Source organism: Mycobacterium sp. 1164985.4, assembly GCF_001668575.1.
Classification (GTDB): Bacteria; Actinomycetota; Actinomycetes; order Mycobacteriales; family Mycobacteriaceae; genus Mycobacterium.
The window spans coordinates 1-56,849 of sequence record NZ_LZMD01000040.1 but is presented as its reverse complement, the minus strand read 5'-3'; the positions used below and the strand labels follow the sequence as shown (position 1 = coordinate 56,849).

The following is a 56,849-nucleotide window of genomic DNA, read 5'->3' as shown; positions in this document are numbered from 1 at the left end:
CGAGTTTGCGCGTGACGTGCGAACCGACGAAACCGCTCGGACCCATCACCAATGCGCGGCGGGCGGACGGCGTTGCTGTCGGTTCAGACATATGTGCGCCTTCCTCGGGCACGAGCGTGCGGAAACTGTCGAGGTTACGCGGCGTGTCGTGTGCAAACACGCGCGCTCGCCGAAATCGGCGTTAGGAGGCTTTCTTGACGGGCGGGGCATATGCCGGCTTGCCCAACCCGAGAACGTACTGCGCGATCATGTTGCGGAACACCTCGAGCGTCCCGCCGTAGATCCCGACGAGCGGCGCGAAGCGGTACACGTACTCGGCGGCGCCGTCGTCGATCGCTCCGTCGGTGCCGAGCGGCAGCGACGACGCCGTGCCGAGCAGGTCCATCAAGTCCGGGGAGATGTCGCGCATCGTCTGCGCCAGGGCAACCCTCCCGAAGATGCTGGTGGCCGAGAAGGCCGCCTCCATGCGGGCGACGCTGCGTCCCAACCGGTATGCCACCGATCCGTCGTCGATCAACTTGCGGCCGTTGGGATCCGGCTCGGCGACCAGCGCGGCGGCCTTGTCGACCGCGGCGGCCATCGTGTTGGCCTGGTGCATCATGATCGAGACGTCCTGCAGACCGTCGACGGCCGCTTCCACCGCGCCGTGCTCGACGTTGAGTGGTTCGCGCACCACCGTCCAGCCGTCGTTCACCTCGCCGAGGCGGTACTTGTCGTCGACGCGGACATCGCTGTAGTAGACGATGTTCGTCCGGTCGCCGTCGACGGTGCGGATGCCCTGGATCTCGATTCCCGGCGAGTCGAGCGGCACCAGGAACATGGTGAGGCTCTTGTGCTTCGGCGCGTCGGGGTCGGTGTTGGTGATCAGGAAGACGTACTGGCAGTTGTGGGCGCCGGTGGTGAACATCTTCGAGCCGTTGATAATCCACCCGTCGCCGTCCCGCACGGCCCTGGTCTTGCAGGTGGCCACGTCGGATCCGCCCTCGGGTTCGGTGTAGCCCAGGCAGAGCCGGACCTCGCCGGTGTACACCCGCGGCATCACCTCGGCCTTGAGCTCGGGCGAGCCGAACTTGTCGACCGATCGGGCGATCATCGCCGTCGTCCCGAAGGTCACCCACGGCACGTGCGCCCGGCGCTTCTCCAACTCCCAGATGCGGCGCCGGATCCGGTTGAACCCGCCTTCGGACTCCGCCTTCCATTCGCGCGCAAGGTATCCGGCCTTGCCGAGCGCGAGATGGACGCCCTCGTCGAAGTTGTCGCCGGTCTCGCGGTCGCGACGGATGACGTCCTCGGTGACGATCTCTGACAGGAAGGCTCGCGACTCCTCGAGGAAGGCCTGGTCCTCGTCGGAGAGTTCGACCCGTGAGAAATCCATTACTTGCCCTCTCCGCTCTCGCGAGCCGCGACGATGCCGGCGATGTACTTGGCAGCGGCGGCCGGGTCTCCCCCGGCCAGCGCCCAACCGCGGGCGCGCAGCAGATACGCACTGGCGGCGGCCTCCGCCGACACCCCGAGCCCGCCCTGCACCTGCACCGCCATCGTGGCCGCCTTGGATGCCTCTTCGGCCATGAAGACGAACGCCGACGGCGCCAGTTCGGGCCGCTCGTCGGGTTCATTGTCGAGGAACCACGCGGCGCGGCGCGCCAGGTTGCGCCCGCCCTGCACCGTGATCGCGATGTTGGCCAGCGGATGCGAGATCGCCTGCAGTGTCGAGATCGGCACCCCGAGGGTATAGCGGGTCTTGGAGAACTCGGCCGCGATCGTCATGGTCTCTTCGACCAGGCCGACCAGCGCCGCCCCCGTCAGCACCCGCCATTCGTCCAGTGCCCGTTGGTACTCCGCGAGCGCGTCGGGACCGCTCGCCAGGACGGTCCGGCTGTCGGCGGCGGCCGGGTCGATCCACGCCATCGGCAGCCGGCCGATGTTGTCGACCTTGGTGGGCCGGGTGGCGAACGTCAGCTTGACGATGTCGTCACCGTCGCGCAGGACGATGTGGTCGGCGACCGATCCGCTCGGCAGTAGACGCACCCCGGAGGCGCTGTCCTGCTGGGGATCCAGACCGACGATCTGTTGGCCGCTGACGATGTCGGGGTCGACCGCGCCGAGTCGACCGAGCAGACGCGCCGCGCTCACGTGGTCGATCCACGGCACGGGCGCCAGTGAACGGCCGATCTCCTCGGCCACCAGGGTCAGGTCGACCAGCGTGGCGCCGTCGCCGCCGACGTCCTCGGGCAGTGCCATCGTGGTCGCGCCCATCGTGCACAGCCGCTCCCAGAGGCTCTTGTCGAAGCCGGTCGGCTCTGCGGCGCGGACGGTTTCGATCGAACAGTGCGTCTTGAAGAAGTCCTTGTACGCGGCCTGCAGCGCCTGGTGGTCCTCGGACAGGCTGTAGTCGAGCCTGCGCAGTTCGTAACGGTCCATCACTGCTCCTTGTCGGCGCCGAAGAAGAACTCCTGCGCGTTGTTGTACAAGTAGTTGTCCAGCACCTCGGCCGGCAGGTCAAGGGCCAGCGCCTCGGGCACGACGCGGCGCATCTTGAGCACCGGCCAGTCCGACGCGTAGATCACCTTGTCGGGCCCTCGCGTGCGCATGTAGTGAAGCAGGCTCTCGGGCAACCGCTTCGGCGACCACGCCGACGTCATCAAGCGCAGGTTCTTGTACTTGATCAGCAGGCGGATCGCGACGTCCCACCACGGGTCGGCGCCGTGGATCATGCAAAGCTTGAGTTCGGGGAACCGCACGCAGACCCGATCCAGATGGATCGGGTTCTGCACCTCGCCGGGGATCGGCGGGCCGGGGATGCCGGTGTTGATGCACAACGGCAATTCGAGCTCGGCGCACTTGGTGTAGAGGGGGTAGTAGACGGCGTCGCTGGGCGGGTACTGTCCGTCACCCCAAAAGCTCGGCCCCACAGCGGCATACGCCACGGGCAGGTCGTTGACGACGGATGCCAGCTCCCGCAGCGACGGGATCGGTCGCAGCAGGTTGACGCCGCCGATCGCCAGTGCGAACCGATCCGGTCTGGCGTCGACGAACTTGCGCGCCGTCGTCGACGGTTTGGCGATGCTGTCCATCAGGATCGCCTTCTGGACCCCCTGCTCGTCCATCTCTTCGAGCAGCTCGCCCATGTCGACGGGCGCGAACATCGACTCCGGACCCTTGAAGTAGTCGTCGCGGACCTTGAGCATCCACGTCGGCTGCTGTTCGGTCTCGCCGAAGTGGACGTTGACCAGGCAGTCAATGGCGCGGGCGGTCATGCGTTCACCTGTTGTGTCGCAGCGGCTTTGGCCCAGCGGTAGTCCGGCTTGCCGTTTCCGAGGCGGCGGACCTGATCGACGAAGATGAACTCCTTCGGCGCCTTGAACCGCGCCAGGCTCGATGTGCAATGGGCGTGCAACGGCTCGTGAGCGGCCTCGGCGCCATCGTTGAGCGCCACCAGCGCGACGATCTCCTCACCCCACCGCTCGCTCGGCCGCCCCACGACCAGGGCGTCGGATATCGCCGGGTGCGCGCGCAGCACCTCCTCGACCTCCTCGACGAACACCTTCTCGCCTCCCGTGTTGACCACCAACGAATCGCGTCCGAACAACCGCAGCGTGCCGTCGGGGGCGAGCGATCCCCGGTCACCCGAGATCACCACGCGCTGACCGTCGACCACCGGGAAGGTGCGACGTGTCGCCGCCTCATCGTCGAAGTAGCCGAGCGGAATACGGCCGCCGCGCGCGACATATCCGATCTCGTCCTCGCCGGGTGCGAGGAAGCGTTGGTAGTCCTCGGAGAGCACCAGCGCACCCTCGCGCAACTCGAAGGTGTCCTTCTGTTCACCGCGCTGGCTGCGGCCGAACCCGACGTTTCCCGTCTCCGACGATCCGTAACCGTTGATGAGCGTGATCTGGGGCAGCAGATCCAGCAGCGCGCGTTGGTGTTTCGGGTTGGTGGCCGCCCCGCCGGTGCCGATCGCGAACAACGACGACAGGTCATAGGAGCCGCGGCGCAGCTCCTCGACCAGCGGTGCGGCGTACGCGTCGCCCACCATCGTCATCAAGCCGACCTTCTCGCGCTGCGCGGTTTCCAGCACCGCGCGCGGATCGAATCGCGTCTGGTCATACAGGATCACGGGCAGGCCGTTGAGCAAGGCCGCGAACGCGGTCCACATTCCCGCCGCGTGCATCAGCGGCGAAACCGCGAACCACGGTTGTCCGCCGTGCGCGACCTTGGCGTGGATCTCGTCGACCGACTCGTGGTCGCCCCCGTTCATCGAGATGACATAGGTGTCGCTCTGGCGCCACATCACCCCCTTGGGCCGGCCGGTGGTCCCACCGGTGCACACCATCATGACGTCATCGGGTGACGCGGCGATGTCGACGTCGGAATCACCCTGCGCCAGTGTGTCATCGAGCGTGATGGCGTCGGCGAGCTCTCGAACGGACGGGTCGTCGTCGATCGAGATCATCAGGTCCGCCGTCGCGGGAGGCAACACGTCGGCGAACTTTGGACCGAACGAACGGTGGTAGATCACCGCGCGGGGGCGCAGGTAGTCGAGGAGTTCGGCGACCTCGCGCGGCGTGTAGTTGTAGTTGACGTTGACCGGGACCGTGCGGGCCTTCAGGCATCCGATCACCATGTCGGGATAGAGATCGTTGTGCATGAGCAGCGCGACGCGGTCCTGCCCGCACTCCCAGTTCTGCAGTTCGTCGCGTTCACGGTGCGCGCCCAACCCCTGTGCGGCCAGGTAATTCGCGAGGCGGCGAGTGCGGTCGGCCGACTCACCGAACGTGCTGCGGCGGTCGCCGCACACCGTCATCAACCGGTCGGGTACCGCGTGGGCGATCGCGTCGAGAACGGCCCCGATCGTCCACTCACTCATCTGCCGGCGCCGGCCGTGACGTTCGCGGCGAGCAGTTCGAGAGCGTTGTCTCGCATCACCTTTCGGGTGTCTTCTGTACTGAACTCGGGGAACTGCGGGATGTCGGCGGTGAACGCCATCGGGTCGGCAAGACCCTCGCCGTGCGGCCAGTCCGAGCCGAACAACACTTTGTCCACGCCGATGGTCTCAGCCAGCAGCTTCACGTCGTCCTCGTAGTACGGCGCGATCCAGACGTTGTTGCGCAACTGTTCGACCGGGTCCTCCTTGAAGTGGTGGGGCGCGTTGTTGGCCGCCTTCTTGAGGCGCTTGATCAGCCGATAGACGAAGTAGGAACCATTCTCGATGCTCGCGACCTTGAGCTTGGGGTGGCGGGTGAACACCTGGTGGACGATCATCGACGCCATCGTGTCGTGGATCGCGCGGTCGTCGAGCAGCACCTGATCGAGCGGGTCCTTCTTACCGAAGCCCTCGAACGTCGACTTGCCGCCCCACAGCGCCGCGATCGCGAGATATCCGCTGTCGGACAGATGGAAGATGACCGGGACGCCGGCCTCGGCAAGGCGCGCCCACACCGGGTCGTGCACCGGATCGCCCAACGACCGCGGTTTGACCACGCCGGGTACCGGTGCCGGTCGCACGCAGACCGTCTTGGCGTCCCGACCGAGCACGAATTCGACCTCCTCGACGGCCTTCTCGGGATCGGCCAACGAGATGATCGGCGCCGAGATGAACCTGTGGTCGGGCCGGTCGAAACCCCAATCCTCGTCGAGCCAGAGGTTGAACGCGTGCACCGACGCCATGGTGGCCTCGATGTCGTGTTTGAGTGCTTCCTCGACGCCACACGCGAACGTCGGCAGCATGAAAACCGTTTCGAGGTTCTGCTTGTCGAGGATCTTCACCCGAGCCTCGCGATTCTGGTACTCGGGATGGTCGCTCAACCGGTCGACCTTCATCAGCGAGGCCGGATCGACACCGTCGGGGATCTCCCCGCGGAACAACAGATCCAGGCATCCCGGTTCGATGATCGGGTCGAAGGTCGGGTTCGGGATGAAGTGGTTGACCTGCTCACCGATCACCGCGAACGTGCGCTTGCCATCCTGGAGCATCTGCACGCCACGACGCTTGAACTCCTTGGGCAGGTGCCGCGTGAAGGCGTCCAGCGGCTCGTAGTAGTGGTTGTCGACGTCGATGGCCATGTAATCGAGCGGTTTCGGCTGATGCACAGTCCGCTGCGCTTCTTGCGAGGTCATGGCGTGTCCTCCTGCTCGGATTTGAGGGGCGGAAAGTTCGGCGGGCGCTTCTCGAAGAAACTCGTGATGCCCTCGAGGAAGTCGGGTCGTGTCATCGACTCGTGCATCAGCTTCTCGGCGCGGTCGCTGGCGTCGAAGACAGTGCGCATGGTGTCTGCGTACACCTGTTGTTTGATCACCGCCAGGGAACTGGGCGCACAGTTGGCGGCGATGTCCTCGGCGTAGCCGAGAGCACGTGACAGCAGTTCGTCCGGCGCCACCACCTCGTTGACCAATCCCAGCCGGGCGGCCTCGTCGGCGAAGAACACCCGGCCCGACAGCAGCAGATCCATGGCGACGCCGGTGCCGACGACGCGCGGCAGGATCCACGAGATGCCGTACTCGGCGATCAGCCCGCGTCGGGCGAACGACGTGGTGAACTTGGCGCCCTCGGCGGCGAACCGCACGTCGCACGCCAGGGCCAACGTCAAACCCATTCCCGCACAGGCACCGTTGACCGCGGCGATGACGGGTTTGCGCATGCCCATCAGGAAGTGGGGATGCCGGGCGCCGACGAGCTGGCTGACGTCGGTGTCGGCGGCGGCGTCGACCGTCGCCGCGCTGATCGTCGTGAGATCCCCCATGTCCGCGCCCGCGCAGAACGCGCGGCCGCTGCCGATGACCACGATCGCGCGCACCGCGGGGTCGGCCTCGGCGTCGTCGAGGCGTTCGTAGAACGCGGTCGCCAGCCCGCCGCCCCAACCGTTCATCCGGTCGGGCCGATTCAGGGTGAGCACCGCTACCCCGGTGTCGAGCACCTCGTAGCGAACCGGCGCGTCCTCGGAGTCGGATCGGGCGTCGGCGACTTGGTCAGGAGCGCTCACCCAGCAGTCCTCCTCCAGCGGCGCGAGCTTGGTGAATGCTCATACTGTACACCTATCGGTAGCACCTTCCGCAACCGTCGCCGGGGTCGTTTGACTCTGCGCTGAGGGCGGGAAATCGGTCGAAAATCGCGCCGTACGCGCAGAGTCGACGAGCGGGTCACGCCTCGACCAGTCCGAGCCGCCGATACGCGGCGTCGATCTGGGCTTTCGCCTCGGCGGGCAGCTGTGCCTGGGGCGGACGAGAGTGCGGATACTCCCCGATCGGCAGGCCCAGCACCGACGCCGCGTATTTGAACGCCCCGCCCCAGTGGGTGAAGTAGTCGGGCCGCCCCGGATAGCAGGTGAACCACGAGCCCATGTCGAGGTCGAACTGGTCGAGCCCGGACTCGCGCGCGTGGTCCATCGCCTCCACGAGTTTGTCGTTGACGATGAGTTCCCAGTACTCGCTGAACACGCGTCGCTCCGGGGTTTCGAACAGATAGCCGGCGGTGCCCAATTGCGCGGGGCAGACGATGCCGTCGCGCAGCCACCCGGCGCGGTACACGGTCTTGTCGCACTCCCACACCGCCAGACTGGGCGCCAACTCGTGCAGCATCCTGCTCGCCATCGGCCGGAAGGCGCCTTCCTTCGTCGCGCAGACCGCCGGAATCTCGTTGTAGATGGCGGCGCTTTCGGCCGGCGTCAGGACGTAGCCCGACGACGGCGAATTGAACATGCCCAATGCGATGTCGGTGCGGTCGGCGATGTAGCGGAAGAAGTTCAGCACACCCTGCCCGCCGTGCGCCTCCATCATCGGGGTCTGGATGTACACGATGTCGGCTCCGGCCTCCTGCGCGTGACGTGTGAGCTCCAGGCAGTCCTTGGCGGCCGTCGCCGCGGTGCACGCCTGCACGACGATATCGGGGTTGGCGGCGCGGCCCTCCTCGATCGCGACCTCCAGCAACCGCTTTCGCTCGTCGAGCGTCAGCGCCCAGAATTCGGCGATACCGCTCGTGCACCACAGCAGCGGATGATTCAACGCACCGACGCAGTGCCGCACCAGCGTCCGGTAGGCGTCCCAATCGATGTCGTCACCGTCGACGCCGCAGAACGGCGTGTAGAGCGAATCACCGATCCCGCGCAGATGATTGCGGGCCCACTCCCGGGCGTCCTTCGCCGAAGCCACAATGACCTCCTGCCGATATCTGAGGATGGAGACTTAGGTGAAGTCCGAGCCTCCGTCGACGTTGATGTTGGCGCCGGTCATATAGGAATTCCGGCGAGACGCGAGAAACGCGACCACAGGCCCGATTTCGTCGGGCAGGCCCGCGCGCGGCAGATGGGCCGGATGGCCGAAGTGCTCATCGATCGCCGCCATCAGCGCGTAGGGGTCGGTACCGTCGACGCCCACCGACTCGGCCCAGCCGATCAGCGCTTCCGAAGCGATGCTGCCCGGGGACACGACGTTGACCATGATCTCGTCCTTGGCCAACAGCAGCGACAGGTTCTTGGAGATGCTCGTCACTGCGGCTTTGGCGGCGGTGTAGGCGGGCAGGATGACGCTCTGGCGTTGTGTCGAGTGCGCGGAGAAGTTCACGATGCGCGCCCACTCGGCCGCCCGCAGCAGCGGCAGCGCCGAGCGCACGCAGTGCACCATGCCCATCACGCCACCGTCGAACGCGATGCGCCACTGCTCGTCGGTCAGGTCCTCGAACGTGCCGACGGCCTCGGGTCCGACGGCGTTGATCAGGATGTTGAGTCGACCGCCCCACCGCTGGGCGACTTCGTCGAAGGCACGCTGCACCTGAGCGGCGTCGGTGGTGTCGGCGGTCAGTGCGAGCGTGTCGGGGCTGCCCATTTCGGCCAGCGCAGTCGCGGCGTCCTCGAGAACATCGGGCGTCCGCCCCATGACCGCGATCCTGGCGCCGTCTTCGGCCAGACAGCGCGCCGTTGCCAAACCCATTCCGCGCCCTCCGCCGACCACGACGGCGGTGGCGCCCTTCAGCCCGAGGTCCATACGGCCTTTCGCTCACCCGATTGCGTAGAAAAGCTTACTATAGGACTTACAGTAGAACAGCGGAATGACCGTGGAGGCCGACACCGGAGTGCCTCCCGGTATGGTTGACGGCAAAGGCTGAGCCGCGACATACCTGCATTGGCGCAGATCAGAGGCGGCTGACGGTACATTCGAGTCCACCACCCCGCAGTTCCGGGGGGCTGCGCGCGCGGCTTATTCGATGGAGGTGCCCTACGTGGCAAGGCAGGCGACCGCGGAGAAGCGTCAACGACGCGAGCGTGGGTCCATCAATCCCGACGACATCATCAAGGGCGCTTTCGAACTCGCCGAAGAGGTCGGCATCGACAACTTGTCCATGCCGCTGCTCGGTAAGCACCTCGGCGTCGGCGTAACGAGCATCTACTGGTACTTCCGCAAGAAGGATGACTTGCTGAACGCGATGACCGACCGCGCTCTGCGCCAGTACGTGTTCGCCACGCCCTATGTGGAAGCCAAGGATTGGCGCGAGACGCTGCGCAACCATGCGCGCACCATGCGGAAGACGTTCATGGGCAGTCCGATTCTGTGCGACCTGATCCTGATCCGGTCAGCGCTCAGCCCTCGGGTCGCAAAGTTGGGTGTGCAAGAGGTGGAGAAGGCGATCGCGAGCCTGGTCGAGGCGGGTCTGTCCCCCGAGGATGCGTTCGACACCTACTCCGCTGTGTCGGTACATGTTCGCGGATCCGTTGTGCTGCATCGCCTTCGGGACAAGAACCGCGCGGCAGACGAAGGTCCGAGCGATCTCGAAGAGTCGATGAGCATCGACGCCGACAACACGCCGCTGCTGGCGCTGGTCACCGAGAAGGGCCACCACATCGGCGCGGCCGACGACAAGAACTTCGAATTCGGCCTCGACTGCATCCTCGACCGGGCGAGCAGGCTCATCGAGGAAGACAAGGCCAAGCCGGCGAAGAAATCCGCGACGGCGCGTAAGCGTTAGCCGCCGTCAGGCCGTGGCGAGCGCGACGCACAGCGCGGCCAAGGCAACGGTCTGCACCACAACGCGCACGTCGATGACTGACTCCCAACGGTTTTGGAGCCGGCGAGCATCGGCCGGCACCTCCCCCGCGACCGCGGCGGCGGTCAGCACCGCGTTCACTGGCTTGCTGATCCGCGTGTGGACCACCAGGAACCCGATCAAGGCGAGGGTGGCCACCGCTGCGGAAGCGGCGCTGGCCCAGCGCCCGCTCACCGCCGCTGCCACTGCGGTCGCCACGGCGGCGATCAGGCCGACCGCACCGATCACCGAGAAACGGCGATCGGCGATTCGGTGAATGTGACCGAGCAATTGAGTGAGGGTGAGATCGTCGACCGCCGCGACCGCGGGACGCAGCACGATCGCGCCGAACACGTCGGTGCCGTAGACGATGCCGTTCGCGAGATCGCGGCCCCGGCGAGGATTTCGATCAGGATGTTCATGAGCCGTTCTCCTGGGTGAGCAATTGGTGGGCCAGGTCCAGCCGCTGCTGCACCTGTGCGGGTCGCAGGCGCGCACCGGCCTGAAGAGTCGCCAGGCCGTGCAGTACCGACCACGCCACCTCGGCTCGGGTGCCGTCGGCGTCGGGGAACACATCGCGCAGGGGCGCGAATGCCCGCCGAAGTGGCTCAGGGGTGTCGTCGGCCGCGAAGGACAGCCCGGACGGCATGGAAAACATGGCCTCGTAGACCCTCGGGTTCGCGGCGGCGAAGTCGAGGTAGGCGCGCATCCGAGCCATCGGGTTGGCATCGACCGCCTCCAGCGCCGCGGCGAGGTCGGCGAACCCGTTGAGCGCCACCGCGTCGACCAGCGCCTGGCGGTTGGCGAATGCCGAGTAGAGAACCGGTTGGCTGACGCCGAGTAATCCGGCGAGGCGGCGCATCGTGACCGCGGACCAGCCGTCGGACTCTGCGAGCTCGCGGGCCGTGCGGATGACTTGGTCACGCCGAAGGTCCAGGTCGGGAGCGGGGCGTGGGGACATAAAACCTAGTCTAGCATTGTTATATAACACTGCTAGTCTAACCTGCACATCAACCAGAAAGCCGGATCGTCATGCACATCTCCGCACTCGCCATTGCGCTCATCGCCAGCATCGGAATCATCGCGATCGGCGGCCGCTTCCTGCTGCAGCCTCGGCAGGCCACGCTCGCCTTCGGTATCGCGGCCGACAACATCCGCGGCCTCACCGCGATCAAGGGTGTCCGAGACATCACGTCAGGGGTGGTGCTGCTGGTGGTGTGGGCAGCCGCCGGCCCCGGGCCGCTCGGCTGGGCGCTGATCGCCGCGGCGCTCACCCCGATCGCGGATGCCGTGATCGTGCTCGCGAACGGCGGCAAGCTCTCAGCCGCGTTGGGGATTCACGGCCTCACCGCGGCTCTGCTGATCGCCGCGGGCCTCGTGTTAGCGCTGGGGATCGCTCTCTAGCGGGACGCGATCCGCCAAGGTCAGACCTCGATGACGACGGCGCCGCCCTGGCCGCCGCCCGCGCACATCGCGGCGACACCGATGCCGCCGCCGCGCCGCTGCAGCTCGTAGACCAGCGTGGTCACCATCCGCGCACCCGATGCGGCGATGGGATGGCCGAGGCTGCAACCACTTCCGGAAAAGTTCACCAGCTCCTCGTCGATGCCGAATTCGCGACACGCCGCGATCGGCACCGACGCGAACGCCTCGTTGATCTCCCACAGCGCGACGTCGGACGGCTTCAGACCGGCGCGGTCGAGCACCTTGCCGATCACCTTCACCGCGCCGAGCCCGCAGTCACGAGGCGGCACACCCGCGGCGGCCCACGCCTTCACGGTGGCCAGCTTGGTCAGGTTGTTGGCGGCTGCGTAGCCGCTGTCGACGAGCGCCACCGCAGCTGCGGCGTCGTTGGTGCCGCTGCTGTTGCCCGCGGTGATCGAGAAGCCCTCGATCTCGGGGTGCAGCGGCTTGAGGCCGGCCAGCTTCTCGACGGTGGTGTCGCGGCGCGGATGCTCATCGACGCTGAACTCGATGACCGAGCCGTCGAATTGCTGCACCTTCAGCGGCACGATCTCGTCGACGAACTTGCCCGCGTCGATCGCGGCGACCGCGCGCTGGTGCGACCGCGCCGCCCAGGCGTCCATCTCCTCACGGGTGATGCCGACGGCCTGGGCGGTGTTCCACCCGACGGTGATCGACATGTCGCGCGTCGGCGCATCCGGGGTCTCGACGTGGGTCGGTGGCATCCACTTCTCTTCGAACTTCAGCTCGGGTCCGGGGATGCGCCAGTTGACCAGCGGCGTCATCGACAGCGACTGCACACCACCGGCGATCAGCGCGCGCTCCATGCCGGAGCCGATCTGTGCGGACGCATTGCCGATCGCGGTGAGGCTGCCCGCGCAGTGCCGGTTCACCGACTGGCCCGGAACGTCCGGCAGTCCGCACGCATCGGCCGCGTAACGCGCCAGATCGCCACCGCCGTAGTTGGATTCGGCGAAGATCAGGTCGTCGATGTCCTTGGGGTCGATCCCCGAGCGGCGGATCACCTCGGGCAGGACAGTGGTGATCAACGTCTCCGGCGGTGTGTTGACCAGCGTGCCCTTGAAGGACCGGCCGATCGCGGTCCTGGCGGCGCCGACGATGACGGGTGTTCCCATGTTCACTACCTCGGGTTTCGACGTTAACGACTTTACAAAACTAGCAGATAGTGTAGCGGACGCCGCTACTCGGGTTCGGGCACGTGGAAATGCTCGTCCCGAAGCCGGAAAGCCTCCTTCGTGCCGTGCTGCGCGCGGGTCTTGACGAAGTTGAACTCACCCTCGGCGAACTGCAGGTTCGTCCCGTACGCGTGGAACAGGTAGCTCGCCACTTCCTCGCCCTGATAGGCCTGGCTCTGCTCGACGAGACGGAACGCCTCCTTGGCGATCACCACGCCGTCGGCGGGCATCTTCGCGGCCTTCTCGGCCCAGTACCGGGCCCGCTTGATCACCTTGTCGGCCTCACAGGTCTCGGTGAAGACCCCGAGGTGTTCGACCGCGCCGGCCTCGATGATGTCGCCGGTCAGCAACAGCCGGCGGGCCAGCACCGGGCCGAGCCGGTGGAAGAACATGTGCAGGCTGCCCAGCGCCGGGCCGAGGAACCGCGTCGCGGGCATACCGATCTTGGTATCGCGGGCGATGACGGAAATGTCGGTCATCAGTGCCATCTCGAAACCGCCCCCGAGCGCATATCCGCTGATCTCTCCCACCGTGACCTTCGGGAATCCCATGAAGTTGTGGTAGAAGCCAAACGACTTGCGGTCGACCGTCAACCGCCGGCGTTGGCTGGGGCGCCGCCGGGGCTGCGCGGAGTCCTTGTCGCCATACCAGCCGTAGGCGTTGTTCATATCGGCCCCGGTGGAGAACACCCCCTCGGCGCCGCGCAGCAGGACGACGGTGATGTCGTCGTCCTCGGCAACCTGATCCATACAGCGGCCGACGGTTTCGCGCATCGCCGCGTCGTAGGAGTTGCGCTGTGCGGGGTTGTTCAGCGTGATGGTCGCGATCCGCTTGTCGCGGTCGACCTCGAACAGCACGCGGTCATCGGCGGTGGTCATGGCTTCCTCACTGAACGTCGGAAATGAGCTTGGCCTCAATGGTTTTGTCTGTTCCGGCCGCGAGCGTGTTGCGCCGTGCGACCGCGAGGTGGTCGGCGGCCAGCCTGGCTGCACGGGACTGGTTGCCGTCGCGGATCGCGTCGAGCAGGCGTTGGTGATCGCGCAGCGCGGCCCGCATCGTCTTGTCGTTCATCGGGTCGGCGCCGGTCTCGTCGCCCCACACGGACGACTCGTGCGCCGACCAGATCAATTCCAGGGATCCGATCAGCAGGATCATCGGCTCGTTGCCGCAGCGCGAGACCACGGTCTCGTGAAAACGCCGTGCGTTGGGGACGTACCGCGAGGGGTCACCGAAATCGTCGAACTGCCTCTGTATTTCGTCTTCGAGGTAGGGCACGACCTCGGTCCCGCGGTCCGCCCTGGCGGCACACATGCTCGCGCAGATCGGTTCGAGGTGCAGCAGCGCGCCGCTGACATCCGCCGGTGTCGCCGACCGGGACTGCAACACCATGCTGATCATGTGCGCGGTCCGGTCCGCCGACGGTTGGTGCACGACGGCACCGCCCATGTTGCCCCGCCGCACCGAAATGAGGCCGTCCATCTCCAGAATGTGGATCGCCTCGCGCAATGCCGGTGGACTGACGTCGAATTCAGCGAGCAGGCCGTCCTGGGACGGCAGCACGTCACCTTCCTTCAGCCGCCCCGACAGGATGTCATCCCGCAGGCGGGCGGCGATGATCTCGGCCACCCGCGGTTGACGAATCCTGTGCGCACTGGTCATCTCGCTCGGCGCTTTCCGAACTGGAAGACCGACAGCCGATCGGGTGAGGACGCCGAGGTGTTGAACTCCCCGGTGCACAGCACCTCGTCGCCGAGCAGCAACCGGGCCGTCGACGTCACGCGACCGTCAGCCTCCACACGCGTCACGTCGAAGTGCAGTTCCGTCAGGATCGGCGTGGGCCTGCGGAAGGTGACCGTCAGCGCGCGCGTCTTGCCGGTTCGGCCCGTCGCACAACTGTGGTGTTGGGTCACACAGTCGAAGAACACCCCGATGAAGCCGCCGTTGACCAATCCCGGTGGGCCTTCGAACACGACCGGGAACGTCACCCGGCCCGATGCCGTTTCGGCATCCAGTGCGTCGATGGTGTATTCGGGAAACGCCGGGTTGTAGGCGCCGATGTCGAAGGCGTGGTCGAGGTAAACGCGTTGCGAGTCCGTGGCATCGGGGCCGATGCGCGGCGTGGGGTCCAGCGGTGCGGCCGCGGTCAGTTCGCCTTCCCAGTCCTCGATCTGGCGCAGCATCGCGTCGACTACCGGGTGCTCGTGTTCGAGTGACAGCAGCAGCCCGCTGAGCCGGCGCAGCGCACCCGCAGCGGCCACGGTCTGCGCCAGCGGCCGCTCGCCGTAGCTGGGCATGTCCTCTGCCATCGGTGGCCTCTCGTCGGCGGCGCCGTCTTTTCAACCGCTGTCCTTGCTAACTTGTACAAGATAGCAATACTGTATGTCTAACCGCATAGCTCGAGATTGGCGGAATCAACGGTGACCGAAGCGGCCGACGACGGCGTGGTCGAGACATCGCGCGACGGCGCGACACTGCGCATCACGCTGAGCCGGCCATCGCGGCGTAACGCCCTGAGCCGCAGCATGACCGACGCACTGGTGACGGCTTTGACCGCCGCTGCCACCGACGACTCCCTGCGAGCGGTGCACATCGCCGGCGACGGGTCGGACTTCTGCGCGGGCGTGGACTGGGTGGCGTCCAACACCGCTGACCGACGCCCCCGCACCGGTGACATCGTCCGCCGGCAACCCCACACGGCGCACCGGGTCGTCGAACTGATCCACACACTGCACCTGCCGGTGGTGTGCACCGTGCGCGGTTGGGCCGCGGCGCTCGGGTGCAACCTGGCGTTGGCGGCCGATTTCACCGTCGCCGCGCAGGACGCGGTGTTCTGGGAACCGTTCCTTGGCCGCGGCTTCAGCCCCGATTCAGGCTCTACCTGGCTGCTGCCCCGCCTCATCGGCCTGGCGCGCGCCAAACGGATGCTGCTGCTGGGTGAGAAGGTCAGCGGCGCCGACGCCGCCGAGTGGGGGCTGATCCACGCCGCGGTCCCCGAGTCCGAATTGTCCGCCGTGAGCGACGAACTCGTCGAGCGGTTAGCCAGCGGGCCGACCGTTGCGACCGGGCTGGCCAAGCAGTCCATTCACTACGGCCTGCACGCGTCGCTTCCGGACACCATGAACCGGGAGCTCTACAACGTCGAGTTGTCGTGCCGAACCACCGATTTCAAAGAAGGACTGGCGGCGTTCCGTGACAAGCGCCCGCCGGAATTCCACGGGCGCTGACCGATAGGAACCGGAAATGTCTCACACTTTTGACGACATCAAATACGAGGTCGACGGGCACAAGGCCACCATCACGTTGAACCGGCCGAATGCGCTCAACGCACTGAGCCCGCACATGATCACCGAACTTCGGGCCGCCTACGACGAGGCCGAGAACGACGACGCCATTTGGACACTGATCGTGACGGGCACCGGCCGGGCGTTCTGCACCGGCGCCGACGTCGGCGAGATCCCCGAGGACGGCAGGGTCATCTACGAGCGGCCGTATCTGTCCACCTACGAACAGTGGGAGGCTCCGCAGGAGGGCACTCCCCCCTTCCGCCGCATGGCCAAACCGGTCCTCACCGCCGTCAACGGATTGTGTTGCGGCGCAGGGCTGGACTGGATCACCACCGGTGACATCGCGATCGCCTCCGACAAGGCCACGTTCTTCGACCCGCACGTCAGCATCGGGTTGGTAGCGGGCCGCGAAATGGTGCGCCTGGCCCGGATCCTGCCCCGCAACATCGCGTTGCGCATGGCTTTGATGGGCAAGCACGAGCGGATGAGCGCCGAGCGGGCCTACGAGCTGGGCATGATCAGCGAGGTGGTGGCGCACGACCGGCTGCTCGAGCGCGCCCACGAGATCGCCGACATCGTGAACTCGAATGCCCCGCTCGCGGTGCGGGGTACCCGGTTGGCCATCCACAAGACGCTCGACCTGCCGCTGCACGAGGCGGAGATCCTCGCCGAGACGTTCCGTGAGCGGGTGGTACGCACCGACGACGCCGCCGAGGGCCCGAAGGCGTTCATGGAGAAGCGCGCACCGAACTGGCAGTGCCGATGAACGCGTCGGCGAGATTCGAGACCATCACGGTCAATGTGGACGCGGCCGACCACGTCGCGACCATCACGCTGAACCGTCCGGACTCGCTCAACGCGTTCAACCGCACGATGTGCGTGGAGATGTCGCAGGCCTGGAAGCTCGTCAAGGAGGATGAGACCGTCAACGCGGTGGTACTCCGCGGCGCGGGCGATCGCGCGTTCAGCGCCGGCCTGGATATCAAGGCGCCCTACGGTCAGCCCGACAACGTATGGAACCACGAGGATCCCGGTGAGCACCTCAGCCCGAAGTGGCAGAAGATGTGGAAGCCGGTCGTCTGCGCGGTGCAGGGCATGTGCACCGCGGGTGCGTTCTACTTCCTGAACGAGGCCGACGTGGTGATCTGTTCGGAGGAGGCCACGTTCTTCGACTCCCACGTCAGCGCTGGGCTGGTGTGCGCCCTGGAACCGATCGGGCTGATGCGACGAGTCGGGCTCGCGCAGGCATTGCGGATCGCGTTGATGGGCAACGACGAACGCGTGAGCGCCACGACCGCACTGCAGATGGGTCTGGTGACCGAGGTCGTGTCCGCCGACCGCCTGTGGGCACGCGCGCACGAGATCGCGGCCGGTATCGCCGCCAAACCGCCGTCGGCGACGCAGGGCACGGTCAAGGCGATCTGGGAGTCGTTGGAGAAGCCGTATCGCGCCGCGATGGAGCAGAACCTGATCTATACCCGGTTGGGCAATCCTCTCGGACAGGCGGAACTGGCCGCCGCGCCGCCGGCCGGGCGAACCGACCCGAGGATCCGCTGATGGGTGATCACCCCCTCAGCCGTCGCATCAACCAGATCCTCGACCTCGAGCCGAACGGGCCCGCCATCGAGTACGAGGGCGACTGGGTGACCTGGGGTCAGGTCGCCGCGCTGGCGACCCGGATTCGCGGCGCGGGCGTGGCAGGCCGGCAAGTCGGAATGCTGTTGCGTAACAGGCCCGCCCATGTGGCGAGCTTCCTCGGCGTTCTGCTCGGGGGTGGCACCGTCGTGGTCGTCAACCCGTCCCGCGGGGACGACCGCATCAGGGCGGACCTCGAGGCGCTCGCCCTGCCGGTCGTGATCGGCGAACACGACGACCTGACGCGACTGGTAACCAGCCCTGAGACCGACCAGGTGGCGATCTCGATGGTCTCCGACCCTATCCGCCTGACCGCCGCGCGCGCACCGGTACCCGAGGAGAACCGCGTCGGTGTCGCGGTGCGGATGTTGACCAGCGGCACCACCGGACCCCCGAAGCGGATAGACCTCACATACGACATGCTGGCGCACAGCGTGATCGGCGAAGGCTTCGCGGAGGCGCCGTCGCCGAAACAGCTGCGAAGTGGCGTGGCGATCGTCAACGCCCCGCTCGTGCACATCGGCGGCGTCTTCCGTGTCCTGCAATGTGTCTGCGAGGGCCGGTCATTCGCGCTTCTCGACCGTTTCGAACTGAACCGCTGGGCCGACGCGGTACGGCGGCACCGTCCGCGCGCGGTGTCCCTCGTCCCAGCCGCGTTGCGCACCGTGCTGCATTCGGATCTGACCCGCGAGGACTTGGCGAGCATTCGTGCCGTCACGTCGGGCACCGCACCGCTGTCCGCCGAGGACGCCGATGCGTTCACCGAGAAGTTCGGCATACCGGTGCTGACGTCTTACGCCGCAACCGAATTCGGCGGTGGCGTCGCAGGCTGGACCCTGCCCGATTACCAGGAGTACTGGCAGACGAAGCGGGGCAGTGTGGGGCGGGCCAGCCTCGGCGCGCAATTGCGGGTCGTGGACGACGCCGGCCATCCCGTCGGCGCCGATCAGCCGGGGCTGCTCGAGGTGAAGCCCGGACAGTTGGGGCCGAAGGCCGAATGGATACGCACCACCGACATGGCGCGCATCGATGCCGACGGTTTCGTGTGGATCCTGGGACGTGCGGACCAGGCGATCATTCGCGGCGGGTTCAAGGTCATGCCCGACGACGTGCGCACCGCGCTCGAGAGCCATCCCGCGGTGCACAGCGCCGCCGTGGTCGGGCGTCCCGATGATCGGCTCGGGGAGACGCCGGTGGCGATGGTGCAGCTGCGGGAGCCCGTCGAGGTGGCGGCGCTCGGAGAGTACCTGCGCGATCGTTTGGCCCGCTATGAAGTTCCGACCGAGATCGCGGTCGTCGAGCAGATGCCGTGCACACCGTCGGGTAAACCCGATCTCAGCGCGGTCCGGGAGCATTTCGTCGGCGTCGGCCATGCCTGACCGCACAGTCGGCGCTGTGCTGCGCACACAAGCCCGTGCGCGCGGCGACCATCCGCTGCTGATCTGCGACACCAACCGGTTGAGCTACGCCGAGGCCGAGCGTCGGTCGGCCCGATTGGCGCGCGGCCTGATCATGCTCGGCGCAGGCAAGGGCACGCACGTCGGTGTGTTGTACCCCAATGGGTCGGCCTTCGTCGTCGCTATGCTGGCGGTCGCGCGGATCGGCGCCGTCGTCATCCCGATCTCGACGATGGCGACCGCGCCGGAGATGCGCGAGCAACTCGCGCATGCCGACGTCGAGATCCTCTTGACCGCAGGGTCGTACCGCAACCATGACTATCGGCAGCGGCTCGCCGACGTCGACGGCCTCCCACTGTTGCGCCATATCCTCATCGACACCGAAGCGGCCGGGCCGGCCGACGCGGGCCTGCTGGCGGCGCTCGAGGACGACGTCGAGCCGTGCGACGAGGTGGCGATCATCTACACGTCGGGATCGACCAGCGCCCCGAAAGGCGTCGTGCACACCCACGCCGCGCTCCTCGACCATCAGGTGGTGCTCAACGAGATTCGCGGGTTGACCGCCGAGGTCAAACTGTTCAGCAACTCGCCGTTCTTCTGGATCGGCGGGTTCGCCTACTCGGTGCTGGCCACGCTGCTCGCGGGCGCGACGCTGCTGTGCTCCAACGCCGTCGATCCCGGTGTAACGCTCGACCTGCTGGAGGCCGAGAAGCCCACCATGACGAACGGATTCGTCGCAGGCATCGCCCATCTGGCGCGCCACCCGAGCCTGCCGAATCGTGACCTGTCCTCGATTCGGCGCGGAAACCTCTATCCGATCATGGCGCCCGAGGTTCGCCCCGCCGACCCCGAACTGCGCCACACCATGCTCGGTATGACGGAGTCCGGCAGCGTCATCCTGGCCTGCGCCGACGAATCCGACCAGCCCGAGCACCGCCGCGGATCCTTCGGCAAACCGGTACCAGGATTCGAGGTGAAGGTCGTCGATTCCGACAGGGGTGGGCCCGTCAGCGTCGGCGCCGTCGGCGAGCTGTGTGCGCGTGGGCCTTTCATGATGCAGCGGTACTACAGGCGCAGCCGCGAGGAGTGCTTCGACGCTGACGGCTGGTTCCACACCGGCGACCTGGTCCGCACGGACGCGGACGGCTTCTTCTACTTCGTAGGCCGCCGCGGCGCGATGATCAAGACAGCGGGCGCCAACGTCGCTCCCGCGGAGGTGGAACGGGCGATCGCGAAAGTGACGGGCGGTGCCGTCGCGCATGTGATCGGGCTGCCCGATGCCGAACGCGGCCAGATCGTCGGCGCGGTCGTCGCGCTGGAGGACGGCGCGTCGTTCGACGAAGCCGCCTGTCGCGAGCGACTCAAGGCCGAGTTGTCGGCATTCAAGATCCCCAGACGCTTCGCGGCGGTACCCGCCGCCCGCATCCCGGTGCTGTCGAGCGGAAAGGTCGACTTGTCCCGACTGACAGAGGTTTTCGATGTCTGACACGATCGACGCTTTGGTCCGACTGCGGGCTGTCGAGCACGGCGACAAGGCGGCGGTGATCGACCCGTCGGCCAGGATCACCTACGCAGAACTCGACGCGACGACACGTGAATTGGCCGCCGGGTTTGTGGCCGCGGGCGTGGGCAAGGGCAGCCGGGTCGCGCTGATCATGCCCAACTCCGCCGAGTGGATGCGGATCGCGATCGCCCTGACCCGCGTCGGTGCCGTGCTGGTGCCGTTGAGCACGCTTCTGCAGCCGCCCGAACTGGCCGCCCAGCTTCGCATGGCCGCGGTGCAGTTCGTCGTGGCCGTCGAGGAGTTCCTCGGCCACCGCTACCTCGACGAGATCGCGGCTGAGCGTCACCGTCTCCCGGCGTTGCGTCAGATCTGGCGCGCCGACGAGCTCCCCTCCGGCGGTCAGGCGCCGGTCGGTGAGATCGCGGCCGCGGTGGCCCCGAGCGACACGTTGGCGATCATGTTCACCTCCGGCAGCAGCGGCCCACCCAAGGGCGTGATCCATTCGCACGGCAACGCTTTGGGCGCGGTGCGCTCCGGCATGGCGGCGCGTTGCATCTATTCCGACACCCGGCTGTACCTGCCGATGCCCTTCTTCTGGGTGGGGGGATTCGCCGGTGGTCTGCTGTCCGCGTTGCTGACCGGCGCCACGCTGATCACCGAGGAGATCCCCCGGCCGGAGACCACACTGCGCCTGATCGAACGCGAACGCGTCACGCTGTTCCGCGGCTGGCCCGACCAGGCCGAGGCGTTGGCGCGCCAATCGTCCACTATCGGTGCCGATCTGTCGTCGCTGCGGCCCGGGAGCCTGCCGGCGCTTTTGCCCGTAGAACTGCGCGGCGAGCCGGGCGCGCGGGCCAACCTGTTCGGTATGACCGAGTCGTTCGGGCCGTACTGCGGCTATCCCGCCGACACCGACATGCCGCGGTCTGCGTGGGGCAGTTGCGGTAAACCCTTCGACGGCATGGAGGTCCGCATCGTCGACACCGAGACCGGCGAGCCCGTGCCAACCGGAACCATCGGGATGATCCACATCCGCGGGCCGCACGTGATGCGCGGGGTCTGCCGTCGCAGCCGCGAAGACGTCTTCACGCCCGACGGCTATTACCCCACCGGCGACCTCGGTCATCTCGATGACGACGGGTTCATGTTCTATCACGGTCGCTGCGACGACATGTTCAAGGTCAGCGGCGCAACGGTTTACCCGAGCGAGGTCGAACGTGCGCTGCGCATTATCGACGGCGTGCGCAGCGCGGTCGTCACCGAGGTGGCGGGCGCCGTCGGGGCCGCGGTGGTGTCCGAGCGGCCCGTCGACGAGCTGCGCGCCGAGGCCCGAAAGCAGTTGAGCGCGTTCAAGGTTCCGACGGTGTGGCTGGTCACCGACACCGACGATGACATCCCCCGCAAGGCGTCGGGCAAGGTCGACGTGCGCGCACTGCGGGGAATTCTGCTCACCACGTCCGCCGAGCAGTCGTAAAAGTGCCTACTTTGCGCGGAAAATTGGCAGGTTTGCGTCTGCTCGCGGGATCAGGTGACCATGCCGCTCGCGGGGATCAGGTGACCACGCCGCGCTCGGTGAGGTGCTCGATCAGCGGCTCCGCACCGGCCGCGAGGTGCTCCGACATCTCGGCGCGGGCGCGGTTCGCATCGTGCTGCTCCAGCGCGGCCAAGAGCCGCCGGTGGTGATCGTTCGACCTCTCCGGCCAGCCCGCGATGGCCGGATACACCGACTCCGGTGCGTACCGGGTGATCTGCGACATCAGCTGGGCCAGCTTCGGGGAATCCGCGGCCACGTTGATCGCGCGGTGGAACTCGTGGTTGAGCCGGACCGCACGCTCGTCGTCGGCGGCCGCGTACGCCGCTTCGAGGTCGGTCTGGATCTGCTTGAGGTCGCGCAGTTGCTCGTCGGAGATGTTGGCCGCCGCCCGCGCCGCCAGCTCACCGCCGATGTAGGCCTGCACGTTCGACACGTCGGTGAGATCGCGTCCGGTCACCGGCAATACGACGAAGCCGCGGCGCGGCTGCTGGGCGAGCAGCCCTTCTGCCTTCAACTCGAACAGCGCCTCGCGGACCGGGGTGACGCTGATGCCGAGTTCGGCGGCCAGTTGATCCAGCCGTACGTACTCGCCGGCGGCGTAGGTGCCGTCGAAGATGCGCTTGCGCACGAAACGGGCGACGTCCTCGGCGAGTTGAGGCCGAAAGGCAAATTGGGGCGCTGTCACCGTCACACCTGATAGTCGGCGAGCAACCGCTTGCTGATGATGTTCTTCTGAATCTCGCTCGTACCCTCGCCGATCAGCAGGAACGGCGCATCGCGCATCAGGCGTTCGATCTCGTACTCTTTCGAATACCCGTAGCCGCCGTGGATCCGGAAACTCTGCTGGGTGACCTCCGAGCAGAATTCGCTCGCCAGGTACTTCGCCATTCCCGCGGCGACGTCGTTGCGCTCCCCGGAATCCTTCAACCGCGCGGCGTTCACCATCATCAGGTGCGCCGCCTCGACTTTCGTTGCCATCTCGGCAATCTGGAACGCGATGGCCTGGTGCTCGGAGATCGGCTTCCCGAACGTCTGCCGCTGCTGGGCGTAGCGCACGGCGAGTTCGAAGGCGCGGATGCCCACGCCGCAGGCCCGCGCCGAGACGTTGACCCGGCCGACCTCGATGCCGTCCATCATCTGGAAGAAGCCCTGCCCCGGCGCCTCGCCCAGGATGTCGTCGGCCTTGGCCACGTAGCCGTCGAAGATCAGCTCGGTCGTGTCGATGCCCTTGTAGCCGAGCTTGTCCAGCTTGCCCGGTATCGTCAGCCCCGGCGCGACTTCGCCGTAGCCGACCGGCTTCTCGACCAGGAACGCCGTCAGGTTGCGGTGCGGTTTGTCGGCGCCCTCGTCCGTGCGGACCAGCACGGCGACCAGCGTCGACGTACCGCCGTTGGTCAGCCACATCTTCTGGCCGTCGATCCGGTACGTGCCGTCGTCGTTGCGGGTGGCGCGTGTGCGGATCGCGGCGACGTCGGACCCCAACTCGGGTTCGGACATCGAGAATGCGCCGCGCGTCTCCCCTGTCGCCATCCGCGGAAGGTAATACTGCTTCTGCGCATCGGTGCCGTGCTGGCGCAGCATGTAGGCGACGATGAAGTGGGTGTTGAGCACGCCCGAGATGCTCATCCACCCGCGCGCCAACTCCTCGACGCACAGCGCGTAAGTGAGCAGCGATTCACCGAGGCCACCGTACTCCTCGGGGATCATCAGCCCGAACAGCCCCATCTCCTTCATCGCATCGACGATGGCCTGGGGGTAGGTGTCGGTCTTCTCGAACTCCGGCGCGTTCGGGATGATCTCCTTCTCGACGAATTGCCGCACGGTAGCAAGGATTTCGTTCTGCACATCGGTCAGGCCGACCGTCTGAGCGAGCTTAGTCATGCGCGACCCCGCCTCGCTTCTCGCTTGGCCGTCATGCGCCCACCCTTTCGAACACCGCAGCCAGCCCCTGGCCCCCGCCGATGCACATGGTCTCCAGGCCGTAGCGGGCGCCGCGCCTCGTCAGCTCGCGCGCCAGGGTCGCCAGCATGCGCCCACCCGTCGCGCCGACGGGATGTCCGAGCGAGATTCCCGAACCGTGCACATTCGTGCGCTCGCGATCGGCGTCACCGAAGTTCCACTCCCGCATCACCGCGAGCGCCTGCGCCGCGAAGGCCTCGTTCAGCTCGATCAGGTCGATATCGCTGAGCGTCAGCCCCGCCTTGCCCAACGCAGCCTCGGTGGCGGGCACGGGTCCGATGCCCATGACGTTGGGCGCCACACCCGCCGAACCCCACGACACCAGTCGCAACAGCGGAGTCAGACCCAGCTCCTCGGCCTTCTCGCGGGTGGTCACCACGCACATCGACGCCGCGTCGTTCTGACCGCTCGCATTGCCAGCGGTGACCGTCGCCTCCGGATCCTGCTTGCCGAGAACGGGTTTGAGCTTCGCCAGCGATTCCACGGAGGTGTCCGGTCGCGGGTGTTCGTCGGTGTCGACGGTCTCCTCGCCCTGACGGGTGCGTACTACGACCGGCACTATCTCCTCGGCCAGAATGCCGTCCTTCTGCGCGGCCACCGCGCGCCGATGCGACGTCGCGGCGAGTTCGTCCTGCTCTTGACGCGAGATGTTGTACTGCTTGCGCAGGTTCTCCGCAGTCTCGAGCATGCCGCCGGGCACCGGATGGTGTCGGCCGCCGGCGGTCGTGCGTCCGCGGGCCAGCGAGTCGTGCAACATGATGCCGCCCGACTTGGACCCCCACCGGATGTCGGTCGAGTAGAACGTCACGTTGCTCATGCTCTCGGCGCCGCCGGCCACCACGACGTCGTTGTCACCGCTGGCGACCTGCATGCACGCCTGGATGACGGCCTGCAGACCCGAGCCACACCGCCGGTCGACCTGCATACCGGGCACGGTGACCGGCAGGCCGGCGTCGAGCGCCACGACGCGTCCGATCGCGGGCGCCTCGCTGCTGGGATAGCAGTGTCCGAGGATCACGTCTTCGACTGCGACGGGGTCGATTCCGGTGCGATCGAGGAGTCCCTTGAGCGCGGTGACACCGAGGTCGACGGCGGTCAGCGACTTGAACATGCCGCCGTAGCGGCCGATCGGCGTACGCACCGGTTCGCAGATGACGGCCTCACGCATCAGACGTACCTCCCGCCGGTGACCTCGAGCACCGTGCCGGTCATGTACGACGACAAATCGCTGGCCAGAAACAGCGCAACCTTCGCGACCTCGTCGGGTTCGCCGGCCCGGCCCATCGGCACCTCGGCAAGTTTGGCGTCCCAGATCCGTTGCGGCATGGCCTCCGTCATCGCCGAGCGGATCAACCCGGGCTGAATCGCGTTGACCCGCACGCCAAGATGAGCCAGCTCCTTGGCCGCCGCTTTGGTCATGCCGACGATGCCCGCCTTGGCCGCCGAATAGTTGGTCTGCCCGACGAGGCCGACCTTGCCCGAGATCGACGACATGTTGATGATCGCGCCGCGCTTGTTCTCCCGCATGATCGGGGCGGCCGCCTTCAGGCCGTTCCACGTACCCTTCATGTGCACGGCGATGACTTGGTCGAACTGCTCCTCGGTCATCTTGCGAAGCGTTGCGTCGCGGGTGATCCCGGCGTTGTTGACCATGATGTCGAGACCGCCGAACCGCTCCACCGCCGCGGCGACCAGGGCGTCGACCTCATCGGTCTTGGTGACGTCGCTGCGCACCGCGATCGCGGCATCCTCGCCGCCGAGTCGCTTGGCCGCCTCCTCGGTGGCGGACAGGTCGAGATCGCCCAGCACCACGCGCGCGCCCTCGGCCACGAACCGCTCGGCGATCGCGTATCCCAGACCTTGTGCACCTCCGGTGACGACCGCCGTCTGTCCGGTCAACAGCGACACTTGATCACGCCCTTCCCCTGGTCAGGCCCGTTCGGGGCCGCGTCAGTCGAACATCATATTTCATATATGATCGCGCGAGTTCGGTGCGCACCACCCCCCGGCGGACTGGCATCGCGGCTGCCGAACGGAGACGGCGAAGGAGAAGGAGCAGGATGACGACGTCCGAAGTCAGCGACGAGGACTTCCAGGAGATCCTGGCGCAGACCCGTCACTTCGTACGGACCGCGGTGATCCCCCGTGAGCAGGAGATCCTGGCCGGCGACCGGGTGCCCGACGACCTTCGCGAACAGACCAAGAAGATGGGGCTGTTCGGGTACGCGATCCCGCAGGACTGGGGCGGACTGGGTCTGAACCTGTCGCAGGACGTCGAGCTCGCTATGGAGCTCGGATACACCTCGCTGGCCCTGCGCTCGATGTTCGGCACCAACAACGGCATCGCCGGCCAGGTGCTGGTCGGCTTCGGCACCGACGAGCAGAAGGCGCGCTGGCTCGAACCGATGGCCACCGGCGACGTCGTCGCATCGTTCGCGCTGACCGAACCCGGCGCGGGGTCCAACCCCTCCGGCCTGCGAACCAAAGCTGTTCGGCAAGGCTCCGGAAACAACACCGATTGGGTGATCACGGGCCAGAAGCGGTTCATCACCAACGCCCCGACCGCCGACCTGTTCGTCGTGTTCGCCCGCAGCCGCCCAGCCGACGCGGACGGTGCGGGCATCGCCGTGTTCCTGGTGCCCGCCGACACCGCCGGAGTCCAGGTCGGCACCAAGGACGCGAAGATGGGACAGGAAGGCGCGTGGACCGCCGACGTCAGCTTGGACGACGTTCGAGTGCCCGCAGAAGCGCTCGTCGGCGGCAGCGAGGACATCGGATACCGCGCCGCGATGATCTCGTTGGCGCGCGGACGTGTCCACATCGCCGCGCTGGCCGTCGGCGCCGCGCAGCGCGCGCTCGACGAATCGATCTCCTACGCTGCGACCGCAACGCAGGGCGGCACGCCGATCGGCAACTTTCAGCTGGTGCAGGCGATGCTCGCCGACCAGCAGACCGGCGTCATGGCCGGCCGCGCACTGGTCCGAGACACCGCGCGCCAGTGGGTGACCGGTGAGGACCGTCGGCTGGCGCCGTCGGCAGCGAAGTTGTTCTGCACCGAAATGGCTGGCGAGGTGGCCGATCTCGCGGTCCAGATCCATGGCGGCAGTGGCTACATGCGGGAGGTTCCCGTCGAGCGCATCTATCGCGACGTCCGGCTGCTGCGGCTCTACGAGGGCACCAGCGAAATCCAGCGACTCATCATCGGGTCGAACCTCGTCAAGGCGGCGCAGAAGGAACGTGCATGAGCAAGAGGCTGACCGACAGGGTCGCATTCATCACCGGCGCCGCGCGGGGTCAGGGGCGCGCGCACGCCGTCCGGATGGCCAACGAGGGCGCCGACATCATCGCCGTCGACATCGCCGGGAAGCTGCCCGACTGCGTGCCGTACGACCACGCGACCCCGGAGGACCTCGCCGAGACCGCCCGGCTGGTAGAGGCCATCGGTCGCCGCATCCTCACCGCGCAGGCCGACGTCCGGGACGCCGAAACCTTGAACGACGTTGTCGCCGAGGGGGTCGCCGCGTTCGGCCGCCTCGATGTGATCGTCGCAAACGCGGGTATCTCGCCCCCGCAGGTGTGGAACGAGATCGCCTCGGAGGACTTCCGCGACGTGATGGACATCAACGTCACGGGTACCTTCAACACCGTACGGGCCGGCGCGCAGCACATCATCGACGGCGGCCGGGGCGGGTCGATCATCCTGATCAGCTCGGCCGCAGGAATCAAGTTGCAGCCGTTCATGATTCACTACACAGCCAGTAAGCACGCCGTCACCGGCATGGCCCGCGCTCTCGCCGCCGAACTCGGCAAGCACTCGATCCGCGTCAACAGCGTGCATCCCGGTCCGGTGAACACCGCGATGGGTTCCGGCGACATGATCGCCGCGATCGGCAAGGTGATGGAGACCAATCCCCAGCTCCAGCACATGATGACGCCGTTCCTGCCGACGTGGATCCTCGAGCCCGAGGACGTCGCCGACGTGGTCTGCTGGCTGGCCAGCGATGACTCGAAACACCTGACGGCGACGGCCATCCCGGTGGATCAGGGCTCCACCCAGTACTGACGACAAGACGCAAATCTGCCCAATTTCGCGCGAAAATGGGCAGGTTCACGTCTGCTCGCGATAAAAAAGCCCCTACCGGATGAAGCGCACGATCGACTCCGCGACCGCGGCCGGCTTCTCCGAACCCTCGATCTCGATCGTCGTGGTCATCGTCGACTGCACGGCGCCGTCGAGCTGGTCGATCTTGGTCAGCTCCGCCCTGGCGCGGATCTTGGCGCCGACCTTCACCGGCGTGATGAAACGAACCTTGTTGTAGCCGTAGTTGATCGCCATCGTCACGTTGCCGACGGTGTAGAGCTGATGCGAGAAGTGCGGAAGCAGCGACAGTGTCAGCAGGCCGTGGGCGATGGTCCCGCCGAACGGTCCGTTCGCGGCCTTCTCCGGGTCGACGTGGATCCACTGATGATCCTCGGTCGCGTCGGCGAACAGGTTGACGCGGTCCTGGGTGACTTCGAGCCATTCCGTGGGACCGAGCTGGTCGCCCTCGGCCGCGATGAGCTCGTCGAGGTCGCTGAACTTCTTCACTACTTCTCCTTCGTACCGGCTGCGGGACCCGGCTAAAAGACGACGGTCTGGTTGCCGAATCGGATGATGCGATCCTCACAGTGCCACAGCACCGCTCGGGACAGAACAACGCGTTCCACATCCGATCCGAGGCGGATCAGATCCTCCACGCTGTGCCGATGGTCCACCCGCACGACATCCTGTTCGATGATCGGGCCCTCGTCGAGGTCTTCGGTCACGTAATGCGCCGTCGCGCCCACGAGCTTGACACCGCGCTCCTTGGCCCGTCGGTATGGCGCCGCGCCGATGAAGGCGGGCAGGAACGAATGGTGGATGTTGATCAACGGGCATCCCACCTCCGCGATGAACCGCGGCGTGAGGATCTGCATGTAGCGCGCGAGCACGACGAGGTCTACGTTGCCCCTCAGCAACTCGAGCTGGCGCCGCTCAGCCTCGTCGCGGATGTCCTTACTGGCCGGTACGTGAATGTACGGAACGGAGAACGGCCGGACCTGATCCGCGAGGTCGGGATGGTTCGCGACCACCATGGCCACCGACATGTCGAGCTCACCGCGGCGGTTGCGCCACAGCAGGTCGAGAAGGCAGTGATCTTCCTTCGACGCCATGATCGCCACACGTTTCGGCTTCGCAGCCTCGGTGAGGCGAAAATCCATACCGAAAGGTATTGCCACTCGCTCAGCGAACTCGTGCTCGAGCGAATCGCGCACCGCGGTCAAGCCCGGCAGGTGAAATATGGTGCGCTGCATGAACGTGCCGCCCGCCTGTTCGGTCGCATGCTGATCGAGCGAGACGATGTTCGCGCCGGCTTCGGCGAGGAACGCGCTGACGGCCGCCACCAGCCCCGGACGGTCCACGCAGCGCAGCAACAACCTGCCCATATCCTTGACGGGTAGGTTTCCGGCACCCGGACTGGGATACTCCCCGTCCACTCCTAAAGGGTGTCACTCAGCGGTCGGCGGCGCATGAGAAAAACCCGCATCGCGCGGTTCGGCACCCGAATCCGCTGACGCATATTCCAATCCGGAGGGGTCCGCCAATGCGCGGATCTCCAATTAGCTGGCAACCGGACGAGCAGTTCTCGGCCGTATCGTTTTCGTTTCGACAACGGACCTTTTTACAACAAGATCACCACGCTTCCTGGTAATAAAACAGCTCTCTCGGCGAGATACTCAGACGGATGTGGGAAATCCACATGTGATCAGCAGCGACCAGTCTTTACAGCGTCTCGTCACTGTCGGGCCCCGGTTGAATTCTGAGCAGCCTGCTCCGGAACTACCTGCTCACTTTTCGACCGGAACCGACAGTCACACCTGAAGTACCTGCGCGTCGACACGCTGAAGATCTACAGAGGCTTCGTTCGGGAGTTGTGCGTACACGCCGGCGATCTCGTCATCTCCGCGCTCGAGGAAGAGGTTCGCGCGCGGTGATCACCGACTGGTCGGCGAGGGCATGAAGCCGAACGGTTAACCCGCACCCTACTTAGGCACGGAAGCCGGCGCCTACGGGCATCCTTTTGAGCCCAGAGCCGCGGCGAGACGGAATCGTCACTCGCCCAGGGACGGATACCCGTGCAAATTGCCGCATCGCCACGACCCTGAATGACGGACCGTCCCGCGGCGGAGGTCTGTGTGTAAGCGGCGACTGCGCGCATGGCACATCGAGCCCGACAGTGCGAGCGGTTCGGAGATGAGCACCTCTAATCTGCCGAACCTACTGGCGCGCTGCCCGACGAGGCACACCCGCAGGATGTCACCCGACACCGCCCGACGACCGGTCTGTGGAAGCTGCGGGGCGCCGCTCGTCACCGTGACACCGTCCCGGGCGCGGACCGCCTTCGGACCCGCGGGCGTCATGAACACGGCGCCGACCGCGACCCCTTCCTCGAACACCAAGCGTTGCAGCGCATGGTCTGCGTGCATCTCGACGCCGCGGGTGGCAACTCCCTTATTGAGCAAGTCGAACACGGAGCCGACCAGGTCCCCGGAATCGGCGGCCAACGCGCCGATGTCGACGACCTCCAGGATCTGGCCATCCGACGCCTGTACGGTTGTCGCGCTCCAATCTGGCAGCCGCGTCGAGAGGTAGCCGAACGGGGTCGCCAGGCATTGCGCCGCCCATTCGCGCAGGCGCGCGCCGACGAACGGCGCAACCATCCGCCCCGCCTCGGCGGGTGCGCGCGACGGTACGGCACGGGTCGGCACGCCGAAATTGTCAGACTGCCGGCGCGGCGAACCGAGATCGGATGTCATCTCGGCGAAGAAACGCCGCGTGCACGGATCGGCCGAATACCTTCCAAGCCAATTGCGCTCGCCTGCGCCCCGGTCGGCGAGGAACACCTCACCGCCGAAATTGCAGAGCGCGATGGCGTGAGCCAGCCCGGCCGCGCCGGTGCCGACACATACCACGTCGACTTCGTCGTCCCACTCCACCGTTAACTTCTCCCAGGCCGCTTCGACTGCAGTAAAGTTTACGAAGCTGCGGCCGCGCCATAACGCGACGATTCGCAGACCCGCGAGAAGTTGCCATTGCCCGAAAGAGAGGGTGAAGAGTTTGCCTGGCGGGGCAGGGGCAACGCGATGGGTAGCAATTCCCGCGAGCGTGCGCAGATGCGACTGCGGCGGCGACGGGATATCTGCGGCACTGTGAAACCGGAGAGTGGCGCCGCGTGCTGCCACGAACCGGAAGTCATCACCCCAGTACTCTACAAACTTTTCGGATGTTATGGGGGCCTAACTATCGCGCAAGGTGGGCGTGCCGGACACAAGAGTCCGATGCGCGGAATCCTAGCGATGTCAGGCGAAAAGCTTGCCAGAGGAACAACGTTGCAGAAGAACGGTCGGCCGCCGCAGTGACACTCAGCTAACTGCAATGAATTCATCGACTGTGGTGATGAATCATCTGGATGACATTCTCACCGAGGCGGCGGTGACCATGGGGGCGATGTACTTTTCACTTCCGCTCTACAGACGTATTGGCCTCGGCGTCGCCGAATTCCGCAAAGACGAGCGCGGTCAGCGGTTCGATGAGGTACTGGCGCGCAGACTGTCCGGCTTGGAGACGCTAATCCGCAACTCCCCGAGAACAGCCGTCGGTAACTTGGCAACCCGACCGTCTCGTCGTCGCTCCATTGATTCAGTTATGCCCCCGTCGCCGCAGCCTGCCCGATCCACAATTTCCGCGCAGAGCGGCCGTTCACTTGAGCGCCCCCGCACGGGCACATAGTGAACTAGGTTTACTGTGTAGATCGTCAAGAGACAGGGGATGGACGATGGACCTCAGATGGTCGCCCGCCGACGCGGCGTTTCGTGACGAGGTGCGCAGCTTCCTCGACGAGAAGCTGACGCCGGAGCTGCGCCGCGCCGGCCGTCTCATGACCAGCGTGTACGCCGATCACGACGCGAGCATGGAGTGGCAGCGGATCCTGCACGAACGGGGTTGGGCCGCGCCGGCCTGGCCGGTCGAGCACGGCGGTTGCGACTGGAGCCTGACCCAGCACTACATCTTCAGCCGGGAATCCACGCTCGCAGGTGCGCCGTCGCTGTCGCCGATGGGCATCCGCATGGTCGCCCATGCCCTGATCAAATTCGGCACCGACGCGCAGAAGGACTTCTTCCTACCGCGCATCCTCACCGGCGAGGTCTTCTTCTGTCAGGGCTACTCCGAACCCGAGGCAGGGTCCGATCTGGCCGCCCTGTCGATGGCGGCCGTCGACGACGGGGACGACCTGGTCTGCACGGGCAGCAAGATCTGGACGACGCACGCCCGCGAAGCCAACTGGATGTTCGCGCTGGTGCGCACGTCGAGAACGCAGAAGAAGCAGCAGGGAATCACGTTCGTCCTCATCGACATGTCCTCCCCCGGCATCGAGATCCGGCCACTGGTGATGACATCGGGAGAAGAGGTTCAAAACCAGGTCTTCTTCGACGAGGTGCGGGTGTCCAAATCGAACGTCCTGGGAAAGATCGACGACGGTTGGACGGTCGCGAAGTACCTGCTGGAGTTCGAGCGCGGCGGCGGCGCGTCGTCGCCGGGACTGCAGGTGATGGCGCAGGAGATCGCGACGGTCGCGGCGAACCAACCCGGACCCGGCGGGGGCCGACTGATCGACGACCCGGCCTTCGCCCGCAAGCTCGCCGACGCCCGGATCCGCACCGAGGTGCTCGAGATCCTCGAGTACCGGGTGCTGGCGACGGTGGCCGAGGGGAAGAACCCCGGCGCGGCCTCGTCGATGCTCAAGGTGCTGGCGACCGAATTGAGCCAGGCCATCACCGAACTCGCGATGGAAGCGGCCGGCCCGCGGGCCCGGGTCTACCAGCCGCACGCCACCTGCCCCGGCGGCCCGATCGCGGATTTCGAGCCGCCGTCGGACGGCTACCTCAGCGGTGAGCCGTGGCAGGCCGTCGCACCCTTGCGCTACTTCAACGACCGGGCCGGCTCGATCTACGCCGGCAGCAACGAGATTCAGCGCAACATCCTGGCCAAAGCGGCGCTGGGACTCTGAGGGGGCTTGGAATGGACTTCAACCTGACCAAGGAACAGGAACTGCTGCGCGACGGCTTGAACAAGTTCTTGTCGAGCCGCTACGACCTCGAGTCGAGCCGCACCGCGGCCAAGACGGGCGCCGGATGGCAACCCGACATCTGGGCCGGCTTCGCCAACGAGCTCGGAATCCTGGGCGCCGCACTTCCGGAGGAGCTCGGGGGAATCGGCGGCGGGCCCGTGGAGGTGATGGTCATCGCCGAGGCGCTGGGGCAGGCGTTGGTGGTCGAACCGTATGTCGACACGGTGGTCGTCTCCGGCGGTCTGCTGCAGCGCGCCGGCGGCGAGGTGGCCTCGGCCCTGCTGGAGCGGATCGTCGAGGGCACGGCCATCGTCGCGCTGGCCGCATCCGAGGAGGCTTCCGGACACCACTGGGCGGAGGTGGCGACGACCGCCGAACGCGACGGCGACGGATGGGTGCTGCGCGGCTCCAAGATCGTCGTCGCGAGCGCACCCCTGGCGACCCATCTTCTGGTCACCGCGCGCACCGACAACGGAATCTCGCTGTTCCTCGTCGATCTGGGCTCGACCGGCGACGCCGTTATGGCTCATCACTACCGCACCATCGACGACCGCCGGGCCGCCGACCTGACGTTCGACGGTCTGCGGCTTCCCGCGGACGCGCTGCTCGGCGAGGAGGGCGGGGCGTGGCCGTCGCTGGCGCAGGCCTGCGACGAAGGTGCGGCCGCGGTCTGCGCGGAAGCGGTCGGGTGCATGCGGAAGGTGGTGGCCGACACCGTCGAGTACGCCAAGCAGCGGCACCAGTTCGGTCAGCCGATCGGCAGTTTCCAGGCGTTGCAGCACCGCATGGTCGACATGTACATGGAGCTCGAGCAGGCGGTGTCCGCCGCTTACCTCGCGGTGCTCAACCTGGAGGCCGAGCCGGAGGTACGGGCACGAGCCGTCTCGGCGGCCAAGGCCACCGTTGGCCGGGCCGCGCGCTTCATCGGCCAGCAGTCCGTCCAACTCCACGGCGGCATGGGCATGACCGAGGAGCTCGCGATCGGCCACTACTTCAAACGGCTGACCGCGCTGCAGTACGAGTTCGGCACCACCGACTTCCATGTGACCCGGTACGCGGAGCTGACCAAGGCCTGACACCCCGGCGCGTCGCTGTAAGGGACCAAAGGCCCTGTCTGTGCCACGGTTCGCCGATTAACGTCGGATCCGTAAGCGCAGCGTCGCGGAGGGAGAAGACCATGGCCGCCGGTCCGAGCGGAATTCTTGTCGGTGTCGACGGATCACCGGACTCGGAGGTGGCCATCCGGTGGGCGACCCATGAAGCCGTCCTGCGAGACCAGCCGATCCGGCTGCTCCATGCGATCGCCCCTGTCGTGGTGACCTGGCCGGTGGCGTATCTCGAAGCCAGCTACATCGATTCGATGGAGTCGAACGGCCGCGACATCATCGCCCAGGCGCAGAAGACGGTACAGGCCGCCGCCGGCGACAAGGTGCCGACGATCGAGACCGAGATCGTGAACGCCGCGGCGCCCTCGGCGCTCGTCACCGCCTCCCGCGACGCCTACATGACCGTGTCCGGCTCCCGGGGTCTCGGTGTTCTCGGTCGGGCCTTCCTCGGATCGGTCAGCAGTGGCCTGCTGCATCACGGACGCGGGCCGATCGCGATCGTGCGCACCGATGACGCACCCGCCGTCGACGCCACCGCGCCTGTGCTGGTCGGCGTCGACGGGTCGCCGGCCTCCGAAGAGGCCACCGCGCTGGCATTCGACGAAGCCTCGAGGCGCGGCGTGCCGCTCGTCGCACTGCACGCGTGGAGCGATGCTTCGTTTCCCTCGATCGGCAGCGACTGGGAACGCTACGAGGACGCCGGGCATCGGATCCTCGCCGAGCGCCTCGCAGGTTGGCAGGAACGGTATCCGGACGTGCAGGTGCAGCGCCGCATCGTCAGCGACGACCCGGCCACCCGGCTCGTCGAGGCGTCGAAGGACGCTCAGCTCGTTGTAGTGGGCAGTCGGGGCCGGGGCGGGTTCTCCAGCCTGGTTCTGGGCTCGGTCGCGGCGAAGGTGGCTCAGGCCGCCACGTCGCCGGTGATCGTCGTCCGGCCGCGGTGAGCTACCCGGCGGCCTGAAGCTGAAGTTCGACGTACGCCGTGACGACGTCGGTCAACGCCCGTAGCTCACGGCCGACGTCGATCGGTTTCTCGACCGCCATCCGGGCCACCATCGCACCCATCAGCGTGGTCCAGATCAGGTTGCCGACCGCGTCGGCGTGTTTGCGATCGAGACCCTCGGCGAGGAACCGGCCGAGTCGGGTCAGCGTGGAGAACAATTCCGCCAGGTGACGCTGCTGCGCGTCCGCGCGGCCCGTCCGTGTCGCGATCAGGATCTCAAGTGCCGCAATGGATGTCGGGCTCAGAAAGGCGTCGGCGACGGCGTTGATCACCAGCCCGGTGCGCGCGTGTCCGTGGTGCTCCCCCAGCGCGGTCTGGACGTTGTTTAGGCAGGCCACCAGCTGGTCGAAGCCCTCGTCGACGACGGCCATCAACAGCCCGTCGCGATCCCCGAAGTGGTACTGGATGACCCCCCACGTCACACCCGCACGTTCAGTGATGTGCTTGGCGCTCGCCGCGGCGAAACCCTCCTCGAGGACACAGCGCACCGTCTCCTCGATGACCATCGCGCGGGTCCGATCTGCGCGGACCTGTTTGCCGTTCGGCGGGCGACGCGGCGCGACGTTGGCGGCCTGCGGCACGGCCCTACCTCTTGAACCGACCGGCGAACCCGCGCAGCGGCAGGTCGGCACTGGTGATCAAGCCCGGCGGTGCGGCCACCACCGACCGAATGGCGTGCAGCGCAGGCATTCCCGTGACCGTCATGCCGATGGATGCGAAGGCCTCGGGATTGGACAGGTCCACGCCGGGCTTCGGGAAGATCATGTGCTTGTTGTACACACACGGATCTCCCTTGATCTGCGTGATGTAGCAGCCCTTGATGTCCCAGTGCGGATCGGTGTGCGGGGTCATCTGCCATTCCAGATGCGTCTCCACCCGCGGTACGCCGTCGACCATGCCCTGATACTTGATGTAGTTGCCGCCAAGCGAGCCCTTCGGCAGCTGGTACCAGCCGAGGTCCACATCCTTTGTGCAGGCGCCTAATTCGTAGCTGAACTTGACCTCGTCGAGTATCAGGTCGAAGCAGTCGGCCATCATCAGCACGCTGTCGGCGAACACGCGGGTGTACTTCTCCAGCTTGCCGGGGATCGTGGGATCATCGACGGGCTGACCGTAGCCGACCTCGATCCAGGTGTCGCGCGAATGGTGACACGACACGTCGACCGATTCGATGGTGGTGATGTTTTCGATCTCGGCGACGTCCGCCGAACACACGACGCCGAGGATCTGGTTGAGCCCGGGGTTCATCCCGGTGCCGTAGAACGTCGAACCGCCCTTGCGGCAGGCCTCTTCGAGGAGTTGCGAAACGGGCTTACCCGAGGGATGCGGATGGTTGGTGTCACGGTGCCAGCCGGTGATCCAGTCCGCGGTGGTGACGATGTTGATACCCGCCTCGAGGACCCTGACGTAGAGATCCTCGTCGGGGAACACGCCGTGAAACGTCAGCACGTCGGGTTTGGCGGCGATGATCTCCTCGACCGTGCCGGTCGCTGTCACCCCGATCGGGTCGATGCCCACGATATCGCCGGCGTCACGGCCGATCTTCTCCGGCGTGTAGCAGTGCAGCCCGACGAGCTCGAGGTCCGGGTGCTCACCGATCCGCTTGATCATCTCGGTTCCCAGGTTTCCCGTGGCAACCTGAAACACACGTGTTGGGCGGGCGTGCTGTGCGGTCATCGGGTCGGGCCTTTCTCGGACGACGTTGCGGGACGGGAGGATTCGGATTCCACGGCGTTGCTGCCACGGCCGTCGGGATAGAACTGGGTGGCCCATTTGCGCAGCGCGGTGAAACCCTCGTATTCGGCCGTCGCCAGCGCGGGCGGGTCGGAATAACGCTGGTGCGACCAGATGTGCACATCCTGGGCGAACTGGCGGATGACCTCGGCGCCGAACTCGGTGGCCTTGGTCTCCGCCCGTTCGTCGTCGCGTCCGGGGGTCCGGCCGATGTAGACCATGAAACGAACATCGGACATGCGGTCGTCGACGGGGGTGATCGCCGAGATCGTCCGGTTGTCCACCATGCCCCAGCTCTTCGTCACCGCGATGCCCAACCCGCCGTTGATGGCCTCCACGCCGCTCTGCACGTCGTCGATCGACTGGTTCTCGTCACCTTCGAACGTGATGGTGAAGTCGACGTACGACCACGGTTCGGCGAAGTCGTGGCGCGTGAACACCGGAACGATAGGCGTCCTGTGCACGAACTTGAAGTGCGCGAAATCGACACCGTTCTCCAAGACGTACTGCGGGTGCATCTCGAGTCCCTCGCGAAAGAGGGTCATCGGCGGGTAATAGTCGGCCGCGGTGCGGGAGTCACCAAAATCGCCGAAGATGTCGGGCGCGTCGAAATAGGGCGCGCGTCCCTCGACGTCATGCCAGATGTAGATGGAGTCGTTGCGCTCGGCGACGGGATAACTGCGGATGCGGCGCCCGCGGTTCGGTCGCTCCTGGTACGGGATGCAGACGTTGCGCCCCTCGGAGTTCCACTGCCAGCCGTGGAACGGGCACTCGATGACCTCGCCCTCCACGTGCCCGCCGTAACCCAGATGGGCCCCGAGGTGCTCGCAGTAAGCGTCCATCACCACCGCCTGGCCGGATGTCGTTCGCCACGCGATCATTTCGCGGTCGAAGTACTTCATCCGCCGCACCTCACCGGTCGCGAGTTCGGTCGACCACGCCACCTGGAACCATCCGGTCGGCTTCATCGACAGGGGCGGCTTGGCCATCGGCGTCCTCTCGGGCTGCGCTGCCACTCGGGGTCGGTCCGACAAATCATAGAGCACTCAATGTAAAAGTTGCTAGGGGGTGATTTCACAGGATGCACGCCTGTCCGCAGAATGACCTGGTGGCGAATCGAATCCAGGAACTGCTCGGCGTCGACTTCCCCGTCGTGCAGGCGCCGATGACCTATATCGCGCGCGCCGAACTCGCCGCCGCGGTCTCCGAGGCAGGCGGACTGGGCATGATCGAGACGCTGACCGACGAGGGTCGCGCGGACCTGTACCGGGTGCGCGACCTCACCGACAAGCCGGTCGCGGCCAACCTAATGATCCAGGGCTGGAAGGCCGACCCTTCGATCGTCGACACCCTGGCGGCGGCCGAAGTGAGCCACGTCTTCACCTCGGCGGGCGACCCGGCGTTGTTCACCGCGCGACTGCACGACGCCGGCATGACCGTCGTGCACGTCGTGGGATCCCTCAAGGGCGCGCGCAAGGCCGCCGATGCCGGCGTCGACGCGCTGGTGGTCGAGGGCGTCGAGGGCGGTGGGTTCAAATCGCTTCTCGGAGCGTCGACGATGGTGCTGCTGCCTCTGGTCGCGGAGAACGTCGACTTACCAATCATCGCGGCGGGCGGGATGTGCGACGCCCGGTCGGCCGCCGCGGCGCTGGTGCTCGGCGCCGAGGGTGTGCAGATGGGCACCCGGATGCTGGCCAGCATCGAATCCGCCGTGCACGCGAACTTCAAGGACGCCATCGTGACGGCAGACGATGCCGGCACTGTGCTGCTCGACGTCCCCGGCAACCCGACGATGCGCGTCCTGCGGACCGGGCTGGCGTCGCGGGTCGCGGGTCACGAACCGGGCGCGCGGCTACTCGGCAAGATCACCGAGCTCTACTTCGGCGGCGATCTGAACGCCAGCCTGGCCAACACCGGTCAGGTGTCGTCGCGCATCCAAGAGTTGCTGCCGGTCGCCGACATCGTGCAGCGCACCTGGAACGAGATCGACGCCGCCTTGACCGACGCCAAGTCGAGGATGTAGCCGGGCGGCTAGGCGACGTGTTCGACGCTGCGCGCCGCGCGCTCGGCTTCCGGACACACCGCGCGTTTGGTGCGCGGCCCGCGGGCGCGCTGACGCAGTGCGACCATGGATCCCGAGCGGACGACGCCCAACGGACCGGATCCGGCGAACCGCGCGATACCCGAGGCCCGCAGGGCCACACCGGCTTTCGCCTGACGGTAGCCGACCCGGACACCCGCCGCGGCGACGACGAGAAGGGCGCCGACGCCCGGCAACGCGATGGCCGCCAACGCGGTCAGCGATGCCGGAACGAGAACCGCCTCGATGACGTGCTCGAAGATCGACCGTGCGCTGGCCGGGGCGGCAGCAGGTGCCAGCGGCACCGTTCCGGAAATCGACAGCGGTTGGACGGTGCCGGAGGGGATGACCTTTCCGGGCGCCGCGCTCGGGGCCATGGTGCCGAAGAGCGAGCCGTCGGCGGGAGACATCACGTGTGGCGCTTCGACGGCATGAAGTGCGATGAAGGGGCCGCCGGTCGGCGCGTTCACCTTCCGGACGTCGAGCGTGCCGCTCCCTCCGATCAGGGACTGGGGCGGATTGGACGACACCGGGATGCCGAGCATGGCGTAGAAGTCCGACGGAACCCGGCTGACCGCGCCCACCACCGTCGAAAGCATGGTCTGCAGCGACGTCATGGCGTCCCGTACCGGGGTGGTCGACGTCTGCAGCCCGGCGAGGGACTGCGACCACGTCGTCATCGCGCCGTTGATCCTGACGGACGCGTTGGTCAGCGGGCCCGCACTCTTGGCGTCGGGTGCCACGGGCTCGGCGCCGGTCGTCATGTCGGTCTGCGAAGCCGCCGAGCCAATTCCGGAGTTCGGATTGGCCTGAGGCCCGGAGCCGTCGGCGGGCACCGTCGAGACCGAGTCCTCGGTGCCGGTTTCGGTCGACAGTTCATGGGTGCCGGCCGTCTGGTCTTCGGTGGTCAGCGTCTGAACGCCGGCGTGCGCGCCCTGCTGCTCCGCGCCGGACGTGCCCTCGGATTCGGCGGGCGGGGTTTCCGTGGGCTTCGCTTCGTCGGTCGTAGCGTCCTTCTTGGCGTCCCTGTCGACGCCGCCCCGGAGGATGGTCGTCGGCCGAGTGAATCCGCTGCCCTGCCGCGATGGGGAGAACCGGGAGAAGTCCGGGAGACGGAGACGGAAGCGCCGATCGAGTTTCGGCTGAGTGCTGGTCGAGCTTCCCGTGGTCACGGAAGAGGTCGCGCCGGAGGACTCGGCACCCGTCGTGGTGCCGGAGCTCTGGCTGGTCCCTGTCGAGCCGCCAGTTGCGCCGGAGCCGGATTCGTCGGCGCTGGCGATGGCACCGCCGGCGCCGAGCAGCAAGCCGGCAGCGAGTACACAGACACCCGCCGAGATGCGCAAAGGTGACGTGGGAATGATCGCCTCCGTCCAAAAGAGAACCCTCGTGCAGAGGGTTCGATAGGAGATTGTTACATAAAAACGCCCCGGCAATACAGACCTATTGGTCACCTTCGCAGACAACTCACGGCAAATCTTTGCCAATGGAGAATCTTATGAATGGTGCGCCAAGATCAATCGCGCCAAGATCAGTTGCAATTGTCGATTCCCGGGTGGCGCCGGCAGGTGCTAGCCGACGCTATTCACGACACCATCGCGGCAGGTAGGCGTCGGTCACCACGCCGCGATGAAGCCTCGATGCCTGACCGTGAGGCCGGCCGCGAATGCTGTCTCCTCAACCCCGAAACAAAACCGCGGGCCGCCGATCTTGGTAGCCCGATTTGTAGCCGGGATTCGGTTTCACCGGAGGCCACGTGGCCTGGTTTTAAGCGAAAGGTCTAAACAGCCCCGACTCGAGCGGCCGCTGACAGACTGTCCACGAGTCGGTGGCGCGGGGCGTCACCGCTTTGGAATGAGGTCCGGTGAAAGGCGGAACGCGATGACGGTGAGCGCTGACGAAGGCGTGCGAGACAGCCGGGACAGCGACGCCAAGCAGGGCAGCGCGATGATGATGCTCGTCGGCGCGGCCAACCGTGACCCGCGGCGGTTCGGGCCCGACAGCGAGCGGTTCGACATCCACCGCCCGCCGCGCCAGCATCTCGGCTTCGGGGTGGGCACGCACTTCTGCCTCGGCAGGGCGCTTGCACGACTGGAGGGACGCATCGCCCTGGACGAGATTCTCGACCGGTTCCCGGACTGGCGCGTCGACCTCACCGATGCCGAGCTCAGCCCGACGTCCACCGTGCGTGGATGGGAGTCGATGCCTGCCGTGGTGGACTGAGCGACGAGTCATACGACAAGCACAGAGTCTTCGCCCCTGACGCTTCTGCGTCGGAGGCGTTCAGCTGCCCGGCTGCCGGGCCGCGTACTGAAGTACGACAAATTGGAGGAAGCGCACATGCCAGAGTTCGACTACGAAGAGATGAAACGGGAAGCCGAGCAGCACATCCGGTTTGAGAAGGACAGAAAGAACCGGATCGCCTACATCACGTTCGCCCGCCCGGAGGCCCAGAACTCGACGACGATGGGCATGCGCCAGCTCTACGCCGACCTGATCCACAAATGCAACGTCGACGACGACGTCAAGGTCGTCGTGATCCGTGGCGAGGGCGAGGATTTCGGCAGCGGCGGCGACCTTCCCGAGCAACGCGGCATGCTGGAGAACCCGGGCATGCCGCTGCTGCACGAACTCGCGATCAACGACGATGACGTCAAGTACCCGCCGGGTGGCTCGTATCGCTACCTCTCGACGGTGACCGACTTCTACGCCAAGGCGCGGGCCGGTAACCGGCCGCTGCAGGAGCTCCGCAAGATCAGCATCATCGAGGCGAAGGGGTACTGCTACGGCTGGCATTTCTATCAGGCCGGTGATGCGGACCTGGTGATCTCCTCCGAGGACGCGCTTTTCGGCCATCCGGCGTTCCGCTACGTCGGCTGGGGTCCGCGGCTGTGGTGGTGGGCCGAGACGATGGGGCTGCGCAAATTCTCCGAGATGTTGTTCACCGGAAGGCCGTTCAGCGCCAAGGAGATGTACGAGTGTGGCTTCCTGAACAGCGTGGTGCCCAGGGACCAGCTGGAAGCCGAGACCGAGAAGTATGCGCTGGCCTGCTCGAAATCCCGCCCGACCGACACCGTCGCGGTGCAGAAGACGTTCCTCGAGCTGTACAAGCAGCACAAGGGCGAGTACTTCGGGAGCCTGTTGACCGGCATGGTCGAAGGAATGCTGCCGATGATCCAGAACGACCAGCAGAACGACGTCGACCTCACCGAGGGCACCTTCGAGAAGGGGCTCAACAACGTGGTCAAGGACAACGATATGAACTTCCCCCCGGAGTGGCGGCTGAGCCGGTCGGGACGCAACAAGCCCTGACACCGTGTCGGCGCTGACCGGCTTCCGGATCATCGAGGTGGCCGAGCGGGTCACCGGCGAGTACTGCGGCAAGCTGCTCGCCGATCTGGGCGCCGACGTCATCAAGGTCGAGCGGCCCGGGTGGGGAAGCCCCACCCGGGCGCTGGCCCCCCTGGTCGGAGGCGACGACGGACATGAGCGCAGCGGGCTCTTCGCGTACCTCAACACCAACAAGCGTTCCGTCGAATTCGACACCGCCGCGACGCATGAGCTGATCGCCACCGCCGACGCGGTGATCGACGACCACGGCGCGGCGTGGGCCGTCGAGCAGGGGTTGAGCCCGGAAGAGGTCGCTCGGCGGCACCCCCACGTGGTGTTCTGCACCGTCACGCCGTACGGGCGGGCAGCGCCGCAGGAGTTCGACAATGCCCAGAGCCTCAACGTCTTTCACGCTAGCGGGTGGGGATACCACAACCCCAGCCACGCCGATGCGGACCGGCCGCCACTGAAGGGACCGGGCCGATTCCTCGCCGATTACGAGGCCGCCCTCGATGCGGCCCTGTGCGTGGCGTCGGCGCTGTTCGACCGGATGCACAGCGGCCGAGGCGAGTACATCGACGTGTCACAGCAGGCGGTTCTGGCTTCGCGAGCCGATTGCATCCTCGGCCGGTTCGTCACCGGTGAGATTGCCCCGCAGGATCGCCGCGACGATTATGACCAGGCGGGACCCGCGTCCTTCTTCGCGAGTCGCGATGGGTTCGTCTATCTCTACATGACCAGTCGCGCCCATTGGCTGGGCCTCAAATCACTGATGGGCGCGCCGGGGTGGCTCGACGAATTCGACGACGACTGGCTGGAATTCGGTGTCACGCCGCGGCGCGTCGCCGATTTCCGTCGCGGCTTCGCCGACTGGATGCGGGACAGGCCGGGCGACGTCACCGCGGAAGAGGCGCAGCGACTCGGCGTTCCCCTGGTACCGGTCAACGGTGCCGCCGAACTCATGCGTTCACCTCAGTACCGACACCGTGGGTTTTTTCGGGACGTCACCGACCCTGAGCTCGGCACCGCCGCCTATCCCACCGCCGGCTACCGGTTCAGCGCGTCGCCGACCGAGATCAAACGTCCCGCACCGAGCCTCGGTCAGCACACCGACGAGGTGCGGGCCGAACTCTTCAGCCCGCGTACGGCTCCCGCGGTCAAGCACCCACAACTCAAAGCCCCGCGAGACCCGCGGGGTGGCCCGTTGCAGGGTGTGCGGATCGTCGAACTGACCAAAGTGTGGGCCGGACCGTATGCCGGCAAGCTGCTCGCCTTCCTCGGCGCAGAGGTCATCAAGGTCGAGTGCTCGGCGACCCCTGAGGAGATGCGCGCCTACGGCGGCACCGACATCAATCACGCTCCGTACTTCCTGAGCATCAACCCCGAGGTCCTCAGCGTCGACATCGACATCAAGACAGCGCGAGACCGGGATGACCTGCGGGCGTTGATCTCCCGCAGCGATATCGTGCTCAACAACTTGCGACCCGGCGCCATGGAACGGCAGGGTCTCGGCTACCGGGAACTGACCGCACTCAAGACCGACATCATCTCGGTGTCCATCAAGATGTGGGGCAATGACGGACCGCTGGGCCACCAGACCGGCTATGCACCGAGTTTCGCCGCGCTTGCGGGCCTCGCCGCGTTGGTCGGCTATCCGGACGGGCCTCCCCTCGGCGCGAGTATGCGATACGGCGACTCCACAGTGGGTGCCGCCGCAGCATTGGCCGCCGTCGCGGCGCTGCTGCACCGGGAACGGACCGGCCAGGGCCAGTTCGTCGACGTCTCCGCCGTCGAGGTGCTCTCGTCGATGGTCGGCGACTGCCTCTTCGAGCAGAACCTGACCGGTCGGCTGCTCGGGCCGGACGGCAACCGCCATCCCGACATGGCGCCGCACGGTTGCTACCGGTGTGCGGGCGGCGAGTGGATTGCGATCGCCGTGGCGAACGACGGTGCCTGGCAAGGCATGTGCGAGGTATTCGATGCGGAGTACCTCGCTGACCGATATCCGACGACGGATGCGCGCCGCCGCGATGAGGCGGCCCTCGATGCCGAACTGACCACCTTGACCCGCCACCACGACGCTTCCGGCCTGGCGCACCGGCTGCGGTCGGTCGGCGTCGGCGCGGCCAAGAGTGCGACCGCCACCGACGTGATCGGCGATGAATTGCTCTGGGAACGCGGCACGTATCGTTTCGTGTCGGACCGGGTCGAGGGACAGCGACCGGTGCTGGGGCCGTCGTGGTCGATGACCCGGGGCGCCCGGATCGAGCGCGGCGCTCCGGACCTCGGAGAACACAACGACTATGTGCTCGGCGACATCCTCGGGCAGGCGGGAGTCAAAAACACGTGACCGTGTTGACCGGGACGGTGGCGCTGGTGACCGGCGCCAGCAGCGGGATCGGCGCGGCGACCGCCCGCGCGCTGGCCGCCGAGGGCGCATCGATTGCTTTGGTGGCGCGGCGTCGCGACCGGCTGAACGCGCTCGCCGACGAGATAGCGGCGGCCGGCGGTAGGGCAATGGCCGTGCCCGCCGATGTCACCGACGCCGAACAGGTGGCGATCGCGGCGGCGACGACCGTCGGCGAGTGGGGCCGCATCGACACGCTGGTCAACAACGCCGGCCTGTTGCGAATGGGTGACGCCGCCGAAGCGCCCCTGTCCGACTGGGAGGCTTTGGTTTCCGTCAACATCCACGGCGTGCTGTACGCCACGCGTGCGTCCCTCCCCCATCTGATCGCCGCGGCCGAAGACTCCCCGCGCGGCGTCGCCGACGTGGTCACGATCAGCTCGACCGGCGGGCGGGTCGCCAGGCCAGGGACCGCCGTCTATTCGCTCACGAAGTTCGGCGTCAACGCGTTCAGTGAGGGCATCCGTCAGGAACTCATCGGCAAGCGGGTGCGCGTCGGAATCGTCGAGCCGGGCACGGTCGAGACCGAGATCTTCGATCACCTTGACCCGCAGGCGCTTACCGCTCAGAAAGCCAGGACGGCGGGAATGGTCAAACTGACACCCGAGGACATCGCCGACGCGGTTGCGTACATGGTGACACGCGACCGGCGCGTCGCGGTAAACGAGATCCTTGTGCGCGCAGCGGAACAGACATGGTGAAGATCGACTGGGTGCGCGGCGACGCGACCGGCCTCGCGTTCCCCGCCCACCCCGACGCGCTCCGCAGGGCCGGGACCGGTTTCCTCACCGACGCGTTGCGCGCCTACGGCACGCTGTCGGCCAACGACGAGGTGGTCGCGATCGATCGCTTCGATGAGGTCTCCGGCGGCAGCACGGGGCGCAAGGCCGCGCTGACTGTGCGCTATTCGCGTCGCCATCCTCACTCGCGCACCGACCTGTTCGTGAAGTTCTCGCGTGACTTCGACAATCCGGTGCGCGATATCGGGCGCACCCAGATGGAGCCCGAGACCCGATTCGCCGCGCTCACCCGTGCGCCGGGCTTTCCCATCGCCGTGCCGGCCACCCTGTTCGCCGACTTCCACAGCGAAACCGGAACCGGGTTGATGATCAGCGAGCGGATCGTATTCGGGACAGGAGGCATCGAACCGCAGCACCACAAGTGCCTGGATTACGAGATGACCGATCCGGCAGGGCATTACCGGGCGCTGCTGACCGCGGTCGCGCGCTTGGCGGGAACCGAGCGGTCGGGTCGGCTGCCCGGCGAACTTCTCGCCCCGTTCGCGGTCGATCTGCGGGCGGCGACGGTGGGCCAACCGCCGACATACAGCGCCGACCAACTCGAGCGCCGACTACGCCGGCTGGTCGAGTTCGTCGAAGCTCATGAGGGCTTGTTCCCTGCGAACATACGGTCGTCGTCGTTCCTGTCGAGGCTCGTCGCCGATATCCCGGAGCTGATTCGGCGCGAAGCGGAGGTGTTCGAGCTCCTGAGCGCCGACGCCGACTATCTGGCGTTGTGCCACTGGAATGCCAACGTCGACAACGCCTGGTTCTGGCGCGGCGATGACGACGAGCTGTGCTGCGGCCTGATGGACTGGGGCTGCGTCAGCCGGATGAATGTGGCGATGGCGGTGTGGGGTTCACTGTCCGGGGCCGAAACCTCGTTGTGGGACGACCATCTCGACGAGCTGCTCGAGATGTTCTGCAAGGAGGTGCTCGCAACCGGCGGCCCGGCGCTTGACCCGGCCACAGTCGAGCGTCACCTGGTCCTGTACGCGACGCTGATGGGCGCCACGTGGCTGCTCGACGTGCCGGCGCTGATCCGCAAGCGCCTGCCCGATGCCGGCCCGCACACCACACGCACCGATCCGCGCATCAAAACCGACGAAGGTCTCCGCGCACCGTTGCAGATGTTGACCAATGTTTTGAACGTGTGGCAGACCCGCGGCGGCTGATTCTCAACGGATCAGCGTTCGGACCTACTCACGGGCGAAGAACTCCTGGTCCTCGCCCCCACCCCTGCCTGCCATCCCATCGCCAGTCGGTCAGCGTCCTGAACGTCATCCGCGCCTTCGGCGCAAACCGTGGTCGTCCCTGGCGTCGAGCACCTCGCAGGTGCCATCTGACCTCGTCCACTGCGAGGCCCGGCGGTGATCACCGACTTAGTAGCCCCACTCGGGAGTTAAATTAAGCGATTAATTCAGCGGCGTGGTGCTTGCCCGCGCCCCCCACACCGCACGACGATGGGACGGTGCCGGCGTCAGCGCGCGTTCTCGTGGCCGGGTCCGGGTTCGCCGGACTGTGGGCCGCGCTTGGCGCCGCGCGCCGCCTCGACGATCTCGGCCTCGACACCGTCGACGTCACCGTCGTTAGCTCCAAGCCGTATCACGACATCCGGGTGCGCAATTACGAGCCGGACCTGCGTCCGTGCCGAATCCCGCTGTCACAGTTGCTCGATCCGGTCGGTGTAGGTCATATCACTGCGGACGTGGTCGAAATCGACTCCGCTGCAGCGAAAATCAACACCGCCGACGGAGGGACGATGGGCTACGACCGCCTCGTGCTGGCGGTGGGCAGCCGCGTCGCCAGACCCGATATTCCGGGTCTGGCGGAGTTCGGGTTCGACGTCGACACCTACGACGGGGCGGTGCGTCTGCAGGAGCACCTTCGCTCGCTGCAGCGCAACGATCCGGCGTCGGCGACAGTTGTCGTCGTCGGTGCAGGCCTCACGGGCATCGAGACGGCCAGCGAGTTGCCCGCGAGGTTGATGGATGCACTCGGGGTGACGCCGCGCGTGGTGCTCGTCGACCGGAACGCGCACGTCGGCTCCGACATGGGCGAGTCGGCGCGCCCGGTCATCGAGAAAGCGCTGCGCGACAACGGTGTCGAGGCGATCACTGGCGTGGGCGTCACCGCGGTCGGCGAACGCTGCGTCGCGCTGTCGACGGGTGAGGTCATCGATACGGCCACCGTCGTCTGGTGTGCCGGTATGCGCGCCCATCCGCTGACGAGTCGACTGGGCGTACCGGTGGACCCGCTGGGTCGCGTACCGGTCGATGATCATCTGCGGGTCGAGGGCGTGACCGGCGTGTTCGCCGCGGGTGACGTGGCCGCGGCGCGGATGGACGACGAACACATGTCGGTGATGTCGTGTCAGCACGGCCGGCCGATGGGTCGCTACGCGGGCTACAACGTGATCGGCGATCTTCTGGGCCTGCCCATGCTGACGCTCCGTATTCCGTGGTACGTCACGGTGCTCGACCTGGGTCCGGCCGGCGCCGTCTACACCGAGGGCTGGGATCGCCACGTCGTCAGCACCGGTGGGGCGGCCAAGGCGACGAAGCGGATCATCAACGGCGAGCGGATCTATCCCCCGCTGACCGGCGACCGCTCGGCGCTCCTCGCCGCGGCGGCGCCGGAACTGCAGAGCGCCCCCGCCTATGAGCAGTGATTACCTGCCGTTTCGCTCGCGGTGCTGACATCCGGGCCAGCAGCAGGGACGGCGCTTACCTTCTTCGAGTTCCTCCTGCGTCCGCCGGATCCGCCGTTCGCGCGTCTTCTCCTGCTTGGCGTCTTCGACCCAGCAGATGAACTCGTTGCGCGCCAGCGGCGTGATGTCGTTCCAGGCGGCAAGCGCGGTGTCGTTGGCGAGCAACGCCTTACGCAGATCGGTCGGCAGTTTGTGCACGACGCCGCCGGATACTCGCGAGCTACCCATGGGCGCAGGATAGACGCCCGGAAGGCAGACTTGCCGCATGAGGTCGGGTTTGACCATCGGGGAGTTCGCGACGGTGACGCACTTGAGCGTGAGGACGCTGCGCCGCTACCACGAGACGAAACTGCTCGAGCCCGCTACCGTCGATCCGTTCACCGGGTACCGGTACTACTCCATCGAACAGATCCCGACCGCGCAGGTGATCCATCGTCTTCGCCAGCTCGATGTGCCTCTCGCCGAGGTCCGGGCCATCCTCGACACCGAAGATCCGCAGCAGCGTGCCGAGGTGATCGTCGGTCATGTGCGACGGCTCGAGGCCGAGTTGAGCCGGACGCGCGCCGCCATAACATCCCTACGCCGTCTGTTGGGCCCCGAACCGACGGATCTGGACGTCGAACTGCGGTCCGTTCCCGCCTTCCGGGTCGCCGCGATCACCGGCCTTGTCCGCCTCGACGATTCGCTCGCGTGGTACGACGATGCGATGGCCGAGCTGGACAGAGCGTTTCCCGAAGCCGAGCGCACCGGGCCGCCCGGCGGGCGTTACGCCAACGAACTGTTCACCCAAGGGGTCGGGTCGATGACCGTCTTCCGGCCGGTCTGCTCCCCACGGGCATCGGGCCGCATCGAGGCCATCGACCTTCCGGCGGCCGTTATCGCGATTACCGTCCATGAAGGTCCGCACGACGATCTCGACGTCACCTATGGTCGTCTCGGGGCGTGGGTGATGGAGAATGCGCTCACCGTCGACGGACCGGTCCACGAAACCTACGTGGCGGGTCCTCGCGACACGGCGGACCCGACGCGGTGGCGGACGGAGATCGGGTGGCCGGTGTTTCGGGTGACGCCGGGCGGTGACCGAGACCTCGACCCGACGGCCTGACTCCTACTCGCCCGGCGGAAAATCCGCTCCGCGGGAGAGCTTTTCGTAAGCGCGGATCTCGGTGAGCGAATCTTCGAGCGCGGTGACCACGGTGTCGTAGCCGTCGCTGCCGAGAACGAGTCTCCGGGGCGGCCGCTTTCCGGCCATGGCGGTGATGACCGCACGCACTCCTCGCCGCGGGTCACCGCGCTGCGTGCCGTCCTGTTCAACCATCGAGGCGCGGACCCGTTCGAGCACCGCTTGGTACTCGGGGATGGACTCTTGGATCGGTTCGTCGGCGAAGCCGGCGTAGGCGCGGGTTCGGAAGGCTCCGGGTTCGACCGCCATCACGTGGATGCCCAGGTGCTCGACCTCGGCGCGGAGAACCTCGGTGACGGCCTCGATCGCGAATTTGGTGGCGCTGTAATGACCGAATCCGGTGACGCCATTCAGTCCGGCGACCGATGACATGTTGATGACCCATCCGCTCCCCCTGGTCCGCATACCGGGAAGGGCCGCGCGGATCACGGACAGCACCGCGAAGAAGTTGAGCTCGAACATCTTCCGGACCGATGCGTCGTCCATGCCCTCGATCGACCCGTACCAGCCGCGGCCTGCGTTGTTGACCAGGATGTCGATGCCACCGAATGTCCGCTCTGCGGCGCGCACCGACTCCTCCACCTTCTTGGCGTCGGTGACGTCAAGCGGGAGAACGAGCGCCCTCCCGCCGTGCTGCGCCACCCATTCGCTCAGTTCGTCCGGTCGGCGGGCCGTGAGTGCGACGCGGTCGCCGATCTCGAGTGCGGCGTCGGCGAACGCCATGCCGAAGCCGCCCGGGGTGCCACCTGTGATGAACCACGTCTTCGTCATGATTGGATCTCCGGCCGGGCGCTGAGCCGGAAGTGCAAGTTTGCGGCGCCGCGGTCCTGGTGGGCGGCGAGGCAGGTGGTAACCGAAACGGGCGGTTCATGCCGCGTGATCGAGCCGTCGACTGTCATTGCACCACCGTCCACCCTCCCCCTGGGGGAGGGTCAAGAAAGAAACTGGGGATCCCCGACGGGAACAGTGAATGCGTCATATTGCGCTCCGCTGGGTATGAAAGGCGCGACACTGACGGCACCGCGCATAGCGACGACGCAAGAGGGCCTGAGCAGGAGACCGTGATGTCGACAGACACCCAACACGAACCGGAGACCACGTCCCCCGCGAGCGTGGCCGCCATGTTCTTCGACCGCGTTCGCAAGTCCGCCGAACGGGAGGCCTTCCGCAAACTCGACGGCGACCGGTGGGTCTCGATCAGCTGGAAGGAAGCCGCCGACCATGTCGAGACGTTGGCCGCCGGACTGTTGGCGCTAGGCATCCAGCCCGAGGAACGCATCGGAATCGCGTCGAGCACGAGATACGAATGGATCCTCGCGGACCTGGCCATCATGTGCGCCGGAGCCGCGACGACAACCGTCTACCCCACGACCAACGCCACCGACACGGCCTTCATCTTGAGCGATTCGGAATCTCGAATCGTCTTCGCTGAAGATGAGGCGCAGCTCGAGAAGTTGCGGGAGAAGCGCGACGACCTCCCGAAGCTCGAAAAGGTTGTCGTTTTCGACGGAGAGGGTGACGGCGAGCTCATCATGTCGCTCGCCGAACTGGCCGAGCTCGGAAAGACATACCTGTCCGACCATCCCTCGTGCGTTGAGTCGACGGCGGACGCCATCACGCCCGACCAACTCGCGACGCTGATCTACACCTCCGGCACGACCGGTAAGCCCAAAGGGGTGCGACTGTCGCATGCGGCATGGGTGTACGAGGGGACCACGGTCGCCGGCTTCGACATCCTGCACGAGGACGATCTGCAGTTGTTGTGGCTGCCGCTGGCCCACGCATTCGGCAAGGTGCTGATCTCGGCGCAACTGGCGTGCGGCTTCGCCAGTGCGATCGACGGCCGCGTCGACAAGATCGTCGCAAACCTCGCCGAGGTGAAGCCGACGTTCATGGGCGCCGCGCCACGCATCTTCGAGAAGGCCCACGCACGTGTCGTCACATCGCAGGAGGGCGTGAAGGAGAAGTTGTCGGCTGCCGCCTTCGCCGTCGGGCGTCAGGTCGATCAGTACCGGCTCGCCGGCAAGTCGGTCCCGCTTCCGCTGAAGGCCGCGCACAGCGTGTTCGACCGCCTCGTCTTCAGCAAGGTGCGAGCGGTCTTCGGCGGACGCATCAAGTTCTTCATCTCCGGCTCAGCGCCGCTGAACCGCGACATCGCCGAATGGTTCCACGCCGCCGGGCTGCTGATACTCGAAGGCTACGGCTTGACCGAGACCGCGGCTGGGGCGTTCATCAACCGGCCCGACAACTACAAGCTGGGCACCGTGGGCCAGGTTTTCGACGGCACGTCGGTGCGTATCGCCGACGACGGCGAGGTGCAGGTCAAGGGGCCATGCGTGATGGACGGCTACCACAACCTGCCCGACAAGACAGCCGAGTCGATGACCGAGGACGGCTGGCTGCGCACCGGCGACCGAGGCCAACTGGACGACGACGGCTTCTTGACCATCACAGGGCGAATCAAGGAGTTGTTCAAGACATCCGGGGGCAAGTACGTGGCGCCGCCCGCGATCGAAGGCCGATTCATGGCGCTCTGCCCGTATGCGAGCCACATCCTGGTCTTCGGCGAATCACGCAAGTTCTGCGTCGCACTGATCACCCTCGACCCCGACGAACTGTCGGGCTGGGCCAAACAGCACGGCCTCGGCGACCGGAGCTACGAGGATCTGGTGCAGTCGGATGAGGTCCGCGACATGATCGGCGGCTATGTCGACGAGCTCAACTCGCAGCTGAACCGGTGGGAAACCATCAAGAAGTGGGAACTGCTCGACCACGAGCTCTCCGTCGAGGGTGGTGAGCTCACCCCGTCGCTGAAGGTCAAGCGCTCGGTCGTCGAGGAGAAGAACCAGGAACTGCTCGACTCGTTCTACTCCTGACGCGCCTCACCCGTAATTCTCAAGCCACTCAACGCCGCTGGCGGGATGTGACAGCGGCAACGCCGTAGGAAGATCCGTCGCAGGGGGTGTCAAATCGGCGACGTCTGCGCTACTCTTTTACACAAGATCATATTGTAAAAAGTAGCGGGAGGTTCCGCATGCGGGGCCGACGTCGCCGGCACGGGCCGGCTCACAGCACACTCTCAGACCGGCGCCGCCGGAACGCGCCGCGACGTACGACCGACGGCAGCGTTTGTGCCGCGAGGCATTCTCGCGCAGCAAAACACGCTGTTTCGCGGCGCCTTCCGTCATCTGTAGACCGTCGCGCCACTGCGTTCTGCACCGTCGCTCGTAAGCGAGCCCACCTATGACCGGCTGAGCGCCGGGCTAGCCGGTCCGCACCATCGCCACCGCGATGGGGACAGGAGGAAACCGTGACCGCCGAAGCGCCGCCCGCGGTAGTAGAAGCTCGCCGCCCGTTCCCAGCCCGCGTCGGCCTGAAGGGCACGCTCGTCTACAGGCTGGTGACGACCACCGATCACAAGCTCATCGGAATCATGTATGTCGTCACCTGTTTCGGCTTCTTCTTCGCGGGCGGCCTGATGGCGTTGTTGATCCGCGCCGAGTTGGCGAGCCCGGGTTTGCAATTCCTTTCCAACGAGCAGTACAACCAGCTGTTCACCATGCACGGCACGATCATGCTGCTGTTTTACGCCACCCCGATCGTGTTCGGCTTCGCCAACTTGGTTCTGCCGCTTCAAATCGGCGCACCCGATGTCGCCTTCCCCCGGCTGAATGCGTTGTCTTACTGGCTGTTTCTGTTCGGCGGTCTGATCGTATTGTCGGGATTCATCACGCCGACCGGAGCGGCGGATTTCGGTTGGACCGCCTACACGCCGCTCTCGGATGCGATCCACTCCCCGGGAGCCGGCGGTGATCTGTGGATCTTGGGCCTGGCCGTGGGCGGATTGGGCACGATTCTGGGCGCGGTCAACATGGTCACCACCGTGGTGTGCATGCGCGCGCCGGGCATGACGATGTTCCGGATGCCGATCTTCACCTGGAACATACTCATCACCTCCATCCTCGTGTTGATGGTGTTCCCGCTGCTGACCTCCGCGTTGATGGGGTTGGCTGCCGACCGGCACCTGGGCGCTCACGTCTACGACGCCGCGAACGGCGGCGCGATCCTGTGGCAGCACCTGTTCTGGTTCTTCGGCCACCCGGAGGTCTATGTGGTGGCCTTGCCGTTCTTCGGCATCGTCACCGAGATCGTTCCCGTCTTCTCCCGCAAGCCCATGTTCGGCTACAACAACATGGTCTTCGCGACGATGGGCATCGCCGCATTGTCGATGGCGGTCTGGGCTCACCACATGTTCGCGACGGGCGCGGTGTTGCTGCCGTTCTTCTCCTTCATGAGCTACATGATCGCGGTGCCGACCGGCATCAAGTTCTTCAACTGGATCGGCACAATGTGGAAGGGCCAGTTGACCTTTGAGACGCCGATGCTGTTTTCGGTCGGGTTCATGGTGACCTTCCTGCTCGGTGGCCTGTCCGGGGTGATGCTGGCCAGCCCACCGATCGACTTCCACGTCACCGACACCTACTTCTTGGTCGCCCATTTCCACTACGTGCTGTTCGGCACCATCGTGTTCGCCACCTTCGCAGGAATCTACTTCTGGTTCCCGAAGATGACCGGCCGACTGCTCGACGAACGACTGGGCAAGCTGCACTTCTGGCTGACGCTGATCGGCTTCCACACCACGTTCCTCGTGCAGCACTGGCTGGGCAATGAGGGTATGCCGCGCCGTTACGCCGACTACCTGCCGTCCGACGGCTTCACCACGCTCAACGTCGTCTCGTCCATCGGGTCGTTCATCTTGGGTGTATCGATGATCGTGTTCACGTGGAACGTGGTGAGAAGCTGGCGATTCGGCGAGCCGGTGACCGTCGATGACCCCTGGGGTTTCGGCAACTCGCTGGAGTGGGCCACCAGTTGCCCGCCGCCACGGCACAACTTCACGGAAATCCCGCGCATCCGCTCGGAGCGCCCGGCGTTCGAACTGCATTACCCCTGGATGGTCGACCGTATGCGCGCCGAATCCCACATCGGGCGTCATCGCGAAGCCGACGCGGTCCCTCACTGATCCCCGGGACGAGGCCCCTAGTTTTTACAAGTAATACCTGTGTAAACTAGGTGGCATGACCTACGTGATCGGCAAGAATTGTGTGGACGTCATGGATCGGGCGTGCGTCGATGAGTGCCCGGTGGATTGCATTTACGAGGGCGGCAGGGCGCTGTACATCCATCCGGATGAGTGCGTGGATTGCGGTGCCTGCGAACCGGTATGCCCAGTCGAGGCGATCTACTACGAAGACGACCTGCCCGCCGACGAACACGGACACCTCGCCGACAACGCCGCGTTCTTCTTCGACACGCTGCCCGGACGGGACGCCCCGTTGGGCTCGCCGGGAGGGGCGGCCAAGCTGGGGCCGGTGCCCGCCGATGCCCCGTTGGTGGCCGCAATGGAGCGGCAGGACCAGCCGTGAGCGGCCGCCGCGAGGACGTATTCGAGTTGCTACGAAGCGCAGATGCCGCGTTGAGCATCGCCGAAATCGCCGAGCGGTTGGACGTTCACCCCAATACCGCGCGGTTTCACCTCGACTCGCTGGTCCAGTCCGGTCGGGTGCACGCCGTGGAGGCCGACCGCACCGGACCGGGCCGGCCGCCGTTGATGTTTCGCGCCGTTGTGGGCATGGATCCGGGCGGCCCGCGCGATTACCGAACGCTGGCCGCCGTCCTTGCCGACGCGCTCGCGCGCCAAGCCCAGCCCGAGCGTCGTGCCGTCGCGGCCGGTCGCGCCTGGGCCGATCACGTCGCCGAGCCTGGGAGAGCGCGCAGCCGTCGGCAGGCCGTCGATCGGCTCAGTGATCTGCTTGCCGAGTTGGGGTTCGCGCCCGAAAAGCGATCGACTACAACGGGTCCCGGTGAGATCGGGTTGCGCAACTGCCCGTTCCTGGAGGTGGCGGGCAGCCGCCGCGATGTGGTCTGCCCGGTCCATCTCGGGCTCATGCAAGGCGCGCTGGAGGTTTGGGACGCTCCGATCACCGTCGATGCGCTGACGCCGTTCGCTGAACCGGATCTGTGTGTGGCGCACCTGGCCTCGACGACAACGGCCTCGTGATTAGCCCGGAGTGACGCGTCGAGGAGGCGGGAACACCATGAAATCCATTCCGTTGCAGGTGCTTGCGGACGAACAACTCGGCCGGGCACGTCGGTACGGCGGGCATGCGGCCTATACGGTTCACGGCGGCCCGGACCGCGGACTCCGCCAAACGGTGGTCGCGCTGACCAAAGGCCTCCGGTTGCGACAGGAAGCCGATCCGGCCGAGGCGACCCTTCAGGTGCTACGGGGGCGTGTGCGGCTGAGCACCGTCGATGACCGCTGGGATGGTGTCGTCGGTGACCAGCTCACCTTGCCGACTCGCCGTCACTGCCTGGACGCGCTGCAGGACTCGGTCATCTTGCTCACCGTCCATACCGATGCGCCGCATATCCCAGGTACGGCGTTCGACAGATCCAAGCAGCCGGCATGACCGCGCGCCTGGACCACACATCGCGGGCGTGCGAGTTATCCGAGGTCGACCTCGACACCATCGCCTGGGGATTCCTCGGATCGGAGTTCACCGGCCTGACTTACGCCGACTGGCCGATCGAACGCAGAGTGGATGCTTTTCTCGCGCACCGCGGCATGACCGACATCCTCGACGACGGCGACGCCGACGTCGCCGTCGTGCAGCACGTACTCACCAACATCGGGGCGGCGCTGCGCGACGGTACATTGCCCACGGCCACTTGGGAGACCTCACGCCGGAACCGCGCGGCAGCGGCACGCGGCGCGTCCGGCCCGGCGATGCGGAGTGTCCGATATGGGTGATAAACCGCTTGCGCGCGATCTCGCCACCCGTGCGGACGTCGAAGCGTTGTTGGTCCGCTTCTACACCGAAGCGTTCCGCGACGAGCTGCTCGCCGAGCCGTTCGCCGAGCTGGCTGCGCAGGGACTGCACGAGCACCTTCCTGTCATGTGTGACTTTTGGGAGACCGTGCTCTTTCGAGCCGGGCTGTATCGACGAAACACGCTGAACGCGCACCGGCATGTCCATGGGCAGACGACCTTGGACGCAACGCATTTCGCGCGCTGGCTTCATCTGTGGACATCGACCATCGATCAGATGTACCGCGGCCCGGTCGCCGACCACGCCAAGGTTCAAGCCGCCCGGATTGCCACCGCCATGCACCGTCGCCTCACCGGCGTCCACGCCCTACAGCTCGCCGCGCTGGCCGTCACGACATCGGAGCGTGGGTGACACCGTCAGGGCAGAAGAACCGACAGCGGCCCGCCCTGATTTGTGTCTTGAGTCAAGAATTTGGCTGAAGTACCCCAGGTTTTGTTCCTACTCGGTTGCGAGGGCCGGGGTTGGCTGGCTCGCGGGGTGTGAGGTGCCGGTG

The 56,849-nt window shown here is 66.4% G+C and carries 55 protein-coding genes and 1 pseudogene (1 of these 56 running past the window's edge); 28 read left to right on the top strand and 28 right to left on the bottom strand.

What is annotated here, in order from left to right; genetic code table 11:
* From A5650_RS05810 to A5650_RS05770, 9 genes are all read right to left on the bottom strand, one after another.
* Positions 1-91: the beginning of an NAD-dependent epimerase/dehydratase family protein gene (locus A5650_RS05810; RefSeq protein WP_067287494.1), read on the bottom strand. The gene continues 938 nt to the left of window position 1, outside the view; 91 of the gene's 1,029 nt are visible here — the first part of the coding sequence; the start codon lies at positions 89-91; its stop codon lies off the left edge, out of view.
* A 90-nt stretch (positions 92-181) separates the two neighbouring features.
* Positions 182-1,375 (bottom strand): acyl-CoA dehydrogenase family protein, encoded by a 1,194-nt coding sequence (locus tag A5650_RS05805; protein WP_067287422.1) that lies wholly within the window; start codon positions 1,373-1,375, stop codon positions 182-184.
* A complete protein-coding gene (locus A5650_RS05800; RefSeq protein ID WP_067287418.1) occupies positions 1,375-2,421 on the bottom strand; it encodes an acyl-CoA dehydrogenase family protein in 1,047 nt (348 codons plus the stop codon). The genes A5650_RS05805 and A5650_RS05800 overlap by 1 nt, the downstream gene beginning before the upstream one ends.
* The gene (locus A5650_RS05795; RefSeq protein ID WP_067287414.1) at positions 2,421-3,257 is read right to left on the bottom strand and encodes an amidohydrolase family protein; all 837 of its coding nucleotides are present in this window, start codon (positions 3,255-3,257) and stop codon (positions 2,421-2,423) included. The genes A5650_RS05800 and A5650_RS05795 overlap by 1 nt, the downstream gene beginning before the upstream one ends.
* Positions 3,254-4,867: an acyl-CoA synthetase gene (locus A5650_RS05790; protein ID WP_067287410.1), complete on the bottom strand. Its 1,614-nt coding sequence runs from the start codon at positions 4,865-4,867 to the stop codon at positions 3,254-3,256. Before A5650_RS05790 ends, A5650_RS05795 begins: the two co-directional genes overlap by 4 nt.
* Positions 4,864-6,117, bottom strand: coding sequence for an amidohydrolase family protein (locus A5650_RS05785; protein ID WP_067287407.1), 1,254 nt, complete (start codon positions 6,115-6,117; stop codon positions 4,864-4,866). Before A5650_RS05785 ends, A5650_RS05790 begins: the two co-directional genes overlap by 4 nt.
* Positions 6,114-6,980, bottom strand: a complete 867-nt coding sequence (locus A5650_RS05780) for an enoyl-CoA hydratase (protein WP_067287402.1) — start codon at positions 6,978-6,980, stop codon at positions 6,114-6,116. The genes A5650_RS05785 and A5650_RS05780 overlap by 4 nt, the downstream gene beginning before the upstream one ends.
* 157 nt (positions 6,981-7,137) lie before the next feature.
* The gene (locus tag A5650_RS05775; protein ID WP_067287399.1) at positions 7,138-8,145 is read right to left on the bottom strand and encodes a dihydrodipicolinate synthase family protein; all 1,008 of its coding nucleotides are present in this window, start codon (positions 8,143-8,145) and stop codon (positions 7,138-7,140) included.
* 33 nt (positions 8,146-8,178) lie between these two features.
* On the bottom strand, positions 8,179-8,976 hold the full coding sequence (locus A5650_RS05770; RefSeq protein WP_067287396.1) for an SDR family NAD(P)-dependent oxidoreductase: 798 nt from the start codon (positions 8,974-8,976) through the stop codon (positions 8,179-8,181).
* 235 nt (positions 8,977-9,211) lie between these two features.
* Between A5650_RS05770 and A5650_RS05765 the strand changes: the two genes are divergently transcribed.
* Entirely contained in the window at positions 9,212-9,955 is a 744-nt protein-coding gene (locus A5650_RS05765; protein WP_067287487.1) for a TetR/AcrR family transcriptional regulator, read from the top strand.
* Between the two features lie 6 nt (positions 9,956-9,961).
* Here the strand turns inward: A5650_RS05765 and A5650_RS05760 are convergent, their stop codons facing one another.
* Positions 9,962-10,366 carry a DUF1772 domain-containing protein gene (locus A5650_RS05760; protein WP_231992547.1) on the bottom strand — a complete coding sequence of 135 codons (405 nt, stop codon included), beginning with the start codon at positions 10,364-10,366 and terminating at the stop codon, positions 9,962-9,964.
* 64 nt (positions 10,367-10,430) lie between these two features.
* Entirely contained in the window at positions 10,431-10,973 is a 543-nt protein-coding gene (locus tag A5650_RS05755) for a TetR/AcrR family transcriptional regulator (protein WP_067287392.1), read from the bottom strand.
* A gap of 71 nt (positions 10,974-11,044) precedes the next feature.
* On the opposite strand from A5650_RS05755, the gene A5650_RS05750 reads away from it, so the two are divergent.
* Positions 11,045-11,416, top strand: a complete 372-nt coding sequence (locus tag A5650_RS05750) for a DUF4267 domain-containing protein (RefSeq protein WP_067287389.1) — start codon at positions 11,045-11,047, stop codon at positions 11,414-11,416.
* A 20-nt stretch (positions 11,417-11,436) separates the two neighbouring features.
* Here A5650_RS05750 and A5650_RS05745 read toward each other — a convergent pair whose 3' ends face one another.
* The 4 genes from A5650_RS05745 to A5650_RS05730 all read right to left on the bottom strand — a co-directional run bounded on the left by A5650_RS05745 (position 11,437) and on the right by A5650_RS05730 (position 14,978).
* The gene (locus tag A5650_RS05745; protein ID WP_067287483.1) at positions 11,437-12,612 is read right to left on the bottom strand and encodes a thiolase family protein; all 1,176 of its coding nucleotides are present in this window, start codon (positions 12,610-12,612) and stop codon (positions 11,437-11,439) included.
* 65 nt (positions 12,613-12,677) lie between these two features.
* Positions 12,678-13,550 carry an enoyl-CoA hydratase/isomerase family protein gene (locus A5650_RS05740; protein WP_067287384.1) on the bottom strand — a complete coding sequence of 291 codons (873 nt, stop codon included), beginning with the start codon at positions 13,548-13,550 and terminating at the stop codon, positions 12,678-12,680.
* A gap of 7 nt (positions 13,551-13,557) precedes the next feature.
* The gene (locus A5650_RS05735) at positions 13,558-14,331 is read right to left on the bottom strand and encodes a FadR/GntR family transcriptional regulator (protein ID WP_067287381.1); all 774 of its coding nucleotides are present in this window, start codon (positions 14,329-14,331) and stop codon (positions 13,558-13,560) included.
* Entirely contained in the window at positions 14,328-14,978 is a 651-nt protein-coding gene (locus A5650_RS05730) for a hotdog family protein (protein WP_067287378.1), read from the bottom strand. Before A5650_RS05730 ends, A5650_RS05735 begins: the two co-directional genes overlap by 4 nt.
* A gap of 111 nt (positions 14,979-15,089) precedes the next feature.
* On the opposite strand from A5650_RS05730, the gene A5650_RS05725 reads away from it, so the two are divergent.
* Genes A5650_RS05725 through A5650_RS05700 form a run of 6 tightly spaced genes read left to right on the top strand, consistent with a single transcriptional unit; the run spans position 15,090 to position 21,966 of the window.
* The gene (locus tag A5650_RS05725; protein WP_082950624.1) at positions 15,090-15,896 is read left to right on the top strand and encodes an enoyl-CoA hydratase/isomerase family protein; all 807 of its coding nucleotides are present in this window, start codon (positions 15,090-15,092) and stop codon (positions 15,894-15,896) included.
* Between the two features lie 16 nt (positions 15,897-15,912).
* Entirely contained in the window at positions 15,913-16,722 is an 810-nt protein-coding gene (locus A5650_RS05720) for an enoyl-CoA hydratase/isomerase family protein (protein ID WP_067287371.1), read from the top strand.
* Complete coding sequence (locus tag A5650_RS05715; RefSeq protein WP_067287368.1) at positions 16,719-17,513, top strand: enoyl-CoA hydratase/isomerase family protein; 795 nt, start codon at positions 16,719-16,721, stop codon at positions 17,511-17,513. The genes A5650_RS05720 and A5650_RS05715 overlap by 4 nt, the downstream gene beginning before the upstream one ends.
* A complete protein-coding gene (locus tag A5650_RS05710; protein WP_067287365.1) occupies positions 17,513-18,970 on the top strand; it encodes a class I adenylate-forming enzyme family protein in 1,458 nt (485 codons plus the stop codon). Before A5650_RS05715 ends, A5650_RS05710 begins: the two co-directional genes overlap by 1 nt.
* Positions 18,963-20,474 carry a class I adenylate-forming enzyme family protein gene (locus tag A5650_RS05705; RefSeq protein WP_067287362.1) on the top strand — a complete coding sequence of 504 codons (1,512 nt, stop codon included), beginning with the start codon at positions 18,963-18,965 and terminating at the stop codon, positions 20,472-20,474. The genes A5650_RS05710 and A5650_RS05705 overlap by 8 nt, the downstream gene beginning before the upstream one ends.
* Positions 20,467-21,966, top strand: a complete 1,500-nt coding sequence (locus A5650_RS05700) for a class I adenylate-forming enzyme family protein (protein WP_067287358.1) — start codon at positions 20,467-20,469, stop codon at positions 21,964-21,966. The genes A5650_RS05705 and A5650_RS05700 overlap by 8 nt, the downstream gene beginning before the upstream one ends.
* A 76-nt stretch (positions 21,967-22,042) precedes the next feature.
* Here the strand turns inward: A5650_RS05700 and A5650_RS05695 are convergent, their stop codons facing one another.
* The 4 genes from A5650_RS05695 to fabG are packed head-to-tail and all read right to left on the bottom strand — an operon-like array spanning position 22,043 to position 25,893.
* Positions 22,043-22,711 carry a GntR family transcriptional regulator gene (locus A5650_RS05695; protein WP_067287354.1) on the bottom strand — a complete coding sequence of 223 codons (669 nt, stop codon included), beginning with the start codon at positions 22,709-22,711 and terminating at the stop codon, positions 22,043-22,045.
* A gap of 2 nt (positions 22,712-22,713) precedes the next feature.
* The gene (locus A5650_RS05690; RefSeq protein ID WP_067287351.1) at positions 22,714-23,907 is read right to left on the bottom strand and encodes an acyl-CoA dehydrogenase family protein; all 1,194 of its coding nucleotides are present in this window, start codon (positions 23,905-23,907) and stop codon (positions 22,714-22,716) included.
* Positions 23,908-23,938: 31 nt separating this feature from the next.
* On the bottom strand, positions 23,939-25,153 hold the full coding sequence (locus tag A5650_RS05685; protein ID WP_067287348.1) for an acetyl-CoA C-acetyltransferase: 1,215 nt from the start codon (positions 25,151-25,153) through the stop codon (positions 23,939-23,941).
* Positions 25,153-25,893: a 3-oxoacyl-ACP reductase FabG gene (gene fabG / locus A5650_RS05680; protein WP_067287345.1), complete on the bottom strand. Its 741-nt coding sequence runs from the start codon at positions 25,891-25,893 to the stop codon at positions 25,153-25,155. Before fabG ends, A5650_RS05685 begins: the two co-directional genes overlap by 1 nt.
* A 152-nt stretch (positions 25,894-26,045) precedes the next feature.
* On the opposite strand from fabG, the gene A5650_RS05675 reads away from it, so the two are divergent.
* Both A5650_RS05675 and A5650_RS05670 read left to right on the top strand, forming a co-directional pair.
* The gene (locus A5650_RS05675) at positions 26,046-27,230 is read left to right on the top strand and encodes an acyl-CoA dehydrogenase family protein (protein WP_067287342.1); all 1,185 of its coding nucleotides are present in this window, start codon (positions 26,046-26,048) and stop codon (positions 27,228-27,230) included.
* Positions 27,227-28,048: a mycofactocin-coupled SDR family oxidoreductase gene (locus A5650_RS05670; protein WP_067287339.1), complete on the top strand. Its 822-nt coding sequence runs from the start codon at positions 27,227-27,229 to the stop codon at positions 28,046-28,048. Before A5650_RS05675 ends, A5650_RS05670 begins: the two co-directional genes overlap by 4 nt.
* Before the next feature lie 72 nt (positions 28,049-28,120).
* Here A5650_RS05670 and A5650_RS05665 read toward each other — a convergent pair whose 3' ends face one another.
* The 3 genes from A5650_RS05665 to A5650_RS05655 form a co-directional block, all read right to left on the bottom strand.
* Positions 28,121-28,573, bottom strand: coding sequence for a MaoC family dehydratase (locus A5650_RS05665; RefSeq protein ID WP_067287335.1), 453 nt, complete (start codon positions 28,571-28,573; stop codon positions 28,121-28,123).
* Positions 28,574-28,605: 32 nt separating this feature from the next.
* Complete coding sequence (purU, locus tag A5650_RS05660; protein ID WP_067287480.1) at positions 28,606-29,451, bottom strand: formyltetrahydrofolate deformylase; 846 nt, start codon at positions 29,449-29,451, stop codon at positions 28,606-28,608.
* Positions 29,452-30,117: 666 nt separating this feature from the next.
* Positions 30,118-31,248: an FAD-dependent oxidoreductase gene (locus A5650_RS05655; RefSeq protein WP_231992546.1), complete on the bottom strand. Its 1,131-nt coding sequence runs from the start codon at positions 31,246-31,248 to the stop codon at positions 30,118-30,120.
* Between the two features lie 593 nt (positions 31,249-31,841).
* On the opposite strand from A5650_RS05655, the gene A5650_RS05650 reads away from it, so the two are divergent.
* From A5650_RS05650 to A5650_RS05640, 3 genes are all read left to right on the top strand, one after another.
* Positions 31,842-33,074, top strand: a complete 1,233-nt coding sequence (locus A5650_RS05650) for an acyl-CoA dehydrogenase family protein (protein ID WP_067287329.1) — start codon at positions 31,842-31,844, stop codon at positions 33,072-33,074.
* Between the two features lie 11 nt (positions 33,075-33,085).
* Positions 33,086-34,210, top strand: a complete 1,125-nt coding sequence (locus tag A5650_RS05645) for an acyl-CoA dehydrogenase family protein (RefSeq protein WP_067287327.1) — start codon at positions 33,086-33,088, stop codon at positions 34,208-34,210.
* Positions 34,211-34,311: 101 nt separating this feature from the next.
* Positions 34,312-35,184: a universal stress protein gene (locus A5650_RS05640; RefSeq protein WP_067287324.1), complete on the top strand. Its 873-nt coding sequence runs from the start codon at positions 34,312-34,314 to the stop codon at positions 35,182-35,184.
* Between the two features lies 1 nt (position 35,185).
* Here A5650_RS05640 and A5650_RS05635 read toward each other — a convergent pair whose 3' ends face one another.
* From A5650_RS05635 to A5650_RS05625, 3 genes are read right to left on the bottom strand one after another with little or no spacing between them, the layout of a single operon-like run.
* Positions 35,186-35,824, bottom strand: coding sequence for a TetR/AcrR family transcriptional regulator (locus tag A5650_RS05635; protein ID WP_067287320.1), 639 nt, complete (start codon positions 35,822-35,824; stop codon positions 35,186-35,188).
* A gap of 4 nt (positions 35,825-35,828) precedes the next feature.
* Positions 35,829-36,920, bottom strand: coding sequence for an NAD(P)H-dependent amine dehydrogenase family protein (locus A5650_RS05630; RefSeq protein WP_067287317.1), 1,092 nt, complete (start codon positions 36,918-36,920; stop codon positions 35,829-35,831).
* The gene (locus A5650_RS05625; protein ID WP_067287314.1) at positions 36,917-37,966 is read right to left on the bottom strand and encodes a Rieske 2Fe-2S domain-containing protein; all 1,050 of its coding nucleotides are present in this window, start codon (positions 37,964-37,966) and stop codon (positions 36,917-36,919) included. Before A5650_RS05625 ends, A5650_RS05630 begins: the two co-directional genes overlap by 4 nt.
* Before the next feature lie 92 nt (positions 37,967-38,058).
* On the opposite strand from A5650_RS05625, the gene A5650_RS05620 reads away from it, so the two are divergent.
* The gene (locus A5650_RS05620) at positions 38,059-39,000 is read left to right on the top strand and encodes an NAD(P)H-dependent flavin oxidoreductase (protein ID WP_067287311.1); all 942 of its coding nucleotides are present in this window, start codon (positions 38,059-38,061) and stop codon (positions 38,998-39,000) included.
* Between the two features lie 8 nt (positions 39,001-39,008).
* Here the strand turns inward: A5650_RS05620 and A5650_RS05615 are convergent, their stop codons facing one another.
* Complete coding sequence (locus tag A5650_RS05615; RefSeq protein ID WP_197501795.1) at positions 39,009-40,229, bottom strand: hypothetical protein; 1,221 nt, start codon at positions 40,227-40,229, stop codon at positions 39,009-39,011.
* 760 nt (positions 40,230-40,989) lie between these two features.
* On the opposite strand from A5650_RS05615, the pseudogene A5650_RS05610 reads away from it, so the two are divergent.
* The 6 genes and pseudogenes from A5650_RS05610 to A5650_RS05585 all read left to right on the top strand — a co-directional run.
* Positions 40,990-41,277: pseudogene (locus A5650_RS05610) on the top strand (cytochrome P450); the annotation flags it as partial.
* Positions 41,278-41,394: 117 nt separating this feature from the next.
* Positions 41,395-42,366, top strand: coding sequence for an enoyl-CoA hydratase/isomerase family protein (locus tag A5650_RS05605; RefSeq protein ID WP_067287300.1), 972 nt, complete (start codon positions 41,395-41,397; stop codon positions 42,364-42,366).
* Positions 42,367-42,370: 4 nt separating this feature from the next.
* Positions 42,371-44,734, top strand: coding sequence for a CaiB/BaiF CoA transferase family protein (locus tag A5650_RS05600; RefSeq protein WP_067287298.1), 2,364 nt, complete (start codon positions 42,371-42,373; stop codon positions 44,732-44,734).
* Positions 44,731-45,492 carry an SDR family NAD(P)-dependent oxidoreductase gene (locus A5650_RS05595; RefSeq protein WP_067287295.1) on the top strand — a complete coding sequence of 254 codons (762 nt, stop codon included), beginning with the start codon at positions 44,731-44,733 and terminating at the stop codon, positions 45,490-45,492. Before A5650_RS05600 ends, A5650_RS05595 begins: the two co-directional genes overlap by 4 nt.
* Complete coding sequence (locus tag A5650_RS05590) at positions 45,486-46,745, top strand: hypothetical protein (protein ID WP_067287292.1); 1,260 nt, start codon at positions 45,486-45,488, stop codon at positions 46,743-46,745. The genes A5650_RS05595 and A5650_RS05590 overlap by 7 nt, the downstream gene beginning before the upstream one ends.
* A gap of 296 nt (positions 46,746-47,041) precedes the next feature.
* Complete coding sequence (locus A5650_RS05585) at positions 47,042-48,241, top strand: NAD(P)/FAD-dependent oxidoreductase (protein WP_156744020.1); 1,200 nt, start codon at positions 47,042-47,044, stop codon at positions 48,239-48,241.
* Here A5650_RS05585 and A5650_RS05580 read toward each other — a convergent pair whose 3' ends face one another.
* Entirely contained in the window at positions 48,242-48,508 is a 267-nt protein-coding gene (locus A5650_RS05580; RefSeq protein ID WP_067287285.1) for a YdeI/OmpD-associated family protein, read from the bottom strand. It abuts the gene before it with no gap.
* 37 nt (positions 48,509-48,545) lie between these two features.
* On the opposite strand from A5650_RS05580, the gene A5650_RS05575 reads away from it, so the two are divergent.
* Entirely contained in the window at positions 48,546-49,385 is an 840-nt protein-coding gene (locus tag A5650_RS05575; RefSeq protein WP_067287282.1) for a MerR family transcriptional regulator, read from the top strand.
* A 3-nt stretch (positions 49,386-49,388) separates the two neighbouring features.
* Here A5650_RS05575 and A5650_RS05570 read toward each other — a convergent pair whose 3' ends face one another.
* Positions 49,389-50,234 (bottom strand): SDR family NAD(P)-dependent oxidoreductase, encoded by an 846-nt coding sequence (locus A5650_RS05570; protein WP_067287279.1) that lies wholly within the window; start codon positions 50,232-50,234, stop codon positions 49,389-49,391.
* Between the two features lie 293 nt (positions 50,235-50,527).
* On the opposite strand from A5650_RS05570, the gene A5650_RS05565 reads away from it, so the two are divergent.
* The 7 genes from A5650_RS05565 (at position 50,528) to A5650_RS05535 (ending at position 56,707) form a co-directional block, all read left to right on the top strand.
* The gene (locus A5650_RS05565; RefSeq protein ID WP_067287267.1) at positions 50,528-52,339 is read left to right on the top strand and encodes an AMP-dependent synthetase/ligase; all 1,812 of its coding nucleotides are present in this window, start codon (positions 50,528-50,530) and stop codon (positions 52,337-52,339) included.
* A 434-nt stretch (positions 52,340-52,773) separates the two neighbouring features.
* Positions 52,774-54,486 carry an aa3-type cytochrome oxidase subunit I gene (gene ctaD, locus A5650_RS05560; RefSeq protein WP_067287264.1) on the top strand — a complete coding sequence of 571 codons (1,713 nt, stop codon included), beginning with the start codon at positions 52,774-52,776 and terminating at the stop codon, positions 54,484-54,486.
* 55 nt (positions 54,487-54,541) lie between these two features.
* The gene (gene fdxA, locus A5650_RS27280) at positions 54,542-54,889 is read left to right on the top strand and encodes a ferredoxin (protein ID WP_067092392.1); all 348 of its coding nucleotides are present in this window, start codon (positions 54,542-54,544) and stop codon (positions 54,887-54,889) included.
* On the top strand, positions 54,886-55,524 hold the full coding sequence (locus A5650_RS05550) for a helix-turn-helix transcriptional regulator (protein WP_067287262.1): 639 nt from the start codon (positions 54,886-54,888) through the stop codon (positions 55,522-55,524). The genes fdxA and A5650_RS05550 overlap by 4 nt, the downstream gene beginning before the upstream one ends.
* 37 nt (positions 55,525-55,561) lie before the next feature.
* Positions 55,562-55,936, top strand: coding sequence for a cupin domain-containing protein (locus A5650_RS05545; RefSeq protein WP_067287259.1), 375 nt, complete (start codon positions 55,562-55,564; stop codon positions 55,934-55,936).
* Positions 55,933-56,277: a hypothetical protein gene (locus A5650_RS05540; RefSeq protein WP_067287256.1), complete on the top strand. Its 345-nt coding sequence runs from the start codon at positions 55,933-55,935 to the stop codon at positions 56,275-56,277. Before A5650_RS05545 ends, A5650_RS05540 begins: the two co-directional genes overlap by 4 nt.
* Positions 56,270-56,707, top strand: coding sequence for a group III truncated hemoglobin (locus A5650_RS05535; protein ID WP_067287252.1), 438 nt, complete (start codon positions 56,270-56,272; stop codon positions 56,705-56,707). The genes A5650_RS05540 and A5650_RS05535 overlap by 8 nt, the downstream gene beginning before the upstream one ends.
* Positions 56,708-56,849: the final 142 nt, after the last annotated feature.

Coding starts and splice junctions, on each gene's coding strand:
- A5650_RS05805 (WP_067287422.1), bottom strand. CDS start 1,375: ATGGATTTCTCACGGGTCGAACTCTCCGACGAGGACCAGGCCTTCCTC.
- A5650_RS05800 (WP_067287418.1), bottom strand. CDS start 2,421: ATGGACCGTTACGAACTGCGCAGGCTCGACTACAGCCTGTCCGAGGAC.
- A5650_RS05795 (WP_067287414.1), bottom strand. CDS start 3,257: ATGACCGCCCGCGCCATTGACTGCCTGGTCAACGTCCACTTCGGCGAG.
- A5650_RS05790 (WP_067287410.1), bottom strand. CDS start 4,867: ATGAGTGAGTGGACGATCGGGGCCGTTCTCGACGCGATCGCCCACGCG.
- A5650_RS05785 (WP_067287407.1), bottom strand. CDS start 6,117: ATGACCTCGCAAGAAGCGCAGCGGACTGTGCATCAGCCGAAACCGCTC.
- A5650_RS05770 (WP_067287396.1), bottom strand. CDS start 8,976: ATGGACCTCGGGCTGAAGGGCGCCACCGCCGTCGTGGTCGGCGGAGGG.
- A5650_RS05755 (WP_067287392.1), bottom strand. CDS start 10,973: ATGTCCCCACGCCCCGCTCCCGACCTGGACCTTCGGCGTGACCAAGTC.
- A5650_RS05750 (WP_067287389.1), top strand. CDS start 11,045: ATGCACATCTCCGCACTCGCCATTGCGCTCATCGCCAGCATCGGAATC.
- A5650_RS05745 (WP_067287483.1), bottom strand. CDS start 12,612: ATGGGAACACCCGTCATCGTCGGCGCCGCCAGGACCGCGATCGGCCGG.
- A5650_RS05740 (WP_067287384.1), bottom strand. CDS start 13,550: ATGACCACCGCCGATGACCGCGTGCTGTTCGAGGTCGACCGCGACAAG.
- A5650_RS05735 (WP_067287381.1), bottom strand. CDS start 14,331: ATGACCAGTGCGCACAGGATTCGTCAACCGCGGGTGGCCGAGATCATC.
- A5650_RS05730 (WP_067287378.1), bottom strand. CDS start 14,978: ATGGCAGAGGACATGCCCAGCTACGGCGAGCGGCCGCTGGCGCAGACC.
- A5650_RS05720 (WP_067287371.1), top strand. CDS start 15,913: ATGTCTCACACTTTTGACGACATCAAATACGAGGTCGACGGGCACAAG.
- A5650_RS05715 (WP_067287368.1), top strand. CDS start 16,719: ATGAACGCGTCGGCGAGATTCGAGACCATCACGGTCAATGTGGACGCG.
- A5650_RS05710 (WP_067287365.1), top strand. CDS start 17,513: ATGGGTGATCACCCCCTCAGCCGTCGCATCAACCAGATCCTCGACCTC.
- A5650_RS05705 (WP_067287362.1), top strand. CDS start 18,963: ATGCCTGACCGCACAGTCGGCGCTGTGCTGCGCACACAAGCCCGTGCG.
- A5650_RS05700 (WP_067287358.1), top strand. CDS start 20,467: ATGTCTGACACGATCGACGCTTTGGTCCGACTGCGGGCTGTCGAGCAC.
- A5650_RS05690 (WP_067287351.1), bottom strand. CDS start 23,907: ATGACTAAGCTCGCTCAGACGGTCGGCCTGACCGATGTGCAGAACGAA.
- A5650_RS05685 (WP_067287348.1), bottom strand. CDS start 25,153: ATGCGTGAGGCCGTCATCTGCGAACCGGTGCGTACGCCGATCGGCCGC.
- A5650_RS05675 (WP_067287342.1), top strand. CDS start 26,046: ATGACGACGTCCGAAGTCAGCGACGAGGACTTCCAGGAGATCCTGGCG.
- A5650_RS05670 (WP_067287339.1), top strand. CDS start 27,227: ATGAGCAAGAGGCTGACCGACAGGGTCGCATTCATCACCGGCGCCGCG.
- purU (WP_067287480.1), bottom strand. CDS start 29,451: ATGGGCAGGTTGTTGCTGCGCTGCGTGGACCGTCCGGGGCTGGTGGCG.
- A5650_RS05650 (WP_067287329.1), top strand. CDS start 31,842: ATGGACCTCAGATGGTCGCCCGCCGACGCGGCGTTTCGTGACGAGGTG.
- A5650_RS05645 (WP_067287327.1), top strand. CDS start 33,086: ATGGACTTCAACCTGACCAAGGAACAGGAACTGCTGCGCGACGGCTTG.
- A5650_RS05640 (WP_067287324.1), top strand. CDS start 34,312: ATGGCCGCCGGTCCGAGCGGAATTCTTGTCGGTGTCGACGGATCACCG.
- A5650_RS05630 (WP_067287317.1), bottom strand. CDS start 36,920: ATGACCGCACAGCACGCCCGCCCAACACGTGTGTTTCAGGTTGCCACG.
- A5650_RS05625 (WP_067287314.1), bottom strand. CDS start 37,966: ATGGCCAAGCCGCCCCTGTCGATGAAGCCGACCGGATGGTTCCAGGTG.
- A5650_RS05620 (WP_067287311.1), top strand. CDS start 38,059: ATGCACGCCTGTCCGCAGAATGACCTGGTGGCGAATCGAATCCAGGAA.
- A5650_RS05605 (WP_067287300.1), top strand. CDS start 41,395: ATGCCAGAGTTCGACTACGAAGAGATGAAACGGGAAGCCGAGCAGCAC.
- A5650_RS05590 (WP_067287292.1), top strand. CDS start 45,486: ATGGTGAAGATCGACTGGGTGCGCGGCGACGCGACCGGCCTCGCGTTC.
- A5650_RS05580 (WP_067287285.1), bottom strand. CDS start 48,508: ATGGGTAGCTCGCGAGTATCCGGCGGCGTCGTGCACAAACTGCCGACC.
- A5650_RS05575 (WP_067287282.1), top strand. CDS start 48,546: ATGAGGTCGGGTTTGACCATCGGGGAGTTCGCGACGGTGACGCACTTG.
- A5650_RS05570 (WP_067287279.1), bottom strand. CDS start 50,234: ATGACGAAGACGTGGTTCATCACAGGTGGCACCCCGGGCGGCTTCGGC.
- A5650_RS05565 (WP_067287267.1), top strand. CDS start 50,528: ATGTCGACAGACACCCAACACGAACCGGAGACCACGTCCCCCGCGAGC.
- fdxA (WP_067092392.1), top strand. CDS start 54,542: ATGACCTACGTGATCGGCAAGAATTGTGTGGACGTCATGGATCGGGCG.
- A5650_RS05545 (WP_067287259.1), top strand. CDS start 55,562: ATGAAATCCATTCCGTTGCAGGTGCTTGCGGACGAACAACTCGGCCGG.
- A5650_RS05540 (WP_067287256.1), top strand. CDS start 55,933: ATGACCGCGCGCCTGGACCACACATCGCGGGCGTGCGAGTTATCCGAG.
- A5650_RS05535 (WP_067287252.1), top strand. CDS start 56,270: ATGGGTGATAAACCGCTTGCGCGCGATCTCGCCACCCGTGCGGACGTC.